General features: G+C 68.3%; 54 protein-coding genes and 2 tRNA genes (1 of these 56 cut by a window edge). 29 read left to right on the top strand and 27 right to left on the bottom strand.

Annotated elements, in window-relative coordinates:
* On the bottom strand, positions 1–331 hold the 5' portion of the coding sequence (locus tag BLQ73_RS14585) for a MerR family transcriptional regulator (RefSeq protein WP_093170993.1). Its footprint begins 398 nt before the window's first position; 331 of the gene's 729 nt are visible here — the first part of the coding sequence; its start codon is at positions 329–331; its stop codon lies beyond the left edge, outside the window.
* 63 nt (positions 332–394) lie between these two features.
* Here BLQ73_RS14585 and BLQ73_RS14580 point away from each other — a divergent pair, with 63 nt between their 5' ends.
* Positions 395–1,057, top strand: coding sequence for a hypothetical protein (locus BLQ73_RS14580; protein ID WP_093170992.1), 663 nt, complete (start codon positions 395–397; stop codon positions 1,055–1,057).
* Positions 1,058–1,398: 341 nt separating this feature from the next.
* Here BLQ73_RS14580 and BLQ73_RS14575 read toward each other — a convergent pair whose 3' ends face one another.
* On the bottom strand, positions 1,399–2,559 hold the full coding sequence (locus BLQ73_RS14575; protein ID WP_093170991.1) for a radical SAM protein: 1,161 nt from the start codon (positions 2,557–2,559) through the stop codon (positions 1,399–1,401).
* Between the two features lie 288 nt (positions 2,560–2,847).
* On the opposite strand from BLQ73_RS14575, the gene BLQ73_RS14570 reads away from it, so the two are divergent.
* Genes BLQ73_RS14570 through BLQ73_RS14555 form a run of 4 tightly spaced genes read left to right on the top strand, consistent with a single transcriptional unit; the run spans position 2,848 to position 6,627 of the window.
* Entirely contained in the window at positions 2,848–3,783 is a 936-nt protein-coding gene (locus BLQ73_RS14570; RefSeq protein WP_093170990.1) for a 3-oxoacyl-[acyl-carrier-protein] synthase III C-terminal domain-containing protein, read from the top strand.
* Positions 3,784–3,830: 47 nt separating this feature from the next.
* On the top strand, positions 3,831–4,742 hold the full coding sequence (locus BLQ73_RS14565; RefSeq protein ID WP_093170989.1) for a hypothetical protein: 912 nt from the start codon (positions 3,831–3,833) through the stop codon (positions 4,740–4,742).
* Positions 4,739–5,455 carry a hypothetical protein gene (locus BLQ73_RS14560; protein WP_093170988.1) on the top strand — a complete coding sequence of 239 codons (717 nt, stop codon included), beginning with the start codon at positions 4,739–4,741 and terminating at the stop codon, positions 5,453–5,455. Before BLQ73_RS14565 ends, BLQ73_RS14560 begins: the two co-directional genes overlap by 4 nt.
* Positions 5,452–6,627, top strand: a complete 1,176-nt coding sequence (locus BLQ73_RS14555) for an acyl-CoA dehydrogenase family protein (protein ID WP_176955454.1) — start codon at positions 5,452–5,454, stop codon at positions 6,625–6,627. Before BLQ73_RS14560 ends, BLQ73_RS14555 begins: the two co-directional genes overlap by 4 nt.
* Before the next feature lie 14 nt (positions 6,628–6,641).
* Here BLQ73_RS14555 and BLQ73_RS14550 read toward each other — a convergent pair whose 3' ends face one another.
* From BLQ73_RS14550 to BLQ73_RS14535, 4 genes are all read right to left on the bottom strand, one after another.
* Positions 6,642–7,526: a MaoC family dehydratase gene (locus BLQ73_RS14550; RefSeq protein ID WP_093170987.1), complete on the bottom strand. Its 885-nt coding sequence runs from the start codon at positions 7,524–7,526 to the stop codon at positions 6,642–6,644.
* The gene (locus BLQ73_RS14545; RefSeq protein WP_093170986.1) at positions 7,523–8,245 is read right to left on the bottom strand and encodes a 4'-phosphopantetheinyl transferase family protein; all 723 of its coding nucleotides are present in this window, start codon (positions 8,243–8,245) and stop codon (positions 7,523–7,525) included. Before BLQ73_RS14545 ends, BLQ73_RS14550 begins: the two co-directional genes overlap by 4 nt.
* A 42-nt stretch (positions 8,246–8,287) precedes the next feature.
* Positions 8,288–8,569 carry an acyl carrier protein gene (locus tag BLQ73_RS14540; protein WP_093171126.1) on the bottom strand — a complete coding sequence of 94 codons (282 nt, stop codon included), beginning with the start codon at positions 8,567–8,569 and terminating at the stop codon, positions 8,288–8,290.
* Positions 8,570–8,630: 61 nt separating this feature from the next.
* On the bottom strand, positions 8,631–10,019 hold the full coding sequence (locus BLQ73_RS14535) for a preATP grasp domain-containing protein (RefSeq protein ID WP_093170985.1): 1,389 nt from the start codon (positions 10,017–10,019) through the stop codon (positions 8,631–8,633).
* 253 nt (positions 10,020–10,272) lie between these two features.
* Here BLQ73_RS14535 and BLQ73_RS14530 point away from each other — a divergent pair, with 253 nt between their 5' ends.
* Entirely contained in the window at positions 10,273–11,682 is a 1,410-nt protein-coding gene (locus BLQ73_RS14530; protein ID WP_245691080.1) for an aldehyde dehydrogenase family protein, read from the top strand.
* Positions 11,683–11,719: 37 nt separating this feature from the next.
* On the opposite strand, the gene glf is transcribed toward BLQ73_RS14530, so the two are convergent.
* Both glf and BLQ73_RS14520 read right to left on the bottom strand, forming a co-directional pair.
* On the bottom strand, positions 11,720–12,871 hold the full coding sequence (gene glf, locus BLQ73_RS14525; RefSeq protein ID WP_093170984.1) for a UDP-galactopyranose mutase: 1,152 nt from the start codon (positions 12,869–12,871) through the stop codon (positions 11,720–11,722).
* A gap of 17 nt (positions 12,872–12,888) precedes the next feature.
* On the bottom strand, positions 12,889–14,721 hold the full coding sequence (locus tag BLQ73_RS14520) for a Rossmann-fold NAD(P)-binding domain-containing protein (protein WP_093170983.1): 1,833 nt from the start codon (positions 14,719–14,721) through the stop codon (positions 12,889–12,891).
* 232 nt (positions 14,722–14,953) lie between these two features.
* Here BLQ73_RS14520 and BLQ73_RS14515 point away from each other — a divergent pair, with 232 nt between their 5' ends.
* The 10 genes from BLQ73_RS14515 to BLQ73_RS14470 all read left to right on the top strand — a co-directional run bounded on the left by BLQ73_RS14515 (position 14,954) and on the right by BLQ73_RS14470 (position 28,176).
* On the top strand, positions 14,954–15,712 hold the full coding sequence (locus BLQ73_RS14515; protein ID WP_143020260.1) for a nucleotidyltransferase family protein: 759 nt from the start codon (positions 14,954–14,956) through the stop codon (positions 15,710–15,712).
* A gap of 43 nt (positions 15,713–15,755) precedes the next feature.
* Positions 15,756–17,261 carry an ANL family adenylate-forming protein gene (locus BLQ73_RS14510; RefSeq protein WP_093170981.1) on the top strand — a complete coding sequence of 502 codons (1,506 nt, stop codon included), beginning with the start codon at positions 15,756–15,758 and terminating at the stop codon, positions 17,259–17,261.
* A complete protein-coding gene (locus BLQ73_RS14505) occupies positions 17,251–18,573 on the top strand; it encodes a nucleotide sugar dehydrogenase (RefSeq protein ID WP_093170980.1) in 1,323 nt (440 codons plus the stop codon). The genes BLQ73_RS14510 and BLQ73_RS14505 overlap by 11 nt, the downstream gene beginning before the upstream one ends.
* Complete coding sequence (locus BLQ73_RS14500) at positions 18,566–19,546, top strand: NAD-dependent epimerase/dehydratase family protein (protein ID WP_093170979.1); 981 nt, start codon at positions 18,566–18,568, stop codon at positions 19,544–19,546. Before BLQ73_RS14505 ends, BLQ73_RS14500 begins: the two co-directional genes overlap by 8 nt.
* A complete protein-coding gene (locus BLQ73_RS14495; RefSeq protein WP_093170978.1) occupies positions 19,546–20,598 on the top strand; it encodes a glycosyltransferase family 4 protein in 1,053 nt (350 codons plus the stop codon). The genes BLQ73_RS14500 and BLQ73_RS14495 overlap by 1 nt, the downstream gene beginning before the upstream one ends.
* Positions 20,599–20,664: 66 nt before the next feature.
* Positions 20,665–21,840, top strand: coding sequence for a DegT/DnrJ/EryC1/StrS family aminotransferase (locus BLQ73_RS14490; RefSeq protein WP_093170977.1), 1,176 nt, complete (start codon positions 20,665–20,667; stop codon positions 21,838–21,840).
* Positions 21,840–23,675: a cellulase family glycosylhydrolase gene (locus tag BLQ73_RS14485; RefSeq protein ID WP_093170976.1), complete on the top strand. Its 1,836-nt coding sequence runs from the start codon at positions 21,840–21,842 to the stop codon at positions 23,673–23,675. The genes BLQ73_RS14490 and BLQ73_RS14485 overlap by 1 nt, the downstream gene beginning before the upstream one ends.
* Entirely contained in the window at positions 23,672–24,727 is a 1,056-nt protein-coding gene (locus BLQ73_RS14480) for an alcohol dehydrogenase catalytic domain-containing protein (RefSeq protein ID WP_176955453.1), read from the top strand. Before BLQ73_RS14485 ends, BLQ73_RS14480 begins: the two co-directional genes overlap by 4 nt.
* Positions 24,724–26,424, top strand: coding sequence for a condensation domain-containing protein (locus BLQ73_RS14475; protein WP_093170974.1), 1,701 nt, complete (start codon positions 24,724–24,726; stop codon positions 26,422–26,424). Before BLQ73_RS14480 ends, BLQ73_RS14475 begins: the two co-directional genes overlap by 4 nt.
* Positions 26,425–26,757: 333 nt before the next feature.
* Positions 26,758–28,176, top strand: coding sequence for an MATE family efflux transporter (locus BLQ73_RS14470; RefSeq protein ID WP_093170973.1), 1,419 nt, complete (start codon positions 26,758–26,760; stop codon positions 28,174–28,176).
* Positions 28,177–28,471: 295 nt separating this feature from the next.
* Here BLQ73_RS14470 and BLQ73_RS34995 read toward each other — a convergent pair whose 3' ends face one another.
* The gene (locus tag BLQ73_RS34995; RefSeq protein ID WP_176955452.1) at positions 28,472–28,762 is read right to left on the bottom strand and encodes a transposase; all 291 of its coding nucleotides are present in this window, start codon (positions 28,760–28,762) and stop codon (positions 28,472–28,474) included.
* A 63-nt stretch (positions 28,763–28,825) separates the two neighbouring features.
* Between BLQ73_RS34995 and BLQ73_RS14460 the strand changes: the two genes are divergently transcribed.
* Positions 28,826–29,518: a helix-turn-helix transcriptional regulator gene (locus BLQ73_RS14460; protein ID WP_093170971.1), complete on the top strand. Its 693-nt coding sequence runs from the start codon at positions 28,826–28,828 to the stop codon at positions 29,516–29,518.
* On the opposite strand, the gene BLQ73_RS14455 is transcribed toward BLQ73_RS14460, so the two are convergent.
* From BLQ73_RS14455 to BLQ73_RS14445, 3 genes are all read right to left on the bottom strand, one after another.
* Positions 29,499–30,821: a type III PLP-dependent enzyme gene (locus BLQ73_RS14455; protein WP_093170970.1), complete on the bottom strand. Its 1,323-nt coding sequence runs from the start codon at positions 30,819–30,821 to the stop codon at positions 29,499–29,501. The two genes, BLQ73_RS14460 and BLQ73_RS14455, sit on opposite strands and share 20 nt — an antisense overlap.
* Before the next feature lie 273 nt (positions 30,822–31,094).
* Positions 31,095–32,642 (bottom strand): amidase family protein, encoded by a 1,548-nt coding sequence (locus BLQ73_RS14450; protein WP_093170969.1) that lies wholly within the window; start codon positions 32,640–32,642, stop codon positions 31,095–31,097.
* 19 nt (positions 32,643–32,661) lie between these two features.
* A complete protein-coding gene (locus BLQ73_RS14445; protein WP_176955451.1) occupies positions 32,662–32,943 on the bottom strand; it encodes an acyl carrier protein in 282 nt (93 codons plus the stop codon).
* Positions 32,944–33,119: 176 nt separating this feature from the next.
* Here BLQ73_RS14445 and BLQ73_RS14440 point away from each other — a divergent pair, with 176 nt between their 5' ends.
* Positions 33,120–33,980: an SAM-dependent methyltransferase gene (locus BLQ73_RS14440; protein ID WP_176955450.1), complete on the top strand. Its 861-nt coding sequence runs from the start codon at positions 33,120–33,122 to the stop codon at positions 33,978–33,980.
* Between the two features lie 270 nt (positions 33,981–34,250).
* Here the strand turns inward: BLQ73_RS14440 and BLQ73_RS14435 are convergent, their stop codons facing one another.
* The 8 genes from BLQ73_RS14435 to galU all read right to left on the bottom strand — a co-directional run bounded on the left by BLQ73_RS14435 (position 34,251) and on the right by galU (position 39,854).
* The gene (locus BLQ73_RS14435; RefSeq protein ID WP_245691079.1) at positions 34,251–34,577 is read right to left on the bottom strand and encodes a phospholipase D family protein; all 327 of its coding nucleotides are present in this window, start codon (positions 34,575–34,577) and stop codon (positions 34,251–34,253) included.
* Positions 34,578–34,983: 406 nt separating this feature from the next.
* Positions 34,984–35,057: transfer RNA gene (locus BLQ73_RS14425), tRNA-Ala, on the bottom strand.
* A 66-nt stretch (positions 35,058–35,123) separates the two neighbouring features.
* A complete protein-coding gene (gene sepX, locus BLQ73_RS32405; protein ID WP_176955449.1) occupies positions 35,124–35,912 on the bottom strand; it encodes a divisome protein SepX/GlpR in 789 nt (262 codons plus the stop codon).
* Positions 35,913–36,036: 124 nt separating this feature from the next.
* The gene (locus BLQ73_RS14415; protein ID WP_176955468.1) at positions 36,037–36,690 is read right to left on the bottom strand and encodes a GNAT family N-acetyltransferase; all 654 of its coding nucleotides are present in this window, start codon (positions 36,688–36,690) and stop codon (positions 36,037–36,039) included.
* Between the two features lie 95 nt (positions 36,691–36,785).
* On the bottom strand, positions 36,786–37,262 hold the full coding sequence (locus BLQ73_RS14410) for a MogA/MoaB family molybdenum cofactor biosynthesis protein (RefSeq protein ID WP_093171124.1): 477 nt from the start codon (positions 37,260–37,262) through the stop codon (positions 36,786–36,788).
* Entirely contained in the window at positions 37,262–37,750 is a 489-nt protein-coding gene (gene moaC, locus BLQ73_RS14405) for a cyclic pyranopterin monophosphate synthase MoaC (protein ID WP_093170963.1), read from the bottom strand. The genes BLQ73_RS14410 and moaC overlap by 1 nt, the downstream gene beginning before the upstream one ends.
* Complete coding sequence (gene glp, locus BLQ73_RS14400; protein ID WP_093170962.1) at positions 37,747–38,958, bottom strand: molybdotransferase-like divisome protein Glp; 1,212 nt, start codon at positions 38,956–38,958, stop codon at positions 37,747–37,749. The genes moaC and glp overlap by 4 nt, the downstream gene beginning before the upstream one ends.
* Complete coding sequence (galU, locus tag BLQ73_RS14395) at positions 38,955–39,854, bottom strand: UTP--glucose-1-phosphate uridylyltransferase GalU (RefSeq protein WP_093170961.1); 900 nt, start codon at positions 39,852–39,854, stop codon at positions 38,955–38,957. The genes glp and galU overlap by 4 nt, the downstream gene beginning before the upstream one ends.
* Before the next feature lie 12 nt (positions 39,855–39,866).
* Here galU and BLQ73_RS14390 point away from each other — a divergent pair, with 12 nt between their 5' ends.
* The gene (locus tag BLQ73_RS14390; protein ID WP_245691077.1) at positions 39,867–40,454 is read left to right on the top strand and encodes a 5-formyltetrahydrofolate cyclo-ligase; all 588 of its coding nucleotides are present in this window, start codon (positions 39,867–39,869) and stop codon (positions 40,452–40,454) included.
* Here the strand turns inward: BLQ73_RS14390 and BLQ73_RS14385 are convergent.
* The gene (locus BLQ73_RS14385; protein ID WP_093170959.1) at positions 40,451–41,407 is read right to left on the bottom strand and encodes an LCP family protein; all 957 of its coding nucleotides are present in this window, start codon (positions 41,405–41,407) and stop codon (positions 40,451–40,453) included. The genes BLQ73_RS14390 and BLQ73_RS14385 overlap by 4 nt on opposite strands.
* A 219-nt stretch (positions 41,408–41,626) precedes the next feature.
* Between BLQ73_RS14385 and BLQ73_RS14380 the strand changes: the two genes are divergently transcribed.
* Both BLQ73_RS14380 and BLQ73_RS14375 read left to right on the top strand, forming a co-directional pair.
* Positions 41,627–43,132: a potassium/proton antiporter gene (locus BLQ73_RS14380; protein ID WP_093170958.1), complete on the top strand. Its 1,506-nt coding sequence runs from the start codon at positions 41,627–41,629 to the stop codon at positions 43,130–43,132.
* A 95-nt stretch (positions 43,133–43,227) separates the two neighbouring features.
* The gene (locus tag BLQ73_RS14375) at positions 43,228–43,548 is read left to right on the top strand and encodes an FmdB family zinc ribbon protein (protein ID WP_093170957.1); all 321 of its coding nucleotides are present in this window, start codon (positions 43,228–43,230) and stop codon (positions 43,546–43,548) included.
* Positions 43,549–43,685: 137 nt separating this feature from the next.
* Here BLQ73_RS14375 and BLQ73_RS14370 read toward each other — a convergent pair whose 3' ends face one another.
* A complete protein-coding gene (locus BLQ73_RS14370; protein WP_093171123.1) occupies positions 43,686–45,692 on the bottom strand; it encodes an MFS transporter in 2,007 nt (668 codons plus the stop codon).
* A gap of 329 nt (positions 45,693–46,021) precedes the next feature.
* Between BLQ73_RS14370 and BLQ73_RS14365 the strand changes: the two genes are divergently transcribed.
* The 3 genes from BLQ73_RS14365 (at position 46,022) to mscL (ending at position 48,022) form a co-directional block, all read left to right on the top strand.
* Complete coding sequence (locus BLQ73_RS14365; protein WP_093171122.1) at positions 46,022–46,828, top strand: S-methyl-5'-thioadenosine phosphorylase; 807 nt, start codon at positions 46,022–46,024, stop codon at positions 46,826–46,828.
* A 41-nt stretch (positions 46,829–46,869) separates the two neighbouring features.
* A complete protein-coding gene (locus BLQ73_RS14360) occupies positions 46,870–47,538 on the top strand; it encodes an RcpC/CpaB family pilus assembly protein (RefSeq protein ID WP_176955448.1) in 669 nt (222 codons plus the stop codon).
* 76 nt (positions 47,539–47,614) lie between these two features.
* Entirely contained in the window at positions 47,615–48,022 is a 408-nt protein-coding gene (gene mscL / locus BLQ73_RS14355; RefSeq protein ID WP_093170956.1) for a large conductance mechanosensitive channel protein MscL, read from the top strand.
* Between the two features lie 88 nt (positions 48,023–48,110).
* Here the strand turns inward: mscL and BLQ73_RS14350 are convergent, their stop codons facing one another.
* Complete coding sequence (locus BLQ73_RS14350; protein ID WP_093171120.1) at positions 48,111–49,166, bottom strand: D-alanyl-D-alanine carboxypeptidase family protein; 1,056 nt, start codon at positions 49,164–49,166, stop codon at positions 48,111–48,113.
* Between the two features lie 570 nt (positions 49,167–49,736).
* Positions 49,737–50,534, bottom strand: coding sequence for a hypothetical protein (locus BLQ73_RS14345; protein WP_093170955.1), 798 nt, complete (start codon positions 50,532–50,534; stop codon positions 49,737–49,739).
* A 176-nt stretch (positions 50,535–50,710) separates the two neighbouring features.
* Between BLQ73_RS14345 and BLQ73_RS14340 the strand changes: the two genes are divergently transcribed.
* A tRNA-Arg gene (locus tag BLQ73_RS14340) sits at positions 50,711–50,786 on the top strand.
* 126 nt (positions 50,787–50,912) lie between these two features.
* On the opposite strand, the gene BLQ73_RS14335 is transcribed toward BLQ73_RS14340, so the two are convergent.
* From BLQ73_RS14335 to BLQ73_RS14325, 3 genes are all read right to left on the bottom strand, one after another.
* On the bottom strand, positions 50,913–51,128 hold the full coding sequence (locus tag BLQ73_RS14335; RefSeq protein WP_093170954.1) for a DUF397 domain-containing protein: 216 nt from the start codon (positions 51,126–51,128) through the stop codon (positions 50,913–50,915).
* Positions 51,118–51,966, bottom strand: coding sequence for a helix-turn-helix domain-containing protein (locus BLQ73_RS14330; RefSeq protein WP_093170953.1), 849 nt, complete (start codon positions 51,964–51,966; stop codon positions 51,118–51,120). The genes BLQ73_RS14335 and BLQ73_RS14330 overlap by 11 nt, the downstream gene beginning before the upstream one ends.
* A 128-nt stretch (positions 51,967–52,094) precedes the next feature.
* Positions 52,095–52,433 (bottom strand): GntR family transcriptional regulator, encoded by a 339-nt coding sequence (locus BLQ73_RS14325; protein WP_338056631.1) that lies wholly within the window; start codon positions 52,431–52,433, stop codon positions 52,095–52,097.
* 46 nt (positions 52,434–52,479) lie between these two features.
* On the opposite strand from BLQ73_RS14325, the gene BLQ73_RS14320 reads away from it, so the two are divergent.
* From BLQ73_RS14320 to hisS, 4 genes are all read left to right on the top strand, one after another.
* Positions 52,480–53,157 carry a hypothetical protein gene (locus BLQ73_RS14320; protein WP_143020257.1) on the top strand — a complete coding sequence of 226 codons (678 nt, stop codon included), beginning with the start codon at positions 52,480–52,482 and terminating at the stop codon, positions 53,155–53,157.
* Between the two features lie 219 nt (positions 53,158–53,376).
* Positions 53,377–53,520, top strand: coding sequence for a hypothetical protein (locus BLQ73_RS32400; protein ID WP_176955447.1), 144 nt, complete (start codon positions 53,377–53,379; stop codon positions 53,518–53,520).
* A gap of 129 nt (positions 53,521–53,649) precedes the next feature.
* A complete protein-coding gene (locus tag BLQ73_RS14315) occupies positions 53,650–54,825 on the top strand; it encodes a hypothetical protein (RefSeq protein WP_245691076.1) in 1,176 nt (391 codons plus the stop codon).
* A gap of 54 nt (positions 54,826–54,879) precedes the next feature.
* Entirely contained in the window at positions 54,880–56,178 is a 1,299-nt protein-coding gene (gene hisS / locus BLQ73_RS14310; protein ID WP_093170950.1) for a histidine--tRNA ligase, read from the top strand.
* The last annotated feature ends 52 nt before the right edge of the window (positions 56,179–56,230 follow it).

Raw genomic sequence — 56,230 nt, 5'->3', positions numbered from 1 at the left:
TCGATAGGGGCGTCACGAGATGGTCCTCAGCCTGCGCAGCGGTCGCGGCCAATGCGGCGATGTCGCGATGGAGACTCGTCACGTTTTCGGCCAACGCCTGTCGCAGCTGCGCCTCGGGCGCGTCAAGCAGATCGGTGATCCGGCGCAACGGCAGGCCGAGACGTTGCAATCCTCGGATGCGCTCCAGCCGGGATAACTCGGCCACGCCGTACCAGCGATAACCCGTAACCCGATCCACCGCGGCGGGCACCAGCAGCCCGATCTTGTCGTAGTGGCGGAGGGTGCGTTGGGATACCCCGGCCATACGCGCCAGCTGACCAATCCGCCACATGACGACTCCCTGTCCTCAATGTGTTGACCTTCTCCTTGTGTCAGGGTTCTACCGTCACCGTCCATGACTGATCTGAACCCCGGGGCCCGGCTTGCCGGTGTCCTGCTGCTGATCTCGATAGTGGCCATGATTGCCGGTGCGGCCATAGTGGTGCCATCGGGGCTGACCCTGAATCCGGCCGACCCCGACGCCGCGCTCGCCGCGGTGGGCGAGCAGGTTGGGCTGCATCTGACCGAACTGGCCTTCGACGTGCTCGGCTGGCTGGCGTTGACCGCGGCCGGGCTGGTCATGGCCACGAACCCACATGTCGCGCCCAGGCCGCACCTGATAGTGCTCGCCGGTGGGCTGCTGGCCGCCGCCGGACTGGCGGGACTGCTTCACGACGCCGGAAACCTGGCGTTGACCCGGCTGAGCACCGATCCGGCCACACCGGCTGCCGCCACTGTGGCCACCGCGGTGATGCTCACCGCCAAGTGGATGGTCAACCTGGCAGGGTTGCTCTGGGTCGCCGCCGTCGCGGCCACCGCCGTGGGAGTCCCCATGCCCGGCGCGCTTCGCGTGGCCGGCGCCATCGCGGGGCTCTTCGGCCTGGCCGCGGTCGTGCTGCCGTGGACGACCGCGGCCGACAACCCGTCGGAGGCATCGGAACAGCTCGGGTACGCCCTCTACCTGCCGATCATGCTCTGGTACGGCGTACTGGGCTGGCGTTACCTGCGGAGGCGGTGAGCAGCGCACGTGGCCGCACAATGCGGAGGCGGCAACAAGGAAGAGCGTCTTCCTGGATCCCGACCGCCTGGACGCCCTCTCCGGACCCGGCCGACTCCACGCGCACGGAAACGCCGAACACCGCTCGACCCGGGCCGCCTTCTGCCGGTAGGTCTCGGGCTCCGGCCACCGCGTTGAAATATCAGAAAGCGGAAGACTCACTCATGCCGTGAACAGTGCGGCGCATTACCCCGTCCACCGCTCGACGTCCACCGCTCGACGTCCACTACTGGACGCGAAAACCGGCACACGGAGGCGAGAGACGGTGCACGGCAGACTGTCCCGTCCGTGACAGTTCCCGGTCAGAGAACGGGCAGGGTCGTCCGCGCACCGGCCTCCGCGGCGTCGCTCGCCCAACGGTCGGCGATGACGACCAGACGGTCGTAGTACCCTCGCTCCTCCGCGGCATGGAGGAGCTCGTCCGTACGGGACGCGCAGTCGCACCCGTCCCAGGAGCCGACCGCGTCTAACGAGTCACGCCGAGGTCTGAGCCGGAAGGCGGAGAGCGCGGCGATCAGCGTCGGGCGACAGCGCTCACACCCGTCGGGCCTGGACTGGACCACATCGTCGACCTGCGGGTTGAACCACGATATGTCCAGGTCGCCGTGGCCGTGTGTGTCGAGGGAGTCGTCCGCGCACTCGGCGAGCAACCGGACCAGCATCCACAGTGTCGGAGGTTCCCACAGTCCCCGGTCATGGGCCCAGCCGATCAGTGTTCCCGCCTTGGCGCTCAGCGGGAACACCATCTGGGTACCGAACCCGGCGGCGCGCGCGCCGCGGACACCGGCCAGGGTGTCCTGGTACGCCTCACGCGGAGACAGTCCGAGACCGCCCAAGGTGATGTTGGCGATGGGATCGAATCCCAGGCTCCTCAGCATCCCGGCCGTTTCGAGGTAGGCCTCCTGGCGGGTCGGCTTGAGATGGCACATGTTCCGGATCTCGGGATCCCAGGACTCGACACCGATCTGGCAGACCAAACGGGTTCCGGACGGCAGCAACTCCCGTACCCGTTCGAGCTTCTCCCGAGTGCACACTTCGGGACGGGTCTCGAAGGCGAAACTGGTCGGCCTGCGCTCGGCCACCTTGCGCAGGAGGCGGTCACGCATGTCCGGCGGCACTTCCTTCTCGTCGAGAAGGCTGCCCGACGGTGAGAGATAGAGGCTGGATCCCTGGGGAACGGTCGCGAGCTTCCGCTCGACCGCACGTGCCACGACCTCCGGCCGGATCTCCGGCCCGATCCCGTAGTTGCACATGCTGCACTGGCCGGCACGGTCATAGGTGCAGCCCCGCGTGCGGAACCAGAACTGGTACATCTGCGACTCGGTCCGGGGCCGGCCGACCGACACCTGGTACGTGCGGACGAAGACGTTGACGTACTCCGGGTACGGCGGGCGATTCTCACGGACCGCGATATTGGCCCGGACCAGTGCCCGGCGTAGATCGCGCGGTGCGGGGTTGACCATCTACGGTTCTCCCTGAGCTCGGACCAACGGTGCGGACGGTGTCTTCAAGGCGATGTCTTCGAAGGCGATGACTTCGAGGGCGGCCCGGTGATGAACACCGAGTCCCGCGCTACGCCCGGATATCGAGTCTTGGCAGTCCCGTGCTCCGTAGATAGCCCCTCTTCGGGGTATGGCCGTCGGTTCAGCCGTGTGGCGCGCCCATTGGAACCTTGGCGTTGGTGACGGGGCGCGACAGCCTTTTCCAGGACGGAATCAAGCCGACCCGTGAATGCCAGAGAGCGGTGCTACATGACGTCTCTTGAAGCCGTGTCCAGTTATGTGCCGAAGTCGGCCGTACCGATCCGCGATTTCCTGCGGAAGCACGGTTTCACCGAGGACCGAATCCGTGTCCATGAGCGCTATTTCGGTTTCTCTGAAATCCCGCTGGATCCCGGGGCGACCCTGGCCGACCACCTGGTGGCGGCGGTCCTCGCGATGGAGGATCTGGAGGCGTACCGGCCACGCATCAGGTACGTGGTCCATGCCCGGACCATGCCGGTCGTGGCGCCCTACCCCCTCAACCCGATCCAGGAGGTCTGCCACAGACTCGGGCTGGAGGAGACGACGGCTTTCTCCTTGACGCAGCACGCCTGCGCCTCGGGACTGCTGGCGATAGACGTGACCGGCCGCATGCTCGCGGCGGACCGGGAGCCAGGAGCTCTCGCCCTCGTGCTCGCGGGAGAGAAGGCGTTCACCTCGGCCGCCCAGGTGATCAACGACACCGGTGTGATGGGCGAGGGGACGTCCGCGGTACTGGTCGGCACCGACGGGCCGCGCGACCGGGTGCTCGGGTATGCGACACGCACCCATGGGAAGTTCCACGGCGGGGCCTGGACGGCGCCTGAGATCAACGCGGCCTTCCACGAGGAGTATCCCGGGTACCTCGCCGAGGTGGTCGAGGCTGCGGTAGGAAGCGCCGGGCTAGGGATGGCCGACATATCCGTCGTGTTGCCCCACAACGTCAATCGGATGTCCTGGCTCCGAGTCCTCAAACGGCTCGGGATCCAGGGGGCGGACCTGCTCTATCTGGACAACCTCTCCACTTGTGGTCACTGCTTCGGCGCCGACGCGTTCATCAACTATCGCTCGGCCAGGCAGAGCGGACGGCTTCGGCGGGGAGATCGGTATCTGATGACCGCAGTCGGCCTGGGAGCCACCTTCTCGGCGATGGTTCTGGAGCACTGAGCCGTCGCGGTCGGCACCGCACTGGCTCCTCCCATTCGAAACGGAGCATGCCCGAAACCATGTACGTGACCACGTCTCACCCTGCGGAAGACCTTGGCCTCGCCGATTCCGGGCCCCGGACGCTGAGCCTGGCGCTGGCGGTCCATCATCTGGCCGGTCCGGGGCGGCCGTTCGTCGACCACGACCACGACTACTTCACGGACCTCCTCACGACCCACGGACTCACTCTCGACGAGGAGCGTTTCGCCGCCGGACGCAACTCCTACACGGACCTGGTCTCGGCGCTGGTACCCGAAATGGGGCGTTACCGGGACCGGTTCGACCTGGCGATGATGGTGAGCGCGGCCCCGGACGCGGAACCCGGCTGGCCGATGTGTTTCCTCACCGAGGTCGTCGCGGCCCCCGGGCTAGCCTTCGCCATCGCGGACCAAGGCGTCATGGCGCCGTTCACCGCCCTGCGCCTGGCCACCGACTGGGCACGGGCGGGTACCGCGCGCCGGATCCTGCTGTTCGCCCTGGACCAGGCCAGCGTGCTGCACGACGGGCCGGTTCCCGACCACCTCAGGGTCGTTGAGGATTCGGGAGTGCTGCTGGTCTTCGACATCGACGCCGAGCCGCAGGGCCGGCTGGAGGCACGGAGGCCGCAGCGGATGCGGCCGGAAGCGGTTCCCGGCGGCTGGTCGGCGCTGCTCGGCGAGGCGCACGCCACGACGGACCTACCGGTCACGGCGGTGGCCGGAACGGGCCTGGCCGGCGCGCTGGGAAATGCCGCCGAACGGCTGGACGTCCCCCCGGGACGGCCAGCCACCGGTATGTGGGCGGTCCTGGTGGAGGGGCTGCCGACCTGGCGGGCCGAGGGACGTCGAGTACTGATGGCCGACTACGACCCGGACCTCGGCCGACTGTCCAGCTGCCTGATCGATATCGAACCCGTGCGGGGAGAGGAAGCGCGGTCATGACGGTACGGAGCACCCCTCCCCTTTCCGGTCCGGCCCTTTCCGGTACGGGCACGGATCCGTGGCGCCTGCTGTTCGACGTAGCCAGGCGGAACGGCTGGAAGGAGGCACTCGACACGCTGCACACCCGGGCGGGCCCAGGAGTCCTGCTCCTCGGTCCCGGTGGCCACGCGATCGCGTCGGCCGAGGCGGCGGCCACCGCGGTCAGGGTCAGGCTGGGCGGGCTCGAGTGGCCGCGGGCGCGTGGGACGGAGTCCGTGTACGCGCCGCCCGTGCCGGGGCTGGTCGCCATCCGTTCGAAGCTCGAGCCTCTCAGCGAGGGTACGGCGGTGTGGCCCGCAGCATGGGCGACGACCCTGGCCGGGCTCCGCCTCGGCCTCTCGTACGGGTTGCTCGACGCGGCCGTGAGCCATCTCGGCGCGCGGCTCGCCGGAGACGCCTCCCTACTGCAGCATCAGATGATCAAGGGGACGATCGCGGACGTGACAGTGGACCATCTCGAAATCCGCGCTGTGCTGGAGACAGCCGGCACCGAGGGGCTGCCCTGGGACTCCGTGGTGGACCTCCACGGGCGGACGACCGCCGCGGACCGGACGACGCTCCGGCTGTTCGGCGCCAGTGGTTACGTCGAGGGTGGAGCGGGGCGCACCGCCCATCTGTCGGAGTTGCTGGCTGACGTGTACGTCGGCCCCGCCAACGGGGAGGTGACGGTGTGATCGAGCTGGACCGGCGGCTGACGCTCCTTCGGGGACAGGCCCACGAATGGGCGGCGCAGATGCGTCCGCACGCGCTCGAAGTGGACCGTGATCCGGAAGCGGTGATCCGGATCGTCGACCTACCCGCGCTCTCCCGGGTCGGGACGCTGCAGATCCCTCCGGAGTTCAACCCCGACCCCCTGGTGGTCGGCGGTGAGAAGTTCTACCTGATGAGCGCGCTCGAACGAGTCGTCTTCTTCGAAGAGGGCGCCTGGGGTGATCTGGGCATCATGCTCGCCGCCCCCGGCGCGCCGATGACGGGCATCGCGGTGGACACTCTGGGCAGCCCGCGTCAGCGGGAGCTCTTCTTCGGCCGCATTCTGGAGCGGCCGACGTGGACGTTCTTCGCCCTGACCGAACCGGAGGTGGGCTCGGACGCGGCTCGGATGCGAACCCGGCTGGAGGGCTCGGCGGACGGGGCGACCGCCCGCCTGAACGGCGCGAAGCGGTATGTCGGCAACGCGGTCCGCGCGCAGATGGGCGTCGTGTTCGCCAGGACCGGTCCCGGCATGTTCGGCCTCGGCGCGGCGCTCGTGGAGACGGACACTCCGGGCTTCACGGCCGTCGCGGTGGACACCATCGGGGTCCGGGGGGCACAGCTCGGCGCGATAGGCCTCGCAGGGGTCGAGGTCGACCGGGACCGGATCCTCGGTTCCCATCTGTCCCCGACGCGGCGCGGCATGTGGGGATGGTTGAAGACCTTCAACCTGCTGCGTCCCGCGGTCGCCACCATGGGAGTCGGTGTGGCGCGGGCCGCGTTCGAGTACGTGAGGGAGCACCGTGGCGCAATGAGTGCGGACGAGCGGTGGCGGCTAGACCGGATCGGCCGACGGATCGAGGCCGTACGCCAGCTGGTCAGGGCGGCGGCGATCGCGGTCGACCACGACCCCTCGGACGGCCATCTGGCCTCGGCGGCCAAGGTGAGCGCCGCGAGGCTGGCGGAGCAGGTGACCCTGGAGGCCCTCGGCTTCTTCGGGCCGGGAGCGCGGCTGGATCACCCGCTGCTGGAGAAACTGGCCCGCGACGCCCGCGCCGTGGAATACATGGAGGGCACCCGCAACATCCAGCGGCTCAGCGTCTTCGCGGGAGTCGTCAAGGGGCGTTTCGATCCCGGCCGTTCGGCTGGCCGGTGAGGAGGAGGAGCCCCTCACCCGGGACGGCGTCCGCCTGTCCGGATCTCCTGGTTCACCCGCCGTGTCCGAGCCGTGCCGAGGGCGACGACCCGCTGGGCTTCGTCCGTCACTCTCACACGCAGCGAGTTCCCGCCGGGCGACCCGTGGACGGTCACGGTCAGACCGATGCCCAGCCGGATCAGGGCCAGGAACCGCATCTCGTACTCGGCCAGCTCCGTGCCCGGCCCCAGCCCCTCCAGGCTCTGTACGGCCCGCGCCATGACGTGCATGCCGTGCCCGATGACGTCCTCCAGGCCCTCGGCACGTGCCGCCGCGCTGTCCAGATGGATCGGATTGCGGTCACCGGACGCCTCGGAGTAGGCCGCGAGCGACTCACGGGTCGCCGGCGGGATCGCCCCGGTCGCCAGGACGGGCGCGGGCTCAGGCGGCCCCGTGGGAGCGGCACCGTCGTTCGGCGCGTCCGGGGCAGGAAAGGCCAGGCTGCAGCGGAGGTCGGCCACCGGGAGCCCGGCCATGTCCGTGTACCGGGTCTCAAGAACCGCCAGCCGTACCGTCCCTGGAGCTCGCGGGTACCGGCCGGCCAATCTGGTGGTCAGTGACAGGGTCTCTCCGACGACGATCCGCCGGTGGTACCGGAACCGCTGGGCGGCGTGCAGCGCTCCCGTCTTCGGCGCTCCGGCCGCGTCGAGAACCGAGCGGTCCTGCCCCCGCTCCATCTCCTCCAGGCAGTAGAGATAGGTAGGGGGAACCGTTGGCCGGCCGAGCCCACCGTTGGAGGCGGCCGCCGTGGCGGTGTATCCGGCCGGGTCGTCGCCGACGGCCCGTAGAAAGCGCAGGACCCTCGGCTCGTCCACCGTGACACGGTGCGCGGGGGTCTCGACGGTGGGCTGATCGGTCATCCGCTCCTTCTCTTCTCCTGATGAAGCCGCTCCGGGCTCCAGCTTCTCCGCGTGATCAGATACGGCCTACCACCGGCCATCGCGACCGCCGCCACATGACCGCCCGGAACTGTGACGTCCCGTACCGTCCACTGCCCGGACAGCCGGCCGGACGGATCGCGGACTACCACAGCGGGACTGCGGCTCGCCACCGGAAGACCCAGCCCCAGGGCCATACGTGCGCCCGCCGCCTTCACACACGCTTCCTTGCGGGTCCAGAGCCGGAGGAACACCGCGGCTCGGTGCTCCACCGCGGCCGTGGTGACCATCTCGTTCTCCTCGGCCGGAAAGTACCGCGCCGCCATCTCGGAAACGGGGCGGCGAGCGTGCAGGTGCTCGACATCGACGCCCACGTCCCGAAACCCGGTCACCGCGAGCAAGGCGAGGTCGTCGCAGTGGGAGAGGTTGAACCGCACGGCGCCGTCACCGCCGACGATCTCGGGCTTGCCCCAGCGCCCGGCCGTCAGCCGCACCGCGGCGGGGGCGACGGACAGGTAGCCGCCCAGGATCGAGCGGGTAGCCGCCCGCGCGCACAGAAAGGCGGAACGGAGACGCTCCGACGTATAGCCGCCGAGGCGTTCCCGTTCGTCGGCGCTCAGTACGGCCGCCATCGTCTTGGCCCAGCGTTCGGAAACGCTGAGTCCGATGAACCAGATATGCACCACATCGGACGCGAGCACGACCACCCTCCTCGGCTCGGTGGACGGTCTCACCCGGTCGAGTCAGCTCGGCGCGGGCAGCTGCTCCTCGACATACAGGGCGAGAGATCTCACCGTTTCGAAGTCGCTCGGTTCGAGCGTCTCGGGGTCGAACTCGACATCGAGCTCGTTCTCCAGCCGCATCAGCAGTTCGAGAACGCTCGTCGAGTCGAAGGAGAGGTCTTCGAAGAACCGCATCTCTGCGGAGATCGACTCCGGTCCGCGACTCTGCATCTCCGCGAGAGTGGCGATGACCACCCCTATCACGTCCGAGGTGCCGGACGTGCCGACTGACGGATCGGCCATGGCGCTGTCCATTGATGGATTCTCCGTTTTCTGTGGAGTTGATGAAGCGGTGCGAGAGGGATCAGCGCTCGGAGCCAAGAGCCGTCATTCTGGCTCTCATCGCCCGATCGAGCGCGGTGACCTCAGCTTCGGTCGAGCCCACCACCACCGCGTAGAGCCGGCCTTCGAACATGGTCGTTCCGTCGGCCGCTTCGAGGGCGGGGGCCGCGGCGTTCACCGTGGCGAAGTTGTTCACAAGCACGCCCGTGCGGCGACCGGGCTCCAGCAACAGCCCGTCCATAGCCGTCCTCAGCTCGGAGAACGCCAGCCTCTGGGTGAGCCGCAGCGGATACCGGGTGGCCAGCACCGCACCGTCGTCGAGGAAGAAGGGCTGCAGTCGTTCCTGGTAGGTCGACATGTTGTTGCGGGCGTTGATCTCGAGCACCGGGAAGACCTCGTCGTCGACGCCCAGCAGCGCGTCGACGCCGACCACACCGAAGTATCCGTCGGCGGCGAGCCGTCGGCCGAGCAGCTGGGCGGCCTTCTCCAGCGTGTCCGTCTGCGCGGCGGTCAGCCGGGCGGGCATCCTGTGTCCCTGGTGCACCCCGGACTCGGTGAGCGCCTCCTTGACGAAGTCGAAGCGGACGACACCGTCCCTGGCGACGGTGAACTGGTAGTTCAGGTCCGCCCTCTTGTCGACCCACTCCTCCACGACCAGGGCGAGATCCTCCCGGCCCGTCCGGGTGGCGCGTCTGACCATCATGCGCTCGACCCGCCGCAGCGAGGCCTCGTCGCGTACCACCAGGATGCCTCGGCCGGACACCCCGAAGGCGTCTTTCAGAACCACCGTCCGTCCAGCCGCGAGCCAGCCGGACACCTCCTCGCAAGCTGCGGCGAACTCGGTCATCGAGCGGCAGCACAGGCCCCGGGGCTGGCACAGCCCCAGGTCATCTGCGATCGTCCGACTGTAGATCTTGCTGTTGACCGACTTGCACGTCGCGGAGTCCGCGCCGGCCAACGGGAGGCCGGAACGCGCCGCCAGCCGCTCCTCCAGCAGGGAGACGCCGTGCGGCCAGATCCTGGCACCGGAGTCCACCAGGCGCCCGAGCGCGTCGATGAGCGGCTGATCGAGCAGGGCGTCCTGCGTCACCGTCCGCATCGGGTCCTGCCCGGTGACGGCGAGCACGTTCGGCAGAGCCAGCCCCAGGCTCTCCAGATAGCGCAGATAGTCGTCCTCCGGCGCCGACTTGAGCACGACGTAATCCCCGGCGCCCGCGAGTAGCAGGGCGAGCTCGTCCATCCGGTTCACCACTGCGGCGTTGCCCCTGACGGCGATCCGTGGCAGGCCGACCTCGCCCTCGGCCCACTGCTCCTCGACTTCGATGTTGCCGAGCAGCACCAGAGGGGTGTCGGGGGCACCGGTGAGCGCGGATCTCAGCCTTGCGGAGAAGTCCGCGAGAACCTCAGGCATCAGGTCGCTCCTGCTTCTGCGAATCCGGATCGGCGGAAATATGGCGGCGGCGCGGCCGAGCGAGCCTGGAAGTCGGACGTGTCACGCCGTCAATCTCACGGTTGCCACAGGTCCAGGACAAGGCTCGACTGGGCGCGCGACACACCTGGCGGCATGGCCATACCTCAAAGAGGAGCTTCAATCGAACACGACAGCACCGAGACTGGTTAATCCGGATCACCGGAGAGCGTCCGCCCGGCAGACAGGGGGCACGGTGTCAATCACGATGACCATCGACGGCAGGAGCGCGGCGGGCAGCGACCGGCTCCCGGTGGAGAACCCAGCCTCGGGCGCGACCGTCGCCGCCGCCCCGGCCTGCGACGGCGGGGAACTCGACCGGGCGGTGGAGGCGGCGCGGCGCGCGTTCACCGGCTGGTCCCGGTCCCCGGAGGAACGCCGTCGGCAGGCGTTGCTGGACTGCGGACGTGTCCTTGAAGAACATGTGGGGGAGATCAGCCGACTGCTGACCCTGGAACAGGGCAAGCCCCTTCGGGACGCCGAGGCGGAGACCCGGCTGGCCGCCGACTGGTTCGTCCGCACCGCCGGGCTCACCCTCGGCAGTGAGATCCTCGTCGACGACCGGAGCGCACGGATCCGACTGGACCGGGTGCCCCTCGGACCGGTCGCCGCGATCGCCCCGTCGAACTTCCCGCTCATCCTCGCGGTCGTCAAGGTCGCCCCGGCTCTGCTGGCCGGCAACACGGTGGTGCTGAAGCCGTCTCCGCTGACACCGCTGGCCACTTTGCGGATGGGCGAGCTGCTCGGCGCCGTCCTCCCGCCCGGGACACTGAATACGATCGCGGGCCGTTCCGAGCTGGGAGCCTGGCTGGTCGGTCACCCGGGGATCCGGCTGGTGTCCTTCACCGGCTCGGTCGAATCAGGCCGGGCTATCGCCCGGGCCGCGAGTTCCGACCTCAAACGGGTCGTTCTGGAACTGGGTGGAAACGACCCCGCGATCGTCCTGCCCGGCGCGGACGTCGGCCAGGTGGCGGCCGGGATCCTCCGCAGCGCTCTCGCCAACGGCGGCCAGTTCTGCGCGGCGGTGAAACGCGTGTACGTCCCGCGGGACCTCGAGGCCGAGTTCGGCGAGACGCTCGGCGGGCTCGCACGGCGTCTGACCGTCGGCGACGGCCTGGACCCGGCCACCGACCTGGGGCCGCTGGTCAGCGAGGCCCAGGTCGTCCGGGTCGGCAAGCTGGTCGGCGAAGCCGTGTCCTTGGGAGCGCGCGTCCTGACGGGCGGCCGCCGGCTGGAGCGGCCCGGGCACTTCTATCCGCCGACGGTGGTCACCGCTCTCGCCCCCGGCAGCCAGCTGGAGGCCGAGGAGCAGTTCGGGCCGGTCGTCCCGGTCCTCGCCTACGACTCCCTGGAGGAGGCCGTCGAACGGGCCAACGCCACGCGGTTCGGCCTCGGCGGGTCGGTCTGGGGCGATGAGGAGACCGCCGTCGACGTCGCCGAGAGACTGGACTGCGGAACCACGTGGATCAACTCGCACGGCGATCTCCGGCACGACGTCCCGTTCGGCGGACACAAGTCCTCAGGCATCGGTGTTGAGTACGGTTACTGGGGGTTGCTGGAATACACCCAGCCGAGGGTCGTCAACCTCGCCCGCGTCCCCCTCTGACAGGGTGCCGGCCGGTCCGGGAGAGTCAGCTCCGCGATCAGATCGCCCGGGCGCCGAATCGGGGACGCAGCCTGTTGTCGACCAGGGACAGCGCCGACGCGACGGCCGCGTGCATGTCCAGATACCGGTAGGTACCAAGCCTGCCACCGAAGAAGACGTCCCGCTCATCCTTGGCGAGTTCGCGATAGCGACCAAGTTTGATGCGGTCACCGGGCGCGTGAATCGGATAGTACGGCTCGTCCGACCGGCTGGCGAACCGTGAGTGCTCACGCATGATGATCGTTTGATCGTCCGGATACCAGTCGCGTTCAGGATGCAGATGCCGGAACTCGTGGATCCTGGTGTACGGCACCTCCTGGTCGGAATAGTTGACCACGGCGGTGCCCTGGAAGTCCTTCACCGAGAGCACCTCCCACTCGAAGTTCAGGGTGCGCCACCCCAGTTCACCCTCGTAGTAACCGAAATAGCGGTCCAGGGGGCCGGTGTAGACGATCGGAACGGCGCCCGGGGTCACCTCGGGGATGTCGAAGTAGTCCGTGCCGAGCCTGACCTCGATGCGCGGATGGTCGGCCATCCGCCGCATCCAGGCGCCGTAGCCGTCGACCGGAAGTCCTTCGTAGGTGTCCCTGAAGTACCGGTTGTCGAAGGTGTAGCGCATGGGGAGGCGGGTGATGACGTCGGCCGGCAGCTCCCTCGGGTCGGTCTGCCACTGTTTGGCCGTGTAGCCGCGGACGAACGCCTCGTACAGCGGGCGGCCGATCAGGGAGACGGCCTTTCCCTCAAGTGTCTGAAGGTCTGCGTCCCCGGCCTCGGCGGCGTGATGGCCGACCAGGGCGCGAGCCTCCTCGGGGGACATCATCCGGCCGAAGAACGAGCAGATGGTGCCCAGGTTGATCGGCATGGGGTAGACCCGGCCGCCGTGGACGGCGTAGACGACGTGCCGGTACTCCGTGAATCGGGTGAACCTGTTGACATAGCGCCAGACTCTCTCGTTCGAGGTGTGGAACAGGTGGGACCCGTACCGGTGCACCTCGATTCCGGTTCGTTCGTCGAACTCACTGTAGGAGTTGCCGCCCAGATGGTCACGGCGTTCCAGGACGACGATGTCGAGTCCGAACTCGGAGGCGCAGCGCTCGGCCACCGTCAGGCCGAAAAGTCCAGCGCCTACCACAATGAGGTCAGCTCTCACAGGGTTCAGAACTCCCGTCAGCTCGCGATGGAGAATTCAGCTTCGTAGGCCAGCCACTGCGCGAAAGTGTGAATTCCGTACTCGACGTCGACCACGCCGTCCCGGAGTGGAAGGCACGGTGTCGCGCTCGGCGGGACGGGCTCGCCCTCCGCCGCCCCGGCCGGTCCAGGCGGACTGATCAGGACCGGCCTGACGATCCGGCGGATGACCTCGGCAAGATCGCCGACCCGGTGAGGGACGTCGTTGGCGACCACCAGCTCCCGGTCGTCGAGGTGTCCCTCCAGGACGGCGGAGACCACATCGGCCAGATCTTTGACGTGCAGCAGCCTCAGCTCGGCCACTCCGTCGTCTCCCGTGTCTATGGGACGGTTGAGGAGCGCGTCCCACACCATCCGGCCGAGACGCGACCCGCGTGAACAGCCGGGTCCGTAGAGCTCACCCGGATGGAGCGTCCAGGAGCCGTCGGCGGCGGTCTCCCGCGATCCGTCGCCCAGTTTGCGGATCCGCACCGTACCCTCGGGGAGCGGGAGCGGCTCGGCCGCGGCCGGAGCCGTCAGGCCGGTGATGTCCACCACCCAGGCGGATCCCGCCAGCGCGCGGGACAGCTCCTCGGGTTCGTCCAGGTCGGCGACGGCGTACTCGATGTCGGGATGAGCTCCGTCCGGTGTCCTGGAGCCGACGGACGTCACACGGTGCCCGCGGTCGGCCAGCCCTCGCGTCAGATATTCGCCCAGAGGTGAGTTCCCGTCGAGCACCGCGACCCGTTGCCCTCGGCGATCTCTACGTACGGCCCCGCCCGGCGAGGTAAGCCGGTCCGCCGCCTCACGGCCCGCCGTGACGCCCGTCCGGACCAACTCGCCCAGTCGTTCCGGAAGCTCGTTGAGCGCTCCAGCCGGGAGAACGTGGCAGAGCCCCCCGGGCCCCAGAGTCGCCAGCGCCTGTTCGACCACCATCGGATCCGGCCGCGCGCCGTACGGCCCGGCCTCCCTCTCCGCCTCGGTGATCCCGGCGGCCAGTCCAAGCGCGTAGGCGGTGAGCCAGGTGCCCCGTACCGCGGCCGTGTCGACTCCGGGGACCGAGACGAGGCGCCTCGGCCGGAGAACCGCCGCCGGCGTGCCGAGACGCTCCAGATACTGCTCGCACTCCACGTTCTGCCAGCGGGGCCGCCGCGATCCCGGCACTCTGAGGGCGACCTGGGCCCTCCCGTTCTTGAAGAAGGGCACGACGGACAGGGAGTCCAACACCGGGTCCTCCACCGGCTCGGAACCAGAGGCGTCCAGGGACGGGAAGCAGGCGGATCGGCGCAACCCCTGGAAGTCGTTTCCGGACAGGCTGTTGAGATCCTCGTGCTCGGCCAGGTTCGGAACACCGACGAAGGTCCGTACCCCAGCGAGACGCAGAAAGCGGTACATGAGGACGTCCTCGGGCCAGGTCCCGTGCAGTTTTCCAGCGAACTCCACATATCCTGCGGCCACGTCACGGGGCAGGATGAGCGCGGTACACGGGGTGTATTCGTTCACCGCCGAAACCCAGCGGGAACCTGTCAACGCACCGATCCTGACGGCCGCGCCGTTGCGCGAGTTCCAGAAGGCGAACAGGGCCAGGGCCGCGTGGGGCATCGCCCTTATCGCGTTCTCGGCGCGTTCGAAGAGCGTGTCCGAAAGCACCATGTCATCGTGAACCACCACGTGGTGGGTGGCGCCGGGCTCGATCGTGGACCAGGCGGCCAGTGAGGTCCTCAGCGCCGAGGGAGTGCCGTTCGGATCGGGATCCATCACGATGGACAGCGCCCTGCCCCGCACAGCCGCCGCCACTTTCTGGGCCCAGGTGAAGCGTTTCGGATGGGTCATCACGGATCCACTCAACCGGTATCGCGTTGATGATTCGATGCGCATTTAAATTCCATTCATCCCGGAAATCCAATGCGCACCTTACGGGCGCTTACCGCAGGCAACAACGGATCACATCGGTATAGCAGTATGTCCAGGTCCATCGGGCGGACCACTGGGGTTGGCCGTCCACCCGATGGATGGAGCAGATTTCTTGAAGAAGTATCCGACGTCGGATTTCTGAGAGGTGGCCTTGCACGCGATCATCATGGCGGGCGGTCAGGGCACTCGGCTCCGCTCGGTGACGGACGAGATTCCCAAGTCTCTGGTACGCCTCGGCGATCACCCGATCATCGAGATCATCGTCCGGCGGCTACGGGCGTCGGGATTCCGACGTGTCACCCTGTGTGTCTCGCATCTCGGTGAGATGATCGAGGCCGCGCTCGGAGAGGGTGGCCGTCTCGGTGTCGCGATCGACTACTGCTGGGACACCGAAGAGCTCGGCACGGCGGCTCCGCTGCTGCGCGTTCCGCGCTGGAACGAGCCCGCGCTCGTGATGAACTGCGACATCCTCACCTCGGCCGATCTCACCGAGATGTTCTCGGCCCATGTGAGGAGCGGCAGTCTCCTCACCCTCGCGGCGCGCCGAATCCAGATACCGGTGAGCTTCGGAGTCCTAGACCTCGACGAAGGCGGCCGGGTCGCCGGGATCCGGGAGAAGCCCCAGTTGTCCGTCGAGGTCTCGGCGGGGATCCAGGTCGTCGATCCCGGGGTGCGCGCATGGATGTCCGCCGGCGTGGCGATGGACATGCCCGAGCTGATCCTGGCGCTCATCAAGCAGCGATGTCAGGTTCGGGCTCATCCACTGTCCGCTTCCTGGCACGACATCGGCACACCGGCCAGTTACCGAACCGCCGCGGAGGCCTTCGCCCGCTCCCCGGACGAGTTCCTGAGACCGCGCCCGGCGCCATTGGCCAGGCCGCGGATCGCCCAGCCCGCGCTGGACGCCTGACCCGATCCACGTGAGGTCACCGGAGAACGAGACGGAGGGAGCGATGCTCGACCTGCTCACGCTGTTGGCCGATCGGCCCGCGGACGGCACCGCCCTGCGCGAGCGAACGGCGGAGGGGTGGACAACGGTCTCATGGGGGCGGCTCCGTTCCGCAGCGGCCTCGGCGGCGGCGGGTGCGGCCGCGCTGCGCGGCGCCCCGGGCCCTGTCGTTCTCGTCCTCGACAACGGCTGCCTGAGCGTCGCGACGCTGATCGGCCTGCTGGCCGCGGGCCGGGACGTGCTCTGCGTGGAGCAGGGCAGCACCCATGTCACGGACGCGGGCTCGGCCGTACACCGGACGGCCCCCGCCGCCGTGATCGGCCCGTCGGCGGGAATCTCGGCCACGCGGAGCGTCGGGCTCGGATACCGGGACCTCCTGTCCGGTCTCGCCCGAGGGCCGGAAACGCGGCCGGGACCCGTGAACGCCGAACCCGCCCTTCTGCTGTTGACCTCGGGTTCCACGGGCGAGGCCAGGATCGCCCGCCACCGGCTCGGCGCCCTGTTGCGCGGTGCCGAGCTGTACCGGGACATCCACGGCTATACCAAACAGGACAGAGTTCTGGTGCCGGTGCCGTTCGCGCATTCCTTCGGGCTGGTGGGCGGCCTGCTGGCGGCGCTGGTCTCCGGGGCCGAGCTTCTCATCATCCCGCGATTCAGCCTGCGCGGGACGCACGAGGCACTGGCCCTCGGCGCCACGATCGTGCTGGGCAGCCCACTGCTGTACGGACTGCTGGCGGCCTCGGCCGACACCCGGCCCGCGGCCGTCCCTCCGAGGGTCCTCCTCTCGTCGGGCGGCCCGCTCGATCCCGAGGTCGAGCGGGCCGCCGAACTCCGGCTCGGAACTCCGATCCGCCAGGTGTACGGCAGCACCGAGACCGGGCTGATCGCCTGTCAGCACGGCCGCGACGCCCCCTGGCCCGCCGGAACGGCGGGGGTTTTCGCCCCGGGCGTCGAGTGGCGGATCGTCCAAGACGACACCGGCGACACCGGAGACACCGGAGACACCGGCGACACCGGGCGGTTGCTGGTCCGCACGCCGACCCTCCTCACGGGTTACGCGGGGTCGGACGAACCCCTGACGGACGAGAACGGCTTCTACGACACCGGTGACCTGGTCCGGGTCGACACCGCCGGACACCTGACGGTGCTCGCCCGCAAGAACACCTTCGTCAACGTCGGCGGCCGAAAGGTGAATCCGCACCGGGTGGAGCGGATCCTCACCGAGGACGCCGCGGTATTGGAGGCCCACGTGTTCGGCAGAGCCGAAAAAGCCGAGGAGACGGTGCACGCCGCCCTGGTCCTCGCGCCGGGCCGCGGGCCGGACGCCGTGGCCGGGATCGTCGCCGGGTGCCGGAAACGGCTCGCGCCGCACGAAGTCCCCCGGCACCTGCACCTCGTGCCCAGACTTCCCCGAACCCCACTGGGAAAAGTAGACCTCACGGCGCTGCTGGACCACGTCACGACCACCCCCACCCCCCACGGACAAGGCGATGACGACGATGAATGTTGAGAGGGCACCCGAAGAGCGCGAGGACCACGTCGCGGTCGTGGGGCTTGGATACATAGGGCTCCCGCTGGCGGCGTCCCTGGCGGCGGCGGGCAGACGGGTCGTCGGTGTGGACACCAGCCCGGCAGTGCGATCCGCGATCCTGGCCGGAACACCGTCCTTCTTCGAACCCGGGCTCCCCGAGCTTCTCGGCAGCCTGCCGGAGGGATCACTGACCGTTTCCGACCGGCTGCCGGACCGTCCACCGCTGGCGGTGATCATCTGTGTCGGCACCGCGGTCGAGGAGGACTCCAGGCGCCCGGACCTCGGTCATCTCCGGTCGGCGGTCGAGCACGTCGCCGAGCACGTCGACGACGAGACCCTGGTGATCATCCGAAGCACCGTGCCGGTGGGCACCGGCCGCCGGATCGTCCTGCCCGCCCTCCGACGCCGAGTGTCGTCGCCGCTCCTCGCGAGCTGCCCCGAACGCACCATCCAGGGGCGAGCGCTCGACGAAATTCGGAGCCTGCCACAGATCATCGGCGGGCTGGACGACAGATCGGTCCGGCGCGCCCGGGATCTGCTCGCGGCGGTGACACCGGACCAGGTCGTCGTCTCCTCCCTGGAGGCGGCCGAGATGGTCAAGCTGATCTGCAACGCGCACACCGACCTGATCTACGGGTTCGGCAACGAGGTGGCCCTGCTGGCCGAGAGCCTCGGACTGGACGCCCACGAGCTCATAGCCGGCGCCAACCTGCGCTACCCGCGCCCCGACCTCTCACGCCCGGGGTTCGTCGGCGGAAGCTGTCTGGTGAAGGACCCCTACCTGCTGATGCACGCCGGGGAGGAGGCGGGGTACCGCCCGCCCATGGTCGCCGCGGCCAGGAGCCTCAACGAAAGCCTGCCCGCACGGGCCGCAGACCGGGTGCTCAAGGCCCTCGAATCCCGCGGCAAGCCCCTCTCGGAGACCAAGGTCGCCGTCCTGGGCATCGCCTACAAGGGCCGTCCGGAAACGGACGACACCCGTGGCGCCGCGTCGGGCCCGATGTCCCGCCTGCTCACCGAGCGAGTGGGAACGCTCGTGGGACACGACTTCGTGGTCAGGGCCGAACGGATCGCCGCACTGGGCTACAAGCCGATGGACCTGGACGAAGCACTCGACTCCGCGGACGCGGTGATCCTGCTCACCGACCACCCGGGATACACCGGACCCGGCCTCGCCCACCTGCTCGGCAGAACGGCTCCCAGACCGGTCGTCTTCGACATGTGGGGCCTGCTGAGCGAACAGGCCGAGCGGCACGAGGGCCTGACCTACCTGAGGCTGGGCCATGGCTGAACGCGTCCTCATCACCGGAGGGGCGGGCTTCGTCGGCCTGCACCTCGCCCGCCGGCTACTCAACGACGGCGCGGACGTGACCGTCCTCGACGACTTCTCTCGGGGCAGGCGGGACCGAGTACTCGACGAACTCGTGAGCGACCTGCGGATCGTCACGCACGACCTGACCAGTCCGATACCGGATGGGCTGCTGACGGGAGAGTTCGACGCCGTCTACCACTTGGCGGCGGTCGTCGGGGTGCAGCGTGTCGATTCCTCTCCGGCGAGGGTTCTGCGCACCAACACACTGTCCACCCTTCATCTGCTGGACTGGTGCGACCTGATCCCACCGGGGGCCCTGTTCCTCAGCTCGACCAGCGAGGTCGGCGACGGCGCCGCCGCCGTGGGGCTGACCGGCCACCCCACTCACGAGGACGTTCCCTTCGTTCTCGCGGAACCGAGACGCCCCCGGTCCTCCTACGCCCTCAGCAAGATGGTCGCCGAGTCGCTGGTGCACCTGCGCCGGGACAGCGTGCGGGTGAGGATCGGCCGCTACTACAACGTGTACGGGCCGCGGATGGGAACGTCCCACGTCATCCCGCAGTTCATCAGGCGGATCGCGGCGGGCGAGGATCCCTTCGCCATCTACGGCGCCTACCAGTCGCGGGCCTTCTGCCACGTCGACGACGCCGTCGAGGCGACCGTGGACGTGACCAGGCTGCCCACCGACGAAGCGTTGGTGGTGAACATCGGCAACGACCAAGAGGAGATCAGGATCCTCGATCTCGCGCGTAGGCTGTTCGCCCTGACCGGGAGGTCGCCGGACCTGGCGATCTTCAACCCGCCGGACGGCTCGCCCGAGCGCCGGCTGCCGGACCTCCGGAGGCTCCGCTCACTGCTTCCCGCCCGGCGGCCCGTCGACCTGGACACCGGGCTCCGGACGATGCTCGACTGGTACGGCGCAGAGGCCGCCGCCCGGCCGGGGGCCTCGTAATGAGCGGCGTCCTGTCAGTGTTCGGCGGCTACGGGCCGGGAGCGACCTCGGGCGCCGAGCGGATGGCCTGGCGGACCACGGCCGGGCTCGCCAGGCGGGGGCACACCGTAGCCGCGATGACCGACGCTGTACGGCCGGCCGCGATGGCGGGCGAGCCGTGGCCGGTCCTCGGCACCGAGGCGGAACTCCTGGCCGCGCTGCCGGGCTGGCGTCCGGACGTGGTCCACGCCTACGATCTCGCGCTGCCCGGCCCGGTCCGCCTGGCCCGTGAGCTGGCCGACCGGTACGGCGCGCGTTTCGTCCTCACCCCGGCCTCGACCACGGACATCTGGCCGGACAAGGCACTCGGCGCGGAACTCTGCGCCGCCGCCCGAGCCGTCTTCACCCTGACCGAGGCCGAGTCGGCGGCGATACGGGCCGTCGGCGCTCCCGGAGCCCGGCTGTTCAGGCTGCCACAGGCCCCCGACCTGGAGGGCGGCGCGCACGCCGGGGAGTTCCGGCGGCGCCATCGCGTCGACGGCCCGATGGTGCTCTTCCTCGGCCGCCGGGTGGCGACGAAGGGGTACCGCACCTTGCTGGACGCCGCCCCCCTCGTGTGGCACGCGTTTCCGGACACCGTTTTCGCCTTCGGAGGACCGGACGGCGAGCCCGAGGCCACTGCGGCGTTCTCGGCGTCGCGGGACGGCCGGATCCTGAACCTCGGGATGATCGACGACCGGGCCAAACACGACGCGCTGGCGGCTTGCGACGTCCTCGCCCTGCCGACCAGGGCCGACGTCTTCCCCCTCGTTTTCGCGGAGGCCTGGTCCTGCGGCCGACCGGTGGTGTCCGGGAGCTTCGCCGGTGTGAGCGAGGTGGTGAGACACGGAGTGGACGGCCTGGTCGTCGGCGACCGGCCGCCGGACGTCGCCGACGCCCTGACGAGGCTGCTCGGCGACGAGAGGCTCCGGACGTCCATGGGCGCCGCCGGGCGGCGGAGAGTCGAGCGGGAGATGTCCTGGGAACACGTGGCCCGCGCGGTCGAGGCCGGATTCGACCGGTCGGCCGACTGACCCGGGACGACCCGCCGGCGTCTGGGAGAAGGCGTCCAGGAGAGGGCGTCAAAGAGAGAAGGAGTGATGGGAATCGAGAAGCCCGCTCTTCGGGTGGCCCTGGCGGACAACACCGTGGGCGCCGCGGAGATCGCCGCCGTGAACGAGGTCCTGACCTCGGGCTGGCTGTCCGCCGGTCCGGTCACCCGGACGTTCGAGGAGGAGTTCGCCGAGGCGATGGGGGTGACGGATGCCGTGGCGGTCAGCAGCGGGACCGCCGCCCTGCACCTCGCCATGCTCGCGCTGAATCTCGGGCCGGGTGACGAGGTCATCGTGCCGTCTCTGAGCTTCGTGGCCTCGGCCGCCATGGTCGCCCTCTGCGGGGGGACCCCGGTTTTCGCCGACGTGCTCTCCGCGGAGGAGCCGACTATCGCGCCGGCCGAGGTCCGAAGGCTGCTCGGCCCGCGTACCAGAGCGGTGGTGGTCATGCACTACGGCGGCTACCCCGCGCGCACGGCCGAGATCGCCGACCTGGCCCGGGCGCACGGCGCCGCCGTCGTCGAGGACGCGGCCCACGCCCCGCTGGTGCGGTCCCCCGAGGGAACGCTGGGCACGATCGGCGACTTCGGGTGCTTCAGCTTCCACGCGACCAAGAACCTGACCACCGGTGAGGGGGGAATGGTACTGGCACGACGGCCGGAGCAGCTCGACCTCATCCGCCTGAAACACTCCCACCACGTCACCCGGACGACCTGGGAGCGCGCCCACACCGGCGGGTCGGACTACGACGTGAACGGCATCGGCCTCAACTACCGGCCGACGGAGATCTCCTCCGCGATCGGCCGGACACAACTCGCCAGGCTGGCCGAGGACAGGGCGGTCCGCCGACGCCTGGTGCACCGCTACCGGGACCTGCTCCGGTCGGTGCCGGAGATCGGGATCCCCTTCGCCCGCCACGTGGCCGACTCGGCGTTCCATCTGATGGCGATCCTGCTTCCAGCGGGTCTGCCCCGCGACGCGGTCGTGTCCCGGCTCCGCGACGAGGGCGTGCAGACCTCGGTCCACTATCGGCCGACCCACCTGTTCTCCGCCTACCGGGAGGGACCGGACCCGGCGGAGCGAAGGCTGCCGGTCACCGAGCGGATGGCCGGCCGGCTGCTCACCCTGCCGCTGCACGCGCGGATGACGGAGGACGACGTAACGCACGTGGTCACCGTTCTCACAGCGGCGGTGCGCCCGGCCGGCCGGGCCGAGACGACGTGATGTTCACCGTCGAGAACGGCCGATTGCTCCGGAACGGCTCCCCTTTCCTCGCTCTCGGTGTCAACTACCAGCCCTCGGAGGCGGGGTGCCGGATCTGGGCGGACTGGGACCCGGCGACGATCCACGCCGACTTCGGCCGAATCGCCGCAGCCGGGCTGAACACCGTCCGACTCTTCGTCATCTGGAGGGACCTCCAGCCCTCCCCGGAGAAGACGGACGCCGTCATGCTCGACCGGATCTCCGACGCGGTGAGGACGGCCGGGGAGCACGGGCTCGCGTGCGTGGTCTCGCTGTTCACCATCTGGATGAACGGGCAACTGCTCGACCTGGCCTGGCGAAACGGCCGCGACGTCTGGCGTGACAGCGAGCTGCTGCGCGCCGAGGAGGAGCTGGCCAGGTCGGTCGCCGGGGCGCTCCGCGGGTGCGCCCACGTCCTCGCCTATGACCTCGGGGACGAGCTGTGGAACATCGACCGGCGACGGGCCCGCTCGCTCACCCGCGCCGAGGTCGCCGACTGGCAGACCCGGATGGCCAGGGCGATCCGGGAGGAGTCTCCCGGCGCCCTGGTGCTTCAGGCCAACGACCTGTCGGGGACCTTCGGCTCCGGACCCTACGGCATCGACAACAGCGCCGGTCTGGACCTGGTCGGGACACACGGGTTCCCGGTCTGGGCGCCCGGTTCGATCGAGTCGACCATGTCCTACAAGGCCACCAACCTCACGCCCTTCCTCACCCAGGCCGCGGGCGCGTTCGGGGCTCCCCTGGTGGACGAGCTGGGGAGCTACGGGGTGGACGAGGAGGTCGCGGCGGCCTATCTGCGGGCGTCGACCGTCTCGGCGCTCGCCAACGGGGCGACCGGCGTCCTGGTGTGGTGCTGGCAGGACATCGCCTCGTGTGCCGAGCCGTACCGGGAGCGACCGGCCGAGCGCACCGCCGGGCTGCACCGGCTGGACGGAACGCCAAAACCCGCGATGCGGGCCTACCAGGAGATCCTCGCCGTGGCCGGACGGCTCCGCCCCGAACGCGGCCCCGCCGGGACCGCCCTCTACCTGCCAGAACGCATGCGGGGCCAGGGGGACAGCTATCTGGACGCTGCCGGGAGCGGTGTCGCGGCCTTCTACGCCTACCTGCTGCTGAAACGCTCCCATCTGGACTTTGACGTGGTTTCCGGACAGCTGGGCGATCGGGCGCTGGTGATCTGCCCCTCCGTCACCCGGTTGACGCTGGCCGACCTCGAGAACCTCACCGCCTCCGCCCTCGCGGGCGCGGTCGTCTACCTGTCGCTGGGAGACCATCTGCACGCTTTTCCCGGCCCCGACCTGGTCGGGGCGATGATCACCGACTACACGACGAGTTCCGAGGGCAAGACGCGCCTGCACTGGGGGGACCGGGAGTGGCCGTTGGACTGGGACAGGGCGCCCGGTCCCGTCACGACCCTGAGGACCGGGACGGCCGACGTGCTCGCGACATACACGGACGGTTCACCGGCCGTCATATCCAACCGGGTGGGTCGGGGGCGCTTCGTCTTCACCAACGCCCCGGTCGAGGCCATGCTCGACAGTCCGGGCAGGCTGGCCGCCACCGGCTGGCAGACGTTCTACCTGTGTGTCGCCGAGTTCGCGGGTGTCGCGGTCACCGCGGACTGTCCCGAGCCGGACGTCGAGATTGTGCCTGGTCACGGTGCCGATGCGGGTCGCGTCTTGGCCGTCAATCACGGCGACCGGCCGGTTCGCACCGAAGTCGTCATGAGGAGCGGCGCCGGCGCAGTCGGACGGCCCATCGCCCTCCCCGCCAAGGGATGGGCCTTCGTGACGTTCGGGGAGAAGGAGCGATGAGAGGGGTGGTCTACCGGGCTCCGGGCCGGATCGAGGTGACAGAGCTGCCGATGCCCGCTGTCAAGGGACCACGCGACGCGGTAGTCCGGGTCACCCGGTCCGCGATCTGTGGAACCGACCTGCATCCGTACCGGGGTGAGATCCCGGGCTTCGAGGCCGGCACCGTCCTGGGCCACGAGTTCGCGGGCGTCGTCCACGAGGCGGGACCGGAGGTCCCGTTCGCCGTCGGGCAGCGGGTCTTCGCGTCGGACGTCATCGCGTGCGGCAGGTGCGGGTACTGCGCCCGCGGACATCACTACCAGTGCGCTCACGTCGGCCTTTTCGGCTACGCCTCAGTGGTCGGCGAGCCGGTCGCCGGCGGACAGGCCGAGTACGTCAGGGTGCCGTACGCCGATCTGGTGCTGGCGGCTACTCCGGACGGTGTGACCGACGAGCAGGCCGTGTTCGTCGGGGACGTGCTGTCCACGGCGTACTGCGCGGTCCGGGACTCCGGCGCGACGCCGGGGGCCACCGTCGCGGTGGTCGGTGGAGGACCCGTCGGGCTGCTCTGTGCCCTGTGCGCCCGCCTGGCCGGCGCCGCCGTCATCGTCGCCGCCGATCCGGACCCGGCCCGCCGTGAAACGCTCGAGGCTTTCGGGGTACGGGCGTCGGATCCCGCGGAGCTGTCCCGGACACTCCGCGAGCTCACCGCCGGTCGTGGCGCCGACGCCGTGATCGAGGCCGTGGGCAGCGACACCGCCCTGCGGTACGCGCTGGAGACCGCCGCGCCGCGGGCCACCGTCGCCGTGGTCGGCGCGCACCACGCGGAGGCCATGCCGTTCCCCAGCGGCCTGGCGTTCGCCCGCGAACTGATCGTACGTTTCACAGTCGGCGACCCGATCGCGGTCCGGGCCAACGTCCTCGAACTCATCCGGGCCGGCCGGATCGATCCGTCGGCGGTCGTCTCACACCGCCTCCCGCTGGAGGACGCGGCGCGGGCGTATCGGTTGTCCGACCGGCGCCAAGCGTTCAAGACCGTGCTGAACGTCGACCAGGAAGGAGACGGTTCGTGACGGACACGATCCCGGTCCGGTTCTCCGGGTGCGAGGAGCGCGACGGGCCGCTGAGCAGGGGGCAGGAGAACATCCTGCGCGCCCTGCTCACCGGACCCGACCAGGTCGCGGAGGACCTGGTCCTCGACCTGCCCCCCGGGACGACCGTCGAGAGGCTGGCCGGGGCCCTCCGGCTCCTGCTGATCCGTCACGAGTCCCTGCGCACCCGTTATGACATCGGGCCTGGGCGGTGGGCGCAGCGGGTGGCGGCGGCCGGTGACCTCGCACTGCGCGTGGTGCGATGCGACGCGTCGCGGTCCCGGCTCGCCGCCGAACAACTGCGCCATGAGCTCTGGCTGCCGCGTTTCGACCTGGAGAAAGACCTGCCGTTACGGGTGGCCGTGGTCGTCAGCGGCACCGAGTGCCTCCACCTGGCCGCCGCCATCTCCCATCTCGCGACCGACGGTATCGGTCTCGGTCTCATGGTCGGCGACCTGCGCGCCCTGCTGGCCGGTGAGGAATTGTCCGAGCAGGGTCTGCAGCCCATCGACCTGGCCGCTTTGGAAGCCCGTCCGGAGATCGACCGCCGGATCCGTGGAAGCCGGCGGTACTGGGCCGACCAGCTCGGCAAGGTTCCGCAGGCGGTCTTCCCGCTGGAGGCGGAAGGCGGGGAGGCCCTGCCCCAGCCGGGGATCCTGCTCCGTTCCCGCAGCGCCGCCGAGGCTCTGCGAAAGATCGCGAGCCGTACCGGAACGAGCCGCTCGGCCGCGGTGCTGAGCGCGCTGACCGTTCTGCTTGCGCGGTATGCCGGGGTCCCGTCGATCGGGCTGACCTCCTCTGCGTCGAACCGGATCCTTCCGCAACTGCGGAACTACGCGGGCACCCAGTCGACGGACGCGTTCATCCATGTCGACATAACCGGCGCGGAGTGCTTCGACGAGGTCGCGCGGCGGGTCGCCAAGGGAGCTCTGCTCGCCTACCGCAACAGCTGGTACGACGCACGGGAGATATGGGAGGAGATCAGCGAGGCGGGCCGTGTTCGCGGCATCGACGCCTACACCAGGGACTGCCTGTTCAACGACGTGAGCGCGGCCGGGCATTCGCCGGAGCTGCGTCACTCCGCCACCCCGGACCCGGTCGAACGGTTCCCCGACGGGAACCTCACCGTGCTCGAACCGGAATGGCGACTTTCCCGGATGGCCCTCACCGTCTACCGCCTTGAGGGAGAGTTCACGGCCTCGCTGTGGACTGACCCGAGGTGCCTGCCCCGGGCGGAGCTGCACTCGTTCGGACGCGACCTGGTCCAGACCCTGGTCAGAGCAGGAGAATCCATTACGGACCTGTCGAAACTAGTGAGCGAGGCCGAATTGGCCCCGGCGGGGCGCGGACCCGACTGGCATTTCATCGACAGGAGCTGGGTGCGACTCGGAGTGGTTCGCCGGCTCCTTGAGAACGCCCTGGGACACCAGGAATTCCTGCTTGAGATAAAACATTCAGCGACCGGTTCCGAAGAAACCGTAATTGTGTGTCACGCGGTAGACCGGAAGGGCTCCCTTACCCCCGAGCTTCTTCACAGCACCTGCCTGGACCTGCTGCCCGGCCGTTCGGCGGCGATGACGCCGCACAGCTACAACCTGTATGCACAGGCCCCCGATGATCTCGGCGACCCCATGGCGTGGAGACAGCTGACAGCCTTCGCCCAAGGTACCGGCAGATAGCCGGGGGAGCTTCCCAGGACCTGCAAATTTCTGCTAGCTTCGTCACGCTAAAACATTTCCACTGATGCGTTGTGTTCTTTTCCAGCCCACCTCTCAATGCTTCGGAAGCGCTGGCAGACCTGGCGGATACTTCTGTCTCCGATCGTCGGAACCGTTGGCCGCCGCACGGCGAACGGATTCATTTTCGCACGGGGTCCAGTGTATCCAATTTTCTTTTTCGGCACTTCTTAATTTCTTCTTGGCAGCTATCTCCGTAGCGGTGGCGCGGAATCGTCTGCAGGTGAAGACCGAATTTCGCCGACAAAGGCAAAGGGCTTGTTACGGAGGTCATACATGTACGGTTTCGGGGAGCCCGTGCGTCGGCTCCGGGTTCGGGCGAGCTCCTGGCGGCCGGTCAGCCGGCTCGCCCTGCCGATGGCGCTGGCGGAGCTGGTCGACGTCCTGGCGCTCCTGGCCGTCATCGCGCTGCTTGGACGGATGGGGTCCGAAGCGCTGTACATCCGCTCTCTCTACCATCCGGTCGCACTGATCATGCTGGCCGTTACGGCCGCGTTCGCGATCAGCAACCAGGTAGCCGCGGCGATCAGCCGGGGACAGGGGCGGCCCGAGGCCGTACTGCCGGTCACGGCGAGCATGGCCAGAATCTGGATAGGGACCGGAGTGGCGCTGTGCGGCGCGGTGGCGGTCGCCGCGCCGGGCATCGCCGCTCTCCTCGACGTCACGCCACAGGTCAGGGGCGACTTCGTCTCCTTCCTCCGCTGGACCTCCTTCGCCGAGCTGTCCGTCATCGGCTCCGCTCTGGGCGCCGCCGCCCTGCGCGGGTTCGGGCGAGTGGGGACGGCCACGGTGGTGGTCGTATCCGTCGCGGCGGTGCGGGTCGGCTGCGTGGCCGCTCTGGGGCTGGGCACGGGGATCGGCATCTACAGCGTGCCGGTGGCGAGCGTGCTCTCCGGCGCCGTCGGCCTCGCCCTGGCGTTCGTACTGCTGCGCAGGGCGGGCCTGTGGCAAACCGGTCAGCGGCTACCCTGGCGGGGCGAGGCCGTCGGACAGCTCTGGCAGATCGGCGTCCCCATCGCGGGCACCATCGGTTTGGTCGCCGCCTACAACCTCGCCGTCCTGTGGATCCTGAGGGACTTCAGCCCGCTCGTCGTTTCGGGCTTCTCCGTCGCCGTCAACCTGCAGGGCCTGGTCTTCCTGCCGGGAACCGTGCTCGGCACCGCCATCGCGATCATCCTGAACCAGGAGCGCGGGGCCGGGCAGTACGGGCGGCTCAGCCGAACCCTGCGCAGCGGCCTCGAATTGACGGTGGCCACCTACCTGGTGCTCGCTCTCGGGATCTGGCTGGCCGCCGATCCGCTGGCCGCGGCCTTGACGGGGAACCCGGAGATCGCCTCCGTGACGTCCCGGTACATGGAGACGGTCGGGCTCACCTATGCGATCCAGGGACCGGTACTGGCCGCGCTCACACTCCTCGAGCAGATCGGCAGAGGGAAATACGCCCTCGTTCTCAACACCGTCTATTTCGGCGTCATCGTGCTGGTCGGAATGCTGGCGGTTCACCTGACGTCAAGCGCCGCATCCCTTTACTACAGCATCGCCGTATGCAACTTCCTCGGCGTCAGCGTCGTTGTGGTCACCGTACGTGAAGTGCGGCGGATGAGCCGGGTCGAATCGGGGGTGGCACTGGGAATGCCCATGGCACCGGCCCCGGCTCCGCCGTCAAGGAGCCAGAACGCGGAGGAAAGGCAGTGAGAAACACGTTTTTGGCTACCGCGGGATCAGGTCGACCGGCAATCGATTTACCACGAACAAGCGGCTTTACCTGCAACTACAGGAGATACAGGAGAAACTGGGCCGCCCTGGCGAAATTGGAGGCTGGATCGCTTGGTTCCCGGTCGTCAGACCGGTGCCGGCGGCTCATCGGTTGAACATCTCCTCGCACTCGGCCGGAGGAACTACCCACAGTAGGAATTCGACCTTTCTGAATTGCGCGAGACAGCCCATTCCATGGCGGCCGTCTCTCACATCCATGATGCCTTTCCAGCCCCTATGGAATTCGACGAGTTCCTTCTTGTACTTCCGGCCGACGATCCGGCGGGAGCACGGCGCAGATCGGCTCCACACCGAACTGTTCCGCGATCCGCGCCGCGTCGGAAGTCGTCGTCCCCGGCCGCTTCCCGCCATCGACCTCGGCCTGCCGAACCCACGTCCGCAACGCCTCACGATGCATCCCGAGCCGGTCCGCGACCCGGGCCGGCGCCCCCTGCCCCTCACCCGCCGCACGTAGCTTGAGAAGCCTACGGACAGCGCGTTCCCGCAGTTCAGAGGCATACTTCAACCAACTCGGGGTGGCCCAAGCCCCTCTTAAGACTCTTGACGATATTGCTTCCCTACGGAGATCATGAAATTGACCTATCGGGAAGGCGGTAAGGTGTCCACGATACGTGAACTCGAGAAGCAGCCGAAGAAGGTCGACGTTGTCCTGCTGGTACGCAACGAGGTCCTTCGTTGCGGGCTTGACACGATGCTCAACCGGATCTCAGGGGTCGGCTCGGTCGCTCACTGGAACCCCGAGAACCTCCCGGGGCCCATCGATTTAAGGGAACCCGGGGTTCTCATTGTCGATATCGAGCAGTGGAAGTTCCTAGGAAAGTATTTCGATCTCTTCAAGAGAGATTCGACACGCATTGTAGTAATCGGCGATGATTTCGAGAGGATCGACAATGCGAGACTTTCCATGCTGCCGTGCGACGGCTTTCTCCCGATGTCGGGACTCTCCGCCGACCTACTCGACAGCACCCTGGAGCGCACGCTTCTCGGCGAAATGCCGATGCCACCGGCGCTGGCTCGGCGGCTGCTCGTCGGAACCCGCCAGGCGACCTCGGCTCCCGTTCACAGGTCGGTCAATCTCACGCCGCGGGAGAATGAGGCGCTGACCCACCTCGTCGAAGGGATGAGCAACAAGCAGATCGCCCGTTCCCTCGGCATCTCGACCCACGGCGCCAAGCGGTTGGTCGGCTCTGTCCTTCTCAAGCTCGACTCTCCGAACAGGACCGCCGCCGTGGTCACCGCCATCAAGCTGGGGCTGGTCTGACGTCGGACGCCATGGCCCGACCTCCCGCCTCGGGTGAGAGAGCAGGGTGGAGTCGCTGCCGACCGAGAAGGTCCTCGGGCCGGTCGCGCTCCCGCACCAGGTGGGCGCTCCCTTCCCAGATCAGGACCTCCGCGGGGTAGCCGTGACTGAGGAACTGGACGGGTGACGCCGTCGGCCCGTAGGCACCCGAGCGGAGTACACCGATTAGGTCTCCCGGCCTCAAGGCCGGCAGCGGCACGTTCTTGCCCAGGGTGTCGTTGGGGGTGCATAGCGGGCCGGTAACCTGCCACGGCTCCGTCGCATCTGTGGTGGGCCGGTTGAGCAGCCGTATGGGGAAGTTCCGCTTGACGAAGGAGCCGGTGCCCACCGCGGCCATGTGGTGGTGGGTGCCGCCGTCGGTGATGGCGAAGTGCTCGCCCATGGACTCCTTGGTGTACAGCACCTGGGCGAGGTAGACCCCGGCGGGGGCGGAGAGGTAGCGGCCCAACTCCATGATCATCCTGGTGTTCGGGTGTGCCGCGTGGAATTTCTCGATCACCGGATTCAGCTGTTCGGTCAACGCTCGGACATCGAGATCCCGTTCACCGTCGAAGTACGCGACGCCCAGGCCTCCACCGATGTCCACCATCTCCAAGGGGAAGCCGATTCTCGCCGACAGGCGCTCCGCCAGGTCGAGGATCCGACGTGTGTTCTCGACCACCACGTTCTCATCCAGGATGCGCGTCCCCATGTACACGTGGATACCCGTCAGCCTGACTCCCGGATACTCCTCTCCCAGGTCAGGTCGGGCGAGCAGCTCAGCCTCGTCGATGCCGAACTGGCGGGGACGTCCCCCCATGGTCAGCCGTGACCCCTTCACGGCGAAGGCCGGGTTGACCCGGAGCGCGACACGAGCCACCTGGCCCCGGTCGAGAGCCATCTCGTTGATTCGCCCCAGCTCGCCGAACGACTCGCAGACGATCGCGTGAACTCCCTCGGCGAGGCAGGCCGAGATCTCGGCCCGACTCTTTCCCGGCCCGAGAAAGATGATGTTGTCCGGATCCACCCCCGCTCGCAGGGCGGTCAGCAGCTCTGTCAGCGACGACACCTCGGCCCTGGCGCCGAGCGCGTGAAGTACGGCGCACACCGACACGTTCGGGTTCGACTTCAGGGAGAAGAAGATCTCCAACGACGGATGCAGCGACTCCCGGAGACCTTGGTACTGCCAGGTCAGGGCGTCGGCGTCGTAAACGTACAGCGGGGTGCCGAACGTGGCGGCCAGCTTGCCGAAGTCGACATCTGACGCCTCCGATCCGAATGTCATCAGGAACCTCCGAGGAAACCCCTGCCTTCAGGCGGGGGAGGAATGGACCCCCTGCGGAGTAGGGCAGGGGCAGGCGTTTCGCCGCCGGGCGGACCGCCGTACGAACGCACGCACGAGTCTTAACCGATCGTGCGATAGGGCGCGGGGATTCTCAACGCAGCGAAGAACATCCCCGCCGCCGGGCCGGCGGAGAGGTGAAACGTCTGTGGAGCCGGTGTAAGACCTCAAAGGAGGATCCCTCCTGGCGGGCGACTGGCGGTGAAGCAGGAACCCTCACGGGCGACCGTGGGAATCCCCTCCCTTCAGGGAGGGGAGGATGTCAAACGGGGCTCCTTTCAACCACGCCACGAGCCTCTCAGGGCGCCGCTTGGCGTCCTGTCGGGAGATCCGAGGTGGGCGACCGAGTGGCGGCAGGAGGGCGACCAGCCTGCGTGCGACCGCGAGCGTCGTGCGGTCGCCCAAATAGGGTCCGGTTATAGCGATGCCCATCGGCAGGCCGCGGCTGTCGAGTCCCGTCGGGACGACCGTGGTCGGCAGGCGGCAGATCGCGGTCAGCCCGGCCCAGACGATCTGGTCCCAATAAGGCCGCTCGACGCCGTTCACCTCGATCCGCCGTCGGCCGAACGGGCGGTGGTCGTGCCGGGGCACCAGGTTGGGCGTCACGGGCAGCAGGATCGCGTCGTACCGCTCGAAGAAACGCCCCCAGAGCACGGCGAGACGGTGCCGACGTGTGTCGGCCTCCAGCCAGTCGCGATACGACTGCGCGGCGAACTCGTCACCGAGCTCTCCACGTGTGGTGAGTTCGCCCGAGGCGATTCGCCGGATCTCAGCGGTCGTGTAGCGGGCCTGCGCCACAGAGGACAGCAGCCGCCGGTTGACCTCGTCGGAGACGCTCAAACTGACGCCGGGGGGAGATGCCCACTCGACCACGACACCGCTGCCCTGAAGCGCCCGTGCCGCGTGCTCCAGCGCGTCCCGGATCTCCGAGTCGACAGGACAGTGGGGATCGTCGAACCAGGCCGCGACCCGCCGTGGCTCGCGCGCCTCCGGCAGCCGAAGCCGCCAGGCGGACCGCTCCTGACGGCGTGGCCCCGCCACCACGTCGAGCATCAGCTCCAGATCGTCCACCGAACGGGCCAGCGGTCCCACGGTGCAAAGGTCGGACACAACGGGCTGGAACGGAGGAAGGTGCCCCGCGGTAGACACGACGCCGAAGGACGGACGGTGGCCGAAAATCCCGCAGTGGCCCGCTGGCAGCCGGATGGACCCGGCGATGTCCGATCCAAGCTCGACCGGGGTGAATCCGGCGGCCACCGCACCCGCCGCGCCTCCCGATGAGCCGCCCGGGGTGTGGTCCGGACGCCACGGATTGCGTGAGGTGCCGAACACCGGGTGGGAGGTCTGAACGTCCGCGCACTGCTCGGGGACGTTGGTCTTCCCCAGAACGATGGCCCCGGCCCGACGGACCCGGGCGACGGCATCGGCGTCCACCGCCGGCACGTTGCCGACCAGCATCGTGCTGCCGGCCGCCGTCCGTATCCCCGCCGTGGTGAAGCTGTCCTTCACCGTCATCGACACGCCGTGCAACGGCCCGAGCGGCTCACCGCGCACGACCGCGTCGTCCGCCGCCCTCGCCTGCTGCCTGGCGTGTTCATTCAGAGTGACGATCAGACCGAGGTCGGGGTTCTCTCCTGCCACACGACGAAGAAGCCCGTCGAGGTACTCCGTCGCAGAGAGCTTCCGGGTGGCGATCGCGGCTGCCACCCGACCCGCGGGCCACCAGCACGCCTCTTCCGACAACGTCGCCTCCAGATCTCTCATTCGGACAGCTTCACGGGTGTCAGTGGTTTCTTGCCTCGATGTGCCTTTCCACGATCGCGGCTATTCCACGGGGTGTCGCCTCGTCGAAAATCGCAAGGAGAAGTTCCGATCCCAGGGCGGACTCCCCCTCGGATGTAACCGGCTGGTATCGCGAGGTGATTCTGCTGATCAGCTCGACCGCACGCAGAGAATCACCCCCGCAGAGAAAGAAGTCGTCCGACGACCCCAGGGGAGGAGCGGTGAGAATTTTCCCCATCTCCCGCGCAACAACCTCGACGACCTCGTTCGACGCATCGCTCACGGAAATCTCACATCCCATCCTTGGAGTCTCGACCTTTCAAGGCCACTCTTCGATAATTGTTCCGGAGAACGTCAAGACCGCCATCACAGATGGAGCGCACAGTCAGTCTGCTCCTATGGCTATGTCCATTGAGGCCTCTGCTGGACAGAAGGAATCTGATATTAGGCTTTTTTGGTATGACAGAGGGAATTCTGAACAGCGACCACAAACTCGGCGGAGTCGCCCAGACGGCGCGCTGGACCGCCGCGTCCAGGGCGCGGGAGAGTCGCCGGCCGGACCGCCTCTTCGACGACCCGCTGGCCGCTCTCCTGGCCGGGCCGCACGCCGCGGCACTGCTCCGCCACTTCCACACCAGCCGTGCCGCCGACGAGGGCAACCCGTTCCTGCCGATCCGCACCCGTTGGTTCGACGACTTCCTGAGGGCCAAAGCGGGGAAGACGGGGCATCAGGTCGTCGGCCTCGGAGCGGGTCTGGACACCCGGGCCCACAGGCTGGACTGGCCGGACGGCACGGTGATCTTCGAGGTGGACCAGGCCGCGCTGCTCGCCTACAAGAAGGAACGGCTGAGCACCAGCGCGTCGGTTCCCCGCTGCGACTGCCGGACCGTTCCGGTGAACCTCGGCGACGACTGGGAGTCAGCCCTGATGGAGCAGGGCTTCGACCCGACCGCGCCGACCGTCTGGTTCGCCGAGGGACTGCTGTTCTACCTGCCCGAACCCCTCGCCCACCAGGTCGTCAGCCAGGCGGTGAAACTGTCGGCCGCGGGGAGCGGTTTCGCGGCGGACCTGATCGGCACCGGCATCTTCCGGCTCCCCTACATCCGCCCTTTCCTCGACCGGCTCAACGAGGCCGGCAGCCCCTGGGTGTTCGGGACGGACGACCCTCGCGGTTTCGTGGAACGGTGCGGCTGGAGGGTGACCCAGGTGACGGAGCCGGGGCGGCCCGGTGCCGACTACGGGCGCTGGCCCAAGTCCGCATCGCCCTCCAACCTTCCCGACCTGCCGCGCAGCTATCTAGTGGCCGCGGAACTCCCCTGACGAATCGTCCGCAGGACACATCCACTCCGACGGCCGGCGGCCCGCTTCGAGTGGCCCTGCGTCCGCGGGGGCGATGATCGGTTCCCGCGGACCCGGGTCGCGCCGCGTATGCCGCCGCCGACGGCACCGGGCGGCCCGGCTCCTCCCAGCTTTCCGCGACATGGCATCCCTCTCCTGCCCCGCCACCCGGTCGAGGAGTTCACACGCACCACGGAAGATCCTCGGCCTTCTCTAGCGCTTCGGCTCAATCGACCACGCCCGCGCCTCCCGTCAGGAGTTCTCGGGGTCACCGAGCAGGATCCGCACCCGTACTCCGGCGTCGGCCTTGTCGGCGAACAGCCGTACCAGGTTGCGGTCTTCGGCGACGAACAGACCGCTGTAGACCAGCACCCCGATCTCCCGCCTCGCGGAGGCGAACAGCCGTCCCCAGGCGTCCTGCGGTACGGCCCAGCGGTGCGGGTAGACCGTGACGACCTCGCTCCCGGACGCAGCCGCCACCTGGGCGGGTGAGAGGGCCTCGGGCCACAGGTACGCCTCGTCGAGGTGGAGGAACCCGGCGGCGATAAGGCCTGCGCCCCTGGGTGATCCACCGTTCAACGGTTTTGGGGTCCACTTCGATCGCGGTGGCCAGGAACCAGCCCGACCCACATTCGGGCGCCCCCAGCGCCGACACGGCCAAGGGGCGCAAGCGACCGGGGGTGCGGGTGGCGGAACCCCCGCACGCGAGCGAAGCGAGCACTAAACGAAGGAAGGCGACGAGGTCCGCGCTTTCCGCGGACACACATCGCCCTCGGTCGACTACAGGACCAAAACGGCCACGAAACGACCGAGGAACCAGCCCGACCCACATTCGGGCGCCCCCAGCGCCGACACGGCCAAGGGGCGCAAGCGACCGGGGGTGCGGGTGGCGGAGCCCCCGCACGCGAGCGAAGCGAGCACTAAACGAAGGAAGGCGACGAGGTCCGCGCTTTCCGCGGACACACGTCGCCCTCGAACTTCCTTGTGGAGCTATGGGGATTTGAACCCCAGACCCCCTCGATGCGAACGAGGTGCGCTACCGGACTGCGCTATAGCCCCAAGGACTCGACTAGGTTAGCAAACTTCCGGGGCTGTTCGCGCCACGCTGGCGGGGTGGTGGGGGGTTCAGTCGCCGACGGCGCGACGCTGGGGTTCGGCGTACTGGTCGAAGAACGCGTCGTGCTGGCGGGCGGTGAGGTCGATGATCTGGGCTTGGGCCGCCTCGGCGGCGGCCTGTTCGGCGGCGAGGGCGCGGCGGCGTTCGCGTTCGCGGGCTTGGTGGCGGGCGTGGGCTTCGGCGGCTTCGGCCGCTTCGCGGCGGCGTTCGCTGTCGATGCGTACGGCGACGCGCAGCAGGGTGAGGTGGCCGAGGAGGAGGACGGCGGAGGGGGCGACGCCCCACCAGGGGATCACGCCGGCGGCCGCGGTGACGGTGGAGGCGAGGACGAGGAGGACGCACCAGAGGGTCCTGCGCCGACGCCTTGCCACGATGGCGGCCCTGCGGCGGGCGTGGGCGGCGGCCTGGCCCTGGGCGTCCACATGGGCCGTCACGCGGCTGTGAGCGCCTGTGGCGGCCGTTGAGGCGGACACCGGGGTGAGTGCCGCGGCCACGGAGGGTGACGGCCTCTCGTGGCGATCCTTGCGTTGATCCCTGTCACGCTCGGCCTCGTCGTCGGCCTCGGCCTCGTGGTCGGGCTCGGGCGACTCGGCGTGCTCGTCGGCCGCGGTGGGCGGGTCGGGTTCGGCGGGGCGCGCGTCGGCGGCGGCGTCAGCCGTACCGGACGCGTCCGTTCGAGCCTCAACGGCTTCGCCGTCAAGGCTTGTCGAGTCGTTGCGGTCTCTGCCGATCCACATGGGAACAAGAACGCATAGCCACATGACGACGATGGCGATGTAGAGGAAGGCGCTGCTCACGAAGACCTCCGGGCAGCATGAAAACGCCTGGCGTCTCTTGGCGTCTTCCATGTGCTCACGTCACGCACCGTAAGACCGCGTGTCACTAATTGACGAGTATTAAGTGCGGTGTGTCGCGAGATCGTCAAACCTCTTCATGGGGAGAACCACCGTGAGCTGCCGCTTCTCGGGCTCTCCGCCACTGGACCAGAAGTCCACGAGGCACGTCTTCGACGGTCAGTGCGTAGCAGATATGGTCGCGCCAGGCGCCGTCGATGTGGAGCTGACGGCGTCTGATGCCTTCTTCCCTGAAGCCGAGCTTTTCAACCACCCTGCGGCTCGCATGATTTTCGGGGCGGATGCTGGCTTCGACGCGGTGTAGTCCCGCGGTAAAGAAACAGTGATCAATGGCCATGGCGAGAGCGGTGGGGATTATGCCTCGTCCGGCGAGTCGGCCGTCGACCCAGTAACCGACTTGGGCGGAACGCGCGGAACCCCAGACAATTGCGCCGATGGTCAGTTGACCGGCGAACACTTCGTCGTAAGTGACGACCCACGGCATGGCCAGCCCCTGCCGGGCCTCCTTTCGGAGGGTGCCCACCATGGAGGTGTACGGCCCGAGCCCGGTGCGGAAAAGCGGCGTTTCGGGGTTGCTGGGCTCCCAGGGACGCAGCCAGTCGGCGTTGCGTAGCCGGGTTTCCCGCCAGGCCTTCACGTCACGGAGGCGTAGCGGGCGAAGCCCGACCGGCCCTTCGCTCAAAGTGGCAGGCCAGCCACGAAATCGCTCCACATCCCTCATCATCCCCCGAAGCCACACGAACTTGCCATGGGGTCGGCTGGTCGCGGGGCCGGCGCGTCACGCGTCAGCATTTCACAGGTCAGGGGAGCCGGGGGTCAGCGAGCATGGTCGCCTCCACCGATCTGGTCGACCGCGTGGCGCAGGACAGGGCCGAGGACGGCCATGCCGTCGCGCACGCCGCCCGACGACCCGGGAAGGTTGACGACAAGGGTGCGGCCGGCCTGGCCGGCGAGCCCTCTCGACAGGATGGACGTGGGCACCTTGTCGCGGTTGGCCTGGCGGATGGCCTCGGCGATGCCGGGGATCTCGCGGTCGATCACCCGGCGGGTCATCTCCGGGGTGAGGTCCAGGGGCGTCAGCCCGGTGCCGCCGGTGGTGACGATCACGTGGTATCCCTCGGCGAGCCCGGCGCGCAGGGCCGCCTCGACGGGGTCGCCGTCGGGCACGGCGACCGGGCCGTCCACGGTGTCGCACCCCGCCTCGGCGAGCAGCGCGGCGAGCAGCGGGCCCGAAATATCGGCGTAGACGCCCGCGGAGGCGCGGTTCGAGACGGTGATCACCAATGCTTTGATCACGCGTGACGCTCCTCTGGCGGATGCCAGACACCGGTTTTGCCGCCGGTCTTCTCCTCGACGCGCACATCGGTGATCACGGCGGCGGGGTCGACGGCCTTCACCATGTCGATCAGGGCGAGGGCCGCGACCGTCACGGCGGTGAGGGCCTCCATCTCGACCCCGGTGCGGTCGGCGGTCTTGACCGACGCGGTGATGTCGACGCCCGTGTCGGTCACGGCGAGGTCGACCTTGACGCCGTGGATCGCGATGGGATGGCACAGCGGCACGAGGTCGGGGGTGCGCTTGGCCCCCATGATCCCGGCGATGCGGGCGACGCCGAGCGCGTCGCCCTTCGGGACGTCGCCGGAGCGCAGCAGCGCCACGGCCTCCGGGGAGAGGAGGACGCGGCCTGCGGCCCGTGCCGTACGGCTGCCGACGTCCTTGGCCGAGACGTCCACCATGCGGGCGGCGCCGGTCTCGTCGAGGTGGGTGAATCGGTCGCTCATAGCGGAATCACCTGAACTGTCGAGCCTTCGGGTAGTTCGGTCACGTCCTCGGGGACGACGACGAGCGCGTCGGCGAGGGCGAGCGCGGCGAGCTGGTGGGAGCCCTGGCGGGCGACGGGCGCGACCGTCGCGTGGCCGTCGGGGCTTGTGGCGAGCTTGCCGCGCAGGAAGGAGCGTTTGCCCTGCGGCGATCGCAGGGGCGCGGTCGTCAAGGCGGTCACCGTGTCGGGCGGACCCGCCGGAAGGCCGCGCATTTTGCGGAGTGCCGGGAGGACGAAAAGCATGAAGGACACGAAGGACGACACCGGGTTGCCCGGGAGCGTGAAGATCGGAACCTGGTCCTCACCCACCACGCCGAACCCCTGGGGCATGCCCGGCTGCATCGCCACCCGCTCGAAACGGACGGTGCCGAGCGGCCCGAGCGCCTCCTTGACCGGCTCGTAGGCCCCCATGGACACCCCGCCGCTGGTGATCACCATGTCGGCGCGGACCAGTTGGGCGTCGAGCTGGTCGAGCAGGGCGCTCGCGTCGTCGGGGACGATGCTTGCGCGGAAGCCCTCGCCTCCGGCCTGCCGTACGGCGGCGCACAGCGTGAAGCTGTTGGACTCCCAGATCTGGCCGTCGCCGAGCGGCGTGCCGGGCTCGGCGAGCTCGGCGCCGGTGGAGATCACCACGACGCGGGGCCTCGGCCGTACGAGGACGCGGCGGCGCCCCACAGCGGCGAGGATCCCGAGCTGGGTGGGTCCGATCACTATGCCGGGGTGGAGCACCGTGTCGCCGGCTCGGATGTCCTCTCCGGCGCGCCGGATCGCGTTGCCGGCGGCGGCCGTACGGTTGACCACCACGGTGACCGTGCCCCCGTCGGTCCACTCCACGGGCACGACTGCGTCCGCCCCGGCCGGCATGGGCGCTCCGGTCATGATGCGTATGGCGTGACCGGGTCCCACGGCGTGGAGCTGCCCGTCGCCCGCCGCCACGTCGTCGACCACCGGCAGCGTGACCGGGCGGTCATGCGTGGCGTCGGCGATGTCGGCGGAGCGTACGGCATAGCCGTCCATGGCGGAGTTGTCGAACGGTGGGAGCGGCACCGGGGAGGTGACCTCCTCGGCCAGGGTCGTGCCGAGCGCGCGTTCGAGCTCGAGCTCGAGCGGCGCCAGCGTGCGCACGGTGGCGAGGATTTCACCGAGGTGGTCGTCGACTGATTTCATCGCGTTGAAAGGAAGTCCTTAAGCCAGGGTACGAAGTCGGCGGCGAGGTCGGGGCGCTCGGCGGCGAACTGCACCACCGTGCGCAGGTAGTCGAGCTTGTTGCCGGTGTCGTAGCGTCGGCCGCGGAACAGCACGCCGTGCACCGGCCCGCCGCTGTCGGGCCCGCGCGTCGCGAGTTCGCGCAGCGCGTCGGTGAGCTGGATCTCTCCGCCCCGGCCGGGCGGCGTGTTCTCCAGCACCTCGAACACCGCGGGGTCGATCACATAGCGGCCTATGACAGCCCAGGTCGAGGGCGCGTCCTCCACGCGCGGCTTCTCCACGAGGTCGGTCACCCGGACCACGTCGTCGGTGCCGGTGGCCTCGATGGCGGCGCAGCCGTACAGCGAGACCTGCTCCTTCGGCACCTCCATGAGCGCGATGACGCTGCCGCCGTGGGCGCGGCGCACCTCGATCATGCGCTGCAGCAAGGGGTCTCGGGGGTCGATGAGGTCGTCGCCGAGCAGGCAGGCGAAGGGGTGGTCGCCCACGTGCTGCTTGGCGCAGAGTACGGCGTGGCCGAGGCCGCGCGGCTCGCCCTGGCGCACGTAGTGCAGCGTGGCGAGGTCGGCGGGCTCGCGAACCTGGGAGAGCCGCTCGTCGTCGCCCTTGGCCGTCAGGAGGTCTTCAAGCTCGATGGCCCTGTCGAAATGATCTTCGATCGAGCGCTTGTTCTTGCCCGTCACCATGAGAACGTCGAGGAGACCAGCGGATACCGCCTCTTCAACGACATACTGGATGGCGGGCTTGTCGACGATGGGCAGCATCTCCTTCGGGGTTGCCTTTGTCGCCGGCAGGAATCGGGTGCCCAGCCCTGCGGCAGGGATGACAGCTTTCGTCACAGAGTCGAAGTCAGCCATGGAGGAACCCTAGTGGGTGAGCCTTTGGACAAGCAGAACCTGCGTCGCTCCATCGCGGCCGAGCGAGCCGCATTGCCCGAAAAACAGCGGCGTGCGGATTCCGTCAGCATTAGGGATGGTTTGCTCGATCAGCCGTGGACACAGATGGCAGGTCTGGTCGCCTGCTACTGGTCGATCGGCGCCGAACCGGACACCCACGGCCTGGTCTTCGCCCTGTGGAAGCACGGCGCCACGGTGATGCTGCCGGTCCTGCGCGACGACAACGACCTGGACTGGGCCGTATACGACGGCCCCGACACCCTGGCCCCGGGACGCTACGGCGTGATGGAGCCGGTGGATGTCAGGCGGGGTGTGGACGCCATCCGTACGGCTGCGCTGGTGGTCGTGCCGGCTCTCGCCGTGGGCGAGACCGACGGTGTACGGCTCGGCAAGGGAGGCGGCTCCTACGACCGTGCGCTCGCCCGTGTGGGTCCCCACGTGCCCACGGTCGCGCTGCTGTACGAGGACGAACTGGTCGACAAGGTCCCCGCGGAACCGCACGACCGGGCTGTCCGCTTTGTCGCGCGCCCCTCGGGCGTGATCGCGGTGGGCGCGCCCTAGTTGACCCGGCCTGTCTCGTTCACCCCGCCGTTTTCCTCGATGTAATCGTCGAGCGCATCGTGGGCGAGCGCCTGGAACAGGGCTCGGGACTCCTGTCGGTTGACTTTGACCACGCTTGCCCCTCTCACCGTGACGGATCCGTCGTTGGGCATGGTGAGAGCGGTCAGGTCGTCCGGGCGAACGTCACGGAGTTCGAGGGCGAGATCACGCAGTGTGCTGAAAGTCACGTTCGCATCGACGCTAAAGGATTTGGTGGCCGCCTCAAGGAAGGCGTTGAGGCGGAGAGGGTTGGTGAGGGTCCCTCTGCTGACCACCTTGTCGGCGATGGCCCGCACGACCGCCTGGGCGCGTTTGATCCGGTCGAAGTCGCCGCCTGGGAGATTGGCGCGTTGCCGTACGAAAAGAAGGGCCTTCTCCCCTTCGAGCACCACCTTGCCCTGGGGCCATACGACATCGTTCCAGGGGTCGCGTACCTCGCGGGAGACGTGTACCTCCACGCCGCCGATGGCCCTGGTCATGCGGGTGAAGCCCGCGAAATCGAGGGCGGCGAAGTGGTCCACACGCACGCCGCTCAGCTTCTCCACCGTTTTGATCAGGAGCTTCGGTCCACCGAACGCATATGCAGCGTTGATCTTGTTGTTGCCGCGCCCCGGAATGGCGACATAAGCGTCCCTCGGAATGCCGACCAGGTAGACCGACCGGCGATCCGCGGGCAGGTGGACGAGCATGATGGTGTCGGCCCGCTGGAACCCCGTCTCGCCAGGTCGGCGGTCTGACCCGATCAGCAGCCAGTTCTGGGCGTCTCCCACCACCTTGCGCGGGCGTTCCGCTTCCTCGGGAAACGCCTCGGGGATACGTTCGATGTTGCTGTCGTAGGCGCTCTGCCGCTCCATGAGCAGTGCGAACGTTCCCGCGATCAGCACCGCGAGGACGAGTCCCACCACGATGAACACCCGGCGCAGGACTCTTTTTCTTCGCGGTTGAGGAGAGTCCTCGTGAACTGCGGGAATCAGATCACCCTGGGGTTCAGGAGCTTCTCCACCTGGCACCACGTCACCTGCCGAATCCACCTGAAGCCCGCACGTTGTCGCCCAAGGTAGACCATCCAGATACCTGGTGTAGCCGGAAATATAGGACACTATTGCCTGTCGGGATATAGAGAAGGGGGTCTAGTGGAGCTGGACGTCTGGCTGCTTCTAGGTGCTGGCGTCGTAATCGCGGCCATCGCGGCCGTACGTATGGCACATCGCAGTGGGCTTCCCTCCCTCTTGATCTTTCTGGGGCTCGGTCTTCTCCTCGGTGAAGGCGGCGTCGGCATCCAGTTCGAAAACGCCGAGCTCGCCCAGCAGATCGGGCTCTCCGCGCTGGCGCTGATCCTCGCCGAAGGCGGCCTCACCACGAAGTGGAGCCACGTGCGCCGGGCCGTACCGACCGCGCTGGTCCTCGCCACCGTGGGCGTCGCGGTCAGCATCGTGGCGGTAGCCGTACCCGTGCACCTGCTCCTGGGCATGGACTGGCGTATGGCGCTGCTCCTCGGCGCGATCCTCGCCTCTACGGACGCCGCGGCGGTGTTCTCGGTATTGCGGCGGCTTCCCCTGCCCGCAAGGCTCGCCGGCATCCTCGAAGCCGAGTCCGGCTTCAACGACGCCCCCACCGTCATCGCGGTCTTCCTGCTCAGCGCGTCAGGCACGCGGATGCCCAACCTCGGCAGCGCGATCGTGGAGATCAGCTATGAACTGGCCGTCGGTGCCGTCGTCGGCCTCTTCGTCGGCCCCGTCGGCGCGTATGCGCTGCGCCGGGTCGCGCTTCCCGCCTCCGGCCTCTACCCGCTCGCCGTGGTCGCCCTTACGTTCGTCGCGTATAGCGGAGCCGCGCTGGCGCACGGCAGCGGATTCCTCGCGGTATACCTGTGCGCGCTGATCCTGGGCAATGCCATGCTGCCGCACCGGTCCACGACGCGGGGATTCGCCGAAGGAGCGGCGTGGCTCGCCCAGATCGGGCTGTTCGTCATCCTGGGACTGCTTGCGAGCCCCTCCGAACTGCCGAGGGCCGTCATTCCCGGTTTGATCGCCGGTCTGCTTCTTGTGCTGGTGGCCCGGCCACTGTCGATCATGGCATCGGCTCTCGTCGTGCGTCTCGCGGGGATCGACCGGCTCAACTGGCGCGAACAGGCATTCTTGTCCTGGGCCGGCCTGCGCGGCGCCGTGCCGATCATCCTCGCCACCATCCCGTGGGCGCTCAGCGTGCCGGGCGCGAAGCTCGTGTTCAACGAGGTCTTCATCATCGTGATCGTCTTCACACTGCTCCAGGGGCCGACACTGCCCTACGTCGCGAGGCTCCTCAAAGTGACCGCCCCCGACGAAACCCGCGATCTCGACGTCGAATCCGCCCCATTGGACGAGCTCAACGCGGAACTGCTCCAAATGCGCATTCCAGCCTCGTCCCACCTGCACGGCGTCGAGATCTTCGAGCTCCGCCTCCCTCGCGACGCCCAGATCACCTTGATCGTGCGCGACGACCGCACCTTCGTGCCCTCCGGCACCACACGCCTCAGAGCCGACGACCAACTCCTCGTCGTCACCACCGCGGCCAGCAGGGAAACCGTGGAGAACCGCCTGCGCGCGGTCAGCAGGAAGGGCAAGCTCGCGGGCTGGTACGGCGAGCGCGGCACGGAATGAGGGCCGCCGGAGTCGCGTTTATGCTTATCGCCTGCTTACCATTAGCAGTCGTGCCGGTAGAGTGCCAACCGGTTCGGATCGAAGAGGAGTAGCGCGTGCCCACCTACCAGTACGCTTGCACCGCTTGCGGCGAGCAGCTCGAGGTCGTGCAGAGGTTCTCCGACGAGGCCCTCACCGAGTGCCCGGCCTGCCAGGGCGCTCTGCGCAAGGTGTTCTCGGCCGTCGGCATCGTGTTCAAGGGGTCGGGTTTCTACCGCACCGACAGCCGGTCGGCCGGCTCGTCCAGCACCGCGGCCTCCCCGGCCAAGAGCGACACGGCCAAGAGCGAGTCGACCAAGTCCGAGAGCACCAAGAGCGACTCGTCGACCTCGTCGACTTCGTCGTCTTCGGCGCCCGCTTCCGCCACGGCTTCCTGACCCGCGAGGGCGCCCGGTCCGGGCGCTCGGGCTCGGCGGCCCCTCGGATCGCCGGCCACGGCCGCGCGGCGTTGATCGGCGGTGTTCATCGGCGGTGTTCATCGTGGTGGTCCCGCGGTGGTCACACGTCGCGGTGGTCATGCCCGGCGGCGCTCAGGCGGCCGGTCGCACTCCGCGCCGAGCAGGTGCCGCGGCAGCCGGGCGAGCAGCTCGCTCAGCTCGGGGTGCCGGTCGGGGTGCCAGTCGTCCACCATCCGGCGCAGCCCCTCCCGGCACTGCTCGACCAGCCGGCCCGCCGCCTCACGCCCGTCGGCCGTGAGTTCGAGGCACCTCCCGTCGGCCGACGTCGTCACGAATCCGTCGTCCACCAGCAGATCGACATAAGGGCGCCCGCGCTCGGGCGGCACCCGGGCCTGCCGCGCGAGATCCTCGGCCGTCACGCACCCCTGAGTGCCGATCCGGGCCAGCATCCACACGCCTCCTGGGGGCACCCCGTCGAGGCCCGCGAGGGCGCCCAGCCTGCGGTAGTAGTCGCGGCGGAGGTCGGCGTCGGCCAGCCGCATCAGGCCGCGCTCCACCTCGTCCAGGGATGACCTCTGGGCCGGGGCTCCGCCGTACCCTTCGCCGACGTCCATGGCCTTGGTCGTCTCCCTCAGGCGTATTTCCGGGATGAACCACGCCAACGCGAAGGCCAGCGCCATGACCGGCGTGGCCACGACGAACACCCGAGAGATCGACTCCGCGTAAATATGGAGAAATTCCGCGCGTAGCGCCGGCGGCAGCGACGTGATCGCCGCCGGGTCGCCGGTCACCGACGCCGGGTCGAACCCCGGCGGAAGCGGCGTACGGCTGACCGCCTCCGTCACCGCCTCCCGGAGCCTGTCCGCGAATACCGCCCCCAATACGGCGACGCCGAACGAACCGCCCACCGAGCGGAAGAACGTCACCCCCGAGGTCGCAACCCCCAGATCCTCGTACGGCACCGCATTCTGCACCACCAGAATCAGCACCTGCATGACCAGGCCGAGCCCCAGCCCCAGCACCAGGAGGAACAGCCCCATCAGGGCAGTCGGGGTGTTCTCATCCAATCTGGTCAGGAGAAACATCCCGACAGTGGCGACCCCTGTGCCCACGATGGGGAAGAGGCGATACCTCCCGTAGCGGCTGATGAGCTGGCCGCTCATCACCGAACTCCCGAACATCCCCACAACCATGGGAAGCAGGTAGACACCTGACATGGTCGCCGACACGCCATGCACGATCTGCGTGTACACGGGCAGGTAGGTCAGCGCGCCGAACATCCCGAAGCCCACCACAAACCCCACCGCCGCGGTCGCGCTGAACACGCGCGACGCGAACAGGCGCGGCGGCATCACCGGCTCCGCCGCCCGCCGTTCCACGAGCACCCAGCCCACCACAAGAAGCAGAGCCGCCAGGCCCAGGCCGATGATCGTGGGATCGTTCCAGGAGTAGACGGTGCCGCCCCACGTGCTCAACAGGACAACGCAGGAGGCAGCCGCCCCTAGTAGGACGATCCCCGCATAGTCAATGGTGTGCCGCGTGCGCTTCTCCGTGGCAGGCAAGACCGCTGCCACCACGCACAACGCGGCCACCCCGATCGGCAAGTTGATGTAGAAGACCCAGTGCCACGACAGGTGATCGACGAACAGCCCGCCGAGCAGCGGCCCGCACACGCTGGCCATCCCGAACACGCCGCCGAAGAAGCCCTGGTACTTCCCCCGCTCGCGAGGCGAGACCACATCGCCCACGATCGCCTGGGCCAAGACCATGATCCCGCCGCCGCCCAGGCCCTGGCAGAACCGGAAGAGAATGAGCTGGGCCATACTCGCCGCCAGCCCGCACAGCACCGAACCCGCCAGGAAGATGACGATGGCCGTTTGAAAGAGGCGCTTCCTGCCGAACTGGTCACCCAGTTTTCCCCACAGGGGCGTGGACACCGTGGACGCGAGGAGATACGCGGTGACCACCCAGGCCAGATGCTGGAGGCCGCCGAGATCGCTCACGATGGTGGGCAGCGCGGTGGACACGATGGTCTGGTCGAGCGCCGCGAGCAGCATGGCGAGCAGAAGCGCGGCGATGATGACGGCCAGGCTACGCTTGGTCTCCTGCGGTGCTGTGTCCATGGTTGTCATGGTCTTCGACCCAATATGAGCAAATGGTCACTTCAACCGTATCCGTGGTGGAGTAGAGGGAAACCCCAGGTCCGCAGGGGTCTGCTCCTCTACGTGGCGACCACCTGGCGACCATCTGGCGACTCCATGGCAATGCCGATAGACCTGGCGGCGGCTGGAATCCCGAAGAGCCGTACCGCCGGCCGCGCAGTTATCCACGCGCGGCCATCCACGCGCAGTTATCCACAGGTGGGCGGACACGCCGCCCCACGCCCAGGGGCTATCCACAGAATGCGGTTCGGGTCGAAGCGGGGTCACGCGGGGCCGCTATGGTCGGCGGCATGGTCAATCACGCGGACATCGGCGTCATCGGCGGCTCGGGGTTCTACTCGCTGCTCGACGACGTCCAGGAGATCGAGCAGGCCACGCCCTACGGAGCCCCGAGCGACCCGATCTCCATCGGTCGTATCGGCACCCGCAGGGTCGCCTTCCTGCCCCGGCACGGACGGGACCACCGGTTCCCACCACACCGCATCCCCTACCGGGCCAACCTGTGGGCGTTGCGCGCCTTAGGCGTCCGCCAGATCATCGCGCCCAACGCGGTCGGCTCACTCCGCGCCGAGCACGGCCCCGGCACCCTCGTCGTCCCGGATCAGCTGGTCGACCGCACCACGAGCCGCGCCCAGACCTACTACGACACCGGCGGAGCCGTCCACGTCTCCTTCTCCGACCCCTACTGCCCCGCGGGCCGTGAGACAGCCCTCCGGGCAGCCCGAGACGGCTCATGGCAGACGGTCGACGGAGGCACTCTGGTCGTCATCGAAGGACCGCGTTTCTCCACCAGAGCCGAATCGCGCTGGTTCACCTCCAACGGCTGGACCATCGTCGGCATGACCGGCCATCCCGAAGCGGTGCTCGCCCGCGAGCTCGCCCTCTGCTACACCTCGCTCAGCCTGGTCACCGACCTCGACGCGGGCGTCGAGAGCGGTGACGGGGTCACACATCAGGAGGTCATGGCCTTCTTCGCCGCCAACGTCAAGCGCATGCGCACACTCGTCACGCACGTGGTCGAGTCCCTCCCCGACGAGCGCGCCTGCCCGTGCCCCTCCGCGCTCGACGGCATCAGATTGCCCATCGACCTGCCCTGACCGATAACTCACATTCCGCTTGTCCCCACCTGGAGTTCGCCATGCGCGCGCATGTCTGGAAGCGCCGACTCAAACGGCATCGCCGCCTCATCGCGGTCGTGCCCGCCGGGCTCGCGACCGCGTGCACCCTGGCCGTGCTCCGCCCCGCTCAACCCGCGACCGTGGCCGTGCTCGCCGCCGCACGCGATCTGCGCGTCGGCCCGCTACGGCCTGGCGACCTCACCACCGTCCACCTGCCGGCCGACCTCGTCCCCCATGGCGCTCTACGCCCCCACGACTCCCCTACCGGCGAATCCGCCGACCTGAGCCCGGAATCCCTCACCCCGCCCACGACCGGCCGCGTGCTCGCCTCCCCGATGCGCCGCGGCGAGCCTCTCACCGACGCCCGCCTCCTCGGCCCCGGCATGCTCAGCGGATACGGCGCCGACGCGGTCGCCATGCCGGTGCGCGTGGCCGACCCGGAGGCCGTCCGACTGCTGTCCCCGGGCGACATTGTGGATGTGCTCGCAGCTCCATCGGGTTGGGCCGAATCAGACGCGCAACCGGCCGCGACCGTCGCCGACAACGCCACCGTCATCACGACCCGTCACACCGGCGACTCCCACTCGGGAGCCCTGATCGTGCTGGCCACCACCCCGGACCAGGCCGCACGGCTCGCCGGCGCACAGCCCGGAGGCCACCTTTCCATCATGATCGAGCAGCGTCGATAGTTACGGAGTGCAATCCGCATCCCACGTTGAGCCATACAATTTGGGCTCCCCATCCAGGACCATCCAGGAGCCCTACATGAGCGGATTCAAAAAGTTCCTGCTGCGCGGCAACGTGCTCGAACTGGCCATCGCGGTCGTTGTCGGCGCCGCCTTCACCTCGATCGTCAACTCCTTCGTCAAAGACCTCCTCACCCCGCTGATCTCGGCCTTCGGCGGACTGCCCAACTTCTCCGACCTCGTCCTCACCGTGGGCGACTCCAAGTTCCAGTACGGCTCGTTCATCAACGCGCTGGTCTCCTTCCTGATCGTCTCCTCCGTCATCTACTTCCTCGTCGTGCTGCCCTACCAGCACCTCAGAGAGCGCTTCGCCACGGTCGAGGAAAGCAACAAGCACGACTGCCCCCACTGCCTCTCCGAGATCCCGAAGGCCGCCACCCGCTGCGCCTTCTGCACCTCCGAGCTCGTCCCCCAGCCCAGCAAGTAATCTCGATGCGGCATCTGTGGCGCAACCTGTCCCAGACACCGGCTTGCGCCACCGGCCACACGATCACCTCGTGCGGTGAGTCCCGATCTCAGCGCGCTGCGGTGAGCTTGGGGTCATACTCCCAATGCCACGGCTCAAACGGGTTGGTATAAGCCCAATCAGGGTGGAACCATCCGTACTTCTTACCGTTGGCCTCGATCCAGTTGAACTGCGGCGACCTGAAGTTCTGCACACCCCCGCAGAGGTCGAGCGCCAAGCCCAGGCCGTGGTTGCTACGCCCCGGCACGGCCGCGAAGCCCGGTCGCCGATAGTAGACCGACTGCTGTTCGGCCAGATCGCGGTAGGCGTCCGTCACACAGATCTGGGTGCCGAACTGCTTCTTGTACGCCTCGTTCATGCTGATGAACGCAATGGCGGCGTCAGCCCTCAAGGTGTGTCCCGGCTGCTGAAGCGGACACAGATAGGCCTTGGGGATAAGCCCATTGGGAAACTCGTTCGCCGACGCGGCCTTGGTCGGATCGCAGGAGAAGGCGGCCTTCCCCAGCTTGTCCACCTTGATCCCCATCTTCAGCAGCGCCTGGGTCAGCGACTTCACCACCCTGTCGGAGCGCTTGCGCAGCGTGTCGACCTCGGCCGCGAGTTGCGCCTCCGACAGCAGGTTGTCGGCCCTGAGCTCCTGCGCCTCGGCCGCCAGCTTCTCCCGCGCGCTGTACGCCCGATTGCTCTCCGCGATCACCTCGTTGCGCCCGCCCACCAGGTGCGTGACCAACCCCATCCCGCGAAGAGCCTCCGCCGTGGAATCGCCCGAGAGGAACGGTGCAAAATCATTTGCGCTGGGCTGTTGGTAGATGAGCGAGACGACCTCCGAAAGCGGCTGCCGTACCTTGGCGAGAGCCTGCTCCGCCACCTCCAGCGCCCGCAGCTTGCCCTCCAGCTGCTTCTGCGAGGTCCTGATCTTGCTCTGTCGCTGCTTCAGCGCCTTTGTCGCCTCTTCGAGCTCCGTCGCCGCCTTCTCGGCCTGACGCCTCAGATCAGACAGCTTGGGATCCCACGCCGCCGCCGTTGCCACGGGGGACTTTTTCACCACTGCCGTCGCCTGGGCGGGGGCCGCCGACACGAACTGGAGGGAAGCCAGCGAAGTCATGGCCGTCACGACCGCGATCAGACTTGCTGACCGAGGAGATGGCACCTTCGACTCCTCCGTTTGCGCACTCGTGACCTGGCACAAGCACGCACGTTACCAAAACCGCCTGAGTGCCCGGGCCCGAGTCCCCAGAGCCGTTATGTTCGGAAAGCACCCTTTTTATCGCCCTGTATGGATCAGTACAGGTCCGCCGTCAACCACCCACCCTGCCCCCCGGCAACCGTCTGACCTGTCCAAACATCTCAACCAGCATCAAGCCGACAGCCTCCGCCACGGCACCTCACCGCTTGCCATACGGGTCCACAGATGACCTTCCGCCACCAGCGCCCGACATTTGCACCTCAACACCTACAAGTACGGCGACAGCGCCTCACCAACATGATCGAGACCCGATCTTCACCCCGCCTGGGTGACGCATACGGCTCAGATCCCACCACAAGCGACGGCCCTTCACACAAGCCGACCCGGATGACCGTGCCCCGCCCCCTACATCCGCCGAAGCCCGTGCAACGCCACAAGCCTCAGCCCCGCCACCTGTCCCGCACGAGGCCTCACCTCACGGCGGTTCCCTCACTCCCCCAAACGGCCCCTGCACCTGAACCCGACCAACCCCTCCGACATGTCGCCGCCGCCAACCCGCACAACCGCCCCTCCGCAGCTCCCGCCACGCGGCCGGTCCGACGACCGCCCAGCCCCCTGCTCCCCCCGCTCCCCCTGCGCCGCCCGCGCCCGCTCCGAGCCCGAGCCATCCGTACGGCCGGACGCCTGCGCATCCGCACCCTCCGGCCCCCGCGGCCCCTCCGCGCCGACGCCCACACCGACCTCGACCGAAGGCAATCCCCGCTCCTCCGCCTTGACCGCCCCCGCGACCGCCTCACCGCTCACCACGTGCCCCGCGCACGACTCGTAAGCCCGCCGGGCCTCCCACTCGATCTCACAGCCCCTGTCGGCCACCTGACCTTCAGACCTCCCTGCGCCCGTCCGCACCCCGCGCTCCGCACGATCCTCAACGCCGGTTCGCACCCTCGGCCCCCACCTCCGCTCCGACCGCCCCACACCACGCCCACCGCTCCCGGCGTCGGCCCGCACCCTCTGAACCCTCACCGCCTCCTCGTCCCTCCACGCCCCCATCCCGCCGGAACCGGTGACCAGCAACGGCCCCCAACTCACATCCGCGACCGGCCGCTCCACCCCGCCACGCCCCCTATCGCCCCCATCGCCCACATCGCCCCCGACGCCTCCCGGCACCTGCCCAGCACCCAAAGCCCGCCTCCCCCGCTCCGCCCCGACCAGCTCGCCCACGAACACACACCCCGCGAGCACCGCCGGCACCGACATCACTCCGACCAAGGCCACCAGCCGACCCACTCCGCAACCACCCCTCAGCACAGACGGCGACAGTAGCCACGCCCATCCCACCCCCAGACACCGCTTGCTACGCCTTTACTCCGTTTCACAGCTCCCATGACCAACCTCCCGCCACCGCGTACGCCTCCCCGTCACACACACCGCCCAACTTTCGCTAGGCTTAGCAAGGAACCTTTGCCTCCGTAGCTCAGGGGATAGAGCACCGCTCTCCTAAAGCGGGTGTCGCATGTTCGAATCATGCCGGGGGCACCATAGCGTGACCAGGCAAAACAGCTAGCCGCTGACCGTGGTGATCTACCTCGTGACAGCAGCAGTTGACAGCAGAGAGTGGATGACGAAGGGGCGGGCGCAGCAACTGCGCCCGCCCCTTCGTTGCGCTCAGCTACGCTTCGTCATCCCCGGAAGGTCGAACTCTCCCCCGGCGACACCGCCGAGAAACGCCTCCCACTCGCCACGCGTGAACATCAGCATCGGCCCCTGGCCGTGCTGCTTGGTGTCACGCACGTGAACGGCTGCGCCGTCCCAGCGAGCCTCCACGCACCCGCCGCCGGTCGATCCCGACAGACTGCTCTTGTGCCAGTGATCACTCAGCATCGAATTCCCTCGCGATGATGTCGAACATCTCCATCGAGCCTTCTATCGCAAGCGCGGACGCGGCCAGATGATCAAAACGCCACTCGTAACCCCGCACCTGCTCCTGATTCACCGTGATGATCTCTTTTGGCCCTCCTTCCACGAAACACGCGGGAGGGGAGTCCATCAGCGACAGGAGCACGAACGCCCCTCCCATGCCAGCATGGGCCCCCACCCTCCGAGGCAGCACCCTCACCGTGACGTTCGGCCACCGAGCCACACCCATCAAATGGGCCAGCTGCGCCCGCATCACCCCGACACTCCCCACCGGCACCCGCAGGGCGTCCTCATGCATCACCACACTCAGAGCAACCGGATCATCACCTAGCAGGAGACGCTGCCGGGCCATCCGTGCCCGCACCCGCAGATCCACCTCCGACTCGGCCACGCCGGGCAGGTCGGCCAGCACGATCGCACGCGCATAATCCTCCGTCTGGAGAAGCCCCTCGACGAGCATGGGCTGCCACGAGCGGATCGAGGCCGCCTCGGTCTCCAGTGAGACGAGATCGCCCAGCACGGCCCGGTACGGCGCCCACCACGGCCGCGCACCAGCCTGGCCGGCCAGCGTCAGGCACGTCTCACGAAGGTCGTCGGCGACCTGGTAGAACTCCAGCGCCGCGGCGATATCACCGAGCTCGGGCTTGTGCTGGCCCGCTTCGACCCTAGCCAGCTTCGCCCTGCTCCACCCGAGCCGGTCGGAGACCTCGGCCAGGGTCATGCCGCTGGCCATTCGCAGGTCACGAAGGATGCGCCCGAGCCTCTGGCGGCGAAGCGGCGGGCTGATCCGTGTTGCACTCATGCCGTGAGAATCTCGCGGAATCAGCACCGCCGCTGAGAGACCGAGTAACGATGACACCACATCGCACGAACGCTACGAACGTCTACGCCGACCGGTGCCGACAGGTTCACCGACCGGTGCATGCCCTCCTACTCGACGCGGATCTCCGCTCCATCCCCCGGCAGCACGTCGAGTTCCCCATTTGGCCGTTCGATGACGAGCACCCACGCCCCCGCGTCGAGCTCCAGCTCGTCCTGTTCGCCCTTGGTCGCTGGCCGGGTGATGATTCGCATGCCTGGTTCGGGCGTTACCTGGGTCCGGGTCGTCGCGCGCACATACGTGCCCTTGCCCGGTACGGTGCGCACTAGCCCCAGCTCCGCGAGGTGACCGATGGCTCGGCGGACGGTGTCCCGTGCCACGCCGAACCGCTGCTGTAGGTGCGCCTCGCTCGACAAGGGCCGCCGCGGTTGCAGGTGGCCGGCGTCGATCTACCGACAGGCCCGAGCGAAACCCAACCCACAAGAAGGGAATCTCGTGAACCTTACCTTCTCCAACACAGGGCCGAGCATCGCGGTGCCGGTCCCGGCCGGGACCGTGGACGGAGACTTCCTGGTGCTGTCCTACGTCAACAACCAGTCGGCCTCCAACCCGGTCCTGGCCGGGTGGAACCTGGCCGTGACCGTGTCGGACGGCACCATCGACCTGCTGTCGCGCCTCTACTTGCGCCGGGCGAGCAGCGAACCCGCCACTTATACGATCACCAAGGGCTCCACCTATGGCGTGGAATCGGTCGCGGCCATCAGCCGCTACAAGGGCGTGGCCACCTCCGGCGACCCGGTCCGCACCACCGGGAACACCATCGCCCGGCGGGGAGGGCCCTACATGGGCCCTACCCTGTCCGGCCTCTCGCCCACCGATATGGTGATCCACTCGATCGGCACGGCCCTCAGCTCGTGGGCCGGACGTGACTACACCCTGACAGGTCCAGGCGGAGGCTGGGCCGAACGGGTCAACCTCATCAGCACCGACGCCACAGCCACCCCTGCCGTCATCGTCCTCGACCAGCTCGGCGCATCCACCGGCCCAACGATCACACCCAGCGGAACCGGCGCCTACGATGCGGCAGGCCGCATCGCGGCGATCGCCCTGGTGGCCGAATCGGTCGCAGCGGTCAAGCGGTTCCAGGGGTGGGGGGTTCCCCTCTTCGTCTAGAGGCCAACCAGCCCGGCCCGACGTGCCGAAATAGGCTAGAGCACCTTCTGTCGATTTATGGTCACACCCGGCACCTTGCATGCCGCGACCATTTCAAACAACATGTATCTATAATTCGGCATGCATAAAACTGATATTAGAGTGGCATTCTTGCCACTCGCAGGATGTCCGCGTAGGCTCCATGTGGCCGATATGACAATCACCTAAAAGGAGGATCGCATGGAAGTCCAAGCAGTGACCACCGACATCGCCGCGCTCGCGGACGTCATGACGCGGACCCTGGCGAGCGCGGGCATGGACCGGATGACCGACCAGCGCATAGAGGAGCTGATGGCCGTTCCCGCCCTGTGCGCTCACCTGTGATCCGACGCCGGGGCCAATGCCGTAGCAAATGAAAAGGATGGGGGCGAGGAGTCATTGTCGAGCACCGACTGGGACCGCCTTACGCTGTTGTTCCCGGCGGGCGCCCGAACGCTTAAACCCATTGAGCAGATGACGATTGCGGACCTGCTGCTGGCGAACAGGTTTCCACCGTCGCTGTTTCAAGCGTATGAGGTTCCCGGAGACGGCACTCTCAAACCCATTCCCATCTCCCTGACCGTGGACCAGCTCGCTCCGGGGTGCAATGTCGTCGTGCAGTGCATGCGCAACACCGACATCGAGGCATTGCGCCCCACCGAGATCGAAACAGTCCGCCACAGCGCCTACCCGGTGGCCGCCCTGGCGGACTTTCAATACGCCCATGAGAGCAAGGCGCCGACCCACCGGTTGCACCTGGTCGACGACGCCGCGATGCGTGAGATCGTCTTCACCAAGATTAGTGACTTCCTTGCCGCACACCGGGCTCCCGCCCGACTGGTCGCGGGGATCTCCGGAGGAGGCGACAGCAGCAGCCTTGTGCAGGGCATGAGGCGCTACATCACCTCCCAAGACGGCGACCCAAGTGAGATCACCTGCTTCACTCTGGCCATGGAACCGCTGTGGCCGGAATCCGCGGTCGACCGCGCTCGCGAACTGTGCGGGGAAGCAGGATTCAACCACCGCGTGCTCTACCCAGCCGATGTCACCGAGCTGCTGAAGATGAGCGCCTCGCCCGCCGAGCTGTGGGAGGAGTTCTCCGCAACCTATGGCGCCGACACCTCGCACTTCTTCGGGACCTTCCTGGTCAACCTCGCCGGCCGCGCTGTCTGCTCCATCACCGGGGCTCGCCACCTCCTGGTCGGCTACAACCGCGAAGACCTCGCGGCCGAACTGCTGTTCTGCCTGATCAACGGGCGGCGCCCCATGCCCTACCCGATTCGCCGCACAGGCGAGGTGGACGTGATGATGCCCGTGTGGGACGTGCCCAAGAGCATGCTGGACGCCTGCTATCCCAGGATCAGCGAGGTCAACTACAGCGAGCGCGTGGATGCGACCGCGATGCGGCGCTCGTCCATCTACTACCTTGCGCACTGCCTGGACTCTCTCGTCCCGCAGATGTCGCTGTCGCTGATGAGCGGTGTTCGCGCGCTCATGGACGACCTGGACGGCTGGCAGCGGCTCTCCCCGATACCGGGCACCCCTCTGCTCCACACCGGGCACGGCGACCCCGACTCCCAAAGCGGTATCGTCGACATGCTGAGCAGGTACTTCCCCCAGTGGCAGCCCCTTCATGATCAGGCGGAGTAGGATACGCGCTGTTCGCATACTTACCGCCACGCCCCGTAGCAGGAAGGCCACGTCATGGCCCAAGCCGCCCAGGCACCGTCGGGAACCCGGGACTTTCTCGCCGACGAGGTGCGTCGCCGCAAGGCGGCGTTCGCCACGGTCTCGGAGGTGTTCGAGCGCTACGGGTTCGATCCGTTGGAGACACCCGCATTCGAGCGGCTCGAAGTGGTCACCGGCAAGTACGGCGAGGAAGCCTCCCAGCTCCTGTTCAAGATCCTGCGCCGGGGCGTCCACGAGGCCAGCGGCAAGCCGGACCTGGCGCTGCGCTACGACCACACGGTCCCCCTGGCTAGGGTCATCGGCACCCATGGCGCCGCACTCCCGTCGCCGTTCAAGCGGTATGCGATCGGACCGGTGTGGCGGGCCGACCGTCCGCAGGAGGGCCGCTTCCGCGAGTTCGTTCAGTGCGACATCGACACTGTGGGCTCGACATCACCCATTGCGGACGCCGAGATCGTCTGCGCCCTGGCCGACGGTCTTGAGGCTCTCGGCGTCGAGCGGTTCCGCTTCCTGGTCAACAGCCGTGAAGCCCTCCGAGGACTGCTGGAGGTCTACGACATAGAGGCGAGCATCGGAGACGGAGTACTCGCCACACTGGACAAGCTCGACAAGATCGGAACGCAGGCCGTCGCCAAGGAACTCGTCGACGACCGCGGCCTGGAGATGAGTGTCGCGGAAAGGCTGGCCGAGGACCTGGCGGCAGACGACCCCGGCCTCATCCGCGCCAAACTGGCGGCCAGCGAACGCGGCCAGAAGGGCATGGCCGAAGTCGACCGGCTGCTGGAGCTGACGGCAGAGCTGGGTGAGCGCATCGTGTTTGCGCCGCGTATGGTGCGCGGCCTGGACTACTACACCGGCGCCATCTACGAAGTGGTGGCCGAGGGGTTCCCCGGAGCGATCGCGGCAGGAGGCCGCTACGACGGCCTGGTCGCGACGCTGGGCGGCCCCGACATGCCCGCGTGCGGCGGCTCCATCGGCATCGAGCGCATCCTCGCTATTCAGGGCGCCAAGGAGATCGAGGCCGCCGGCTTGGATGTCGCGTTGACCGTGCTGGGCGGCGAGGTCGAGCTGATGAGCTTGGCAGGTCGGCTTCGCTCGCGGGGCCTGCGGGTGGGGACCTATCTCGGATCGTCCGGGAAGCTCGGCAAGCAGATCCAATGGGCGAACGCGCGCAACGCCCGTTTCACGGTGCTCTACGGTCCCGATGAGCAAGCAGTCGGAGAGGTCACCATCCGAGACATGCGATCCGGAGACCAGACCCGGGTTCCAGTTGGCGAAGCCCCCGACCACCTGGCGCGAGGGGTGAGGGATTGACATCCTCTCCGCCCTAAAGGACGGAGATTCCCGCCTGCCGCGTGGGCTTCGG

Source organism: Sinosporangium album, assembly GCF_900100605.1.
Classification (GTDB): domain Bacteria; phylum Actinomycetota; class Actinomycetes; order Streptosporangiales; family Streptosporangiaceae; genus Sinosporangium; species Sinosporangium album.
This window is presented reverse-complemented; position numbering and strand designations above follow the sequence as displayed.

Bases quoted from the DNA above. Each gene is read 5' to 3' on its own strand.
- BLQ73_RS14540 (WP_093171126.1), bottom strand. From the start codon at position 8,569: ATGGCCGATCCGTCAGTCGGCACGTCCGGCACCTCGGACGTGATAGGG.
- BLQ73_RS14560 (WP_093170988.1), top strand. From the start codon at position 4,739: ATGACGGTACGGAGCACCCCTCCCCTTTCCGGTCCGGCCCTTTCCGGT.
- BLQ73_RS14520 (WP_093170983.1), bottom strand. From the start codon at position 14,721: ATGACCCATCCGAAACGCTTCACCTGGGCCCAGAAAGTGGCGGCGGCT.
- BLQ73_RS14490 (WP_093170977.1), top strand. From the start codon at position 20,665: ATGGGAATCGAGAAGCCCGCTCTTCGGGTGGCCCTGGCGGACAACACC.
- BLQ73_RS14470 (WP_093170973.1), top strand. From the start codon at position 26,758: ATGTACGGTTTCGGGGAGCCCGTGCGTCGGCTCCGGGTTCGGGCGAGC.
- BLQ73_RS14500 (WP_093170979.1), top strand. From the start codon at position 18,566: ATGGCTGAACGCGTCCTCATCACCGGAGGGGCGGGCTTCGTCGGCCTG.
- BLQ73_RS14455 (WP_093170970.1), bottom strand. From the start codon at position 30,821: ATGACATTCGGATCGGAGGCGTCAGATGTCGACTTCGGCAAGCTGGCC.
- BLQ73_RS14480 (WP_176955453.1), top strand. From the start codon at position 23,672: ATGAGAGGGGTGGTCTACCGGGCTCCGGGCCGGATCGAGGTGACAGAG.
- BLQ73_RS14350 (WP_093171120.1), bottom strand. From the start codon at position 49,166: ATGACTTCGCTGGCTTCCCTCCAGTTCGTGTCGGCGGCCCCCGCCCAG.
- BLQ73_RS14335 (WP_093170954.1), bottom strand. From the start codon at position 51,128: ATGCTGAGTGATCACTGGCACAAGAGCAGTCTGTCGGGATCGACCGGC.
- BLQ73_RS14570 (WP_093170990.1), top strand. From the start codon at position 2,848: ATGACGTCTCTTGAAGCCGTGTCCAGTTATGTGCCGAAGTCGGCCGTA.
- BLQ73_RS14360 (WP_176955448.1), top strand. From the start codon at position 46,870: ATGCGCGCGCATGTCTGGAAGCGCCGACTCAAACGGCATCGCCGCCTC.
- BLQ73_RS14495 (WP_093170978.1), top strand. From the start codon at position 19,546: ATGAGCGGCGTCCTGTCAGTGTTCGGCGGCTACGGGCCGGGAGCGACC.
- glp (WP_093170962.1), bottom strand. From the start codon at position 38,958: ATGAAATCAGTCGACGACCACCTCGGTGAAATCCTCGCCACCGTGCGC.
- BLQ73_RS14580 (WP_093170992.1), top strand. From the start codon at position 395: ATGACTGATCTGAACCCCGGGGCCCGGCTTGCCGGTGTCCTGCTGCTG.
- galU (WP_093170961.1), bottom strand. From the start codon at position 39,854: ATGGCTGACTTCGACTCTGTGACGAAAGCTGTCATCCCTGCCGCAGGG.
- mscL (WP_093170956.1), top strand. From the start codon at position 47,615: ATGAGCGGATTCAAAAAGTTCCTGCTGCGCGGCAACGTGCTCGAACTG.
- BLQ73_RS14565 (WP_093170989.1), top strand. From the start codon at position 3,831: ATGCCCGAAACCATGTACGTGACCACGTCTCACCCTGCGGAAGACCTT.
- BLQ73_RS14365 (WP_093171122.1), top strand. From the start codon at position 46,022: ATGGTCAATCACGCGGACATCGGCGTCATCGGCGGCTCGGGGTTCTAC.
- BLQ73_RS14505 (WP_093170980.1), top strand. From the start codon at position 17,251: ATGAATGTTGAGAGGGCACCCGAAGAGCGCGAGGACCACGTCGCGGTC.
- moaC (WP_093170963.1), bottom strand. From the start codon at position 37,750: ATGAGCGACCGATTCACCCACCTCGACGAGACCGGCGCCGCCCGCATG.
- BLQ73_RS14315 (WP_245691076.1), top strand. From the start codon at position 53,650: ATGACGATTGCGGACCTGCTGCTGGCGAACAGGTTTCCACCGTCGCTG.
- BLQ73_RS14330 (WP_093170953.1), bottom strand. From the start codon at position 51,966: ATGAGTGCAACACGGATCAGCCCGCCGCTTCGCCGCCAGAGGCTCGGG.
- BLQ73_RS14450 (WP_093170969.1), bottom strand. From the start codon at position 32,642: ATGAGAGATCTGGAGGCGACGTTGTCGGAAGAGGCGTGCTGGTGGCCC.
- BLQ73_RS14460 (WP_093170971.1), top strand. From the start codon at position 28,826: ATGAAATTGACCTATCGGGAAGGCGGTAAGGTGTCCACGATACGTGAA.
- BLQ73_RS14535 (WP_093170985.1), bottom strand. From the start codon at position 10,019: ATGCCTGAGGTTCTCGCGGACTTCTCCGCAAGGCTGAGATCCGCGCTC.
- BLQ73_RS14550 (WP_093170987.1), bottom strand. From the start codon at position 7,526: ATGACCGATCAGCCCACCGTCGAGACCCCCGCGCACCGTGTCACGGTG.
- BLQ73_RS14510 (WP_093170981.1), top strand. From the start codon at position 15,756: ATGCTCGACCTGCTCACGCTGTTGGCCGATCGGCCCGCGGACGGCACC.
- BLQ73_RS14415 (WP_176955468.1), bottom strand. From the start codon at position 36,690: ATGAGGGATGTGGAGCGATTTCGTGGCTGGCCTGCCACTTTGAGCGAA.
- BLQ73_RS14370 (WP_093171123.1), bottom strand. From the start codon at position 45,692: ATGGACACAGCACCGCAGGAGACCAAGCGTAGCCTGGCCGTCATCATC.
- BLQ73_RS32400 (WP_176955447.1), top strand. From the start codon at position 53,377: ATGGAAGTCCAAGCAGTGACCACCGACATCGCCGCGCTCGCGGACGTC.
- BLQ73_RS14485 (WP_093170976.1), top strand. From the start codon at position 21,840: ATGTTCACCGTCGAGAACGGCCGATTGCTCCGGAACGGCTCCCCTTTC.
- BLQ73_RS14440 (WP_176955450.1), top strand. From the start codon at position 33,120: ATGACAGAGGGAATTCTGAACAGCGACCACAAACTCGGCGGAGTCGCC.
- BLQ73_RS14575 (WP_093170991.1), bottom strand. From the start codon at position 2,559: ATGGTCAACCCCGCACCGCGCGATCTACGCCGGGCACTGGTCCGGGCC.
- hisS (WP_093170950.1), top strand. From the start codon at position 54,880: ATGGCCCAAGCCGCCCAGGCACCGTCGGGAACCCGGGACTTTCTCGCC.